This is a genomic window from Novosphingobium pokkalii (assembly GCF_014652855.1).
GTDB lineage: Bacteria > Pseudomonadota > Alphaproteobacteria > Sphingomonadales > Sphingomonadaceae > Novosphingobium > Novosphingobium pokkalii.
The window spans coordinates 56,753-113,113 of sequence record NZ_BMZP01000003.1; the positions used below are offsets into that span (position 1 = coordinate 56,753).

Here is a 56,361-nt window from a genome sequence, read left to right on the forward strand (position 1 = left end):
CGGCCTGCATCGCGCGGCCGGCATAGGCGGGCAGCACCTTGGCAAGGCCCTCGGTGGAGGCATGGGCGCGGTGCGCGGCCGAGAACGCATCGTTGACATAGGCCTGGCCCAGCTTGGCCATGGCAGCAACGAGGTCAGGATCGTTCTTTTCCTCGCCCTTGTGGAAGCGGGTGTTTTCCAGAACGGCGATGGTGCCATCGGCCAGCGCCGCCACGGCGGCTTCCGCTTCGGCGCCGGCGCAATCGTCGATGAACGTCACCGGGCGGCCCAGCACATGGCTGAGCGCGGGGACGACCTGGCGGAGCGAATTGGCCTCGCTACGCTCGCCCTTGGGACGGCCGAAGTGGGCCAGCACCAGAACCTTGGCGCCCTTGTCGGCCAGTTCGGTCAGCGTCGGCACCGCCGCGCGCAGGCGGGTGTCGTCGGTGACCTGGCCGTCGGCCATCGGCACGTTGAGATCTTCGCGAACCAGCACGGCCTTGCCGGCAACATCGCCCAGATCATCGAGAGTCTTGAAAGTCATTGCTCTATCTCCTTGGCATACAAGGAAAAGGCCCGGCGCCCGCCTCTGCCGCAAGGGCAGACGCGCGGGCACCGGGCCTTCGCATTCAGGCGATCAGATCAGCTTGCCCATCGCGCCGGCGGTATCGACCATGCGGTTGGAGAAGCCCCATTCGTTGTCGTACCACGACAGCACGCGCACCAGCTTGCCATCGATCACGGCCGTTTCCAGGCTGTCGACCGTCGACGAGTGGGCATCGTGGTTGTAGTCGATCGAGACCAGCGGCTCTTCGCTGTAGGCCAGCACGCCCTTGAGCGGGCCTTCGGCCGCAGCCTTGAGCAGCGCGTTGACCTCTTCCTTGGTCGTGTCGCGCTTGGGCTGGAAGGTCAGGTCCACCACCGAGACGTTCGGGGTCGGCACGCGGATGGCCGAACCGTCGAGCTTGCCCTTCAGTTCGGGCAGCACTTCACCCACGGCGCGGGCGGCACCGGTGGTGGTGGGGATCATGCTCATCGCCGCGGCGCGCGAACGGCGCGGGTCGGAGTGGATCTGGTCGAGGATCTTCTGGTCGTTGGTGTAGCTGTGCACCGTGGTCATCAGGCCACGTTCGATACCGATGGCATCGTTCAGCACCTTGGCGAAAGGCGCCAGGCAGTTGGTGGTGCACGAAGCGTTCGACACGATCACGTGATCGGCGGTCAGCTTGTCGTGGTTCACGCCGAACACGACGGTGAGATCGACGTTCTTGGCCGGGGCCGAGATCAGCACCTTCTTGGCGCCGGCTTCGATGTGCTTCATGCCGCCTTCGCGGTCGGTGAAGAAGCCGGTGCATTCCAGCGCGATGTCGATGCCGAGTTCGCCGTGCGGCAGCTTGGCCGGATCGCGCTCGGCGGTCACCTTGATGCGCTTGCCGTCGATGATCAGGTCGTTGCCGTCCACTTCCACGGTGCCGGGATAGGCGCCGTGCACGCTGTCACGCTTGAACAGCAGGGCATTGGCCTTGGCGCTGGCGAGGTCGTTGATGGCGACCAGTTCCAGGCCGCAGTCGGGCCGTTCGAGAATGGCCCGCGCCACATTGCGGCCGATACGCCCGAAACCGTTGATTGCAACCTTGGTCGCCATGGTCTTTCTCCTTGGAAATGAAGAGACTGGATGGATGAAACGAACGGTCCGGGTTCAACCCAGGCGTTCGAGAACTTGCGGCACGATCTTTTCGGCGGTGAGACCGAAGTGATCGTAGAGCACCGACGCCGGGGCGGACGCGCCGAAAGTGTCGATGCCGATGGTCAGGCCATCGCCGACATGCTTCTGCCAGCCGAACGTGGTGCCGGCCTCGATCGAGACCTTGAGCGCGTCGGCCGGAATGACATCCGCCTTGTAGGCAGCGTCCTGCGCTTCGAACAGTTCCCAGCTCGGCATGGACACGACGTCTGCGCCAATGCCCTGCTCTTCCAGCGCCTTGGCCACGTCAACCGCGATCGCCACTTCCGAACCCGTGGCCAGCAGCACGACCTTGCGCGCGGCGGTGGCCGAGACCAGGCGATAGGCGCCCCGCGCGCTGAGCATCGCGCCATCGTGGCGCAGTTGCGGCAGGTTCTGGCGGGTGAGCGCCAGGACCGACGGGGTGTGCGGCGAAGACAGCGCCAAGTTCCAGCATTCGGCGGTTTCCACCGCGTCGGCCGGACGGAACACCTGCAAGTTCGGGATCATGCGCAGGCTCATCACCGTTTCGATCGGCTGGTGGGTGGGGCCATCCTCGCCCAGGCCGATGGAATCGTGCGTGAGCACATAGATCACGCGGGTGTGTTGCAGCGCCGAGAGGCGGATCGCGTTGCGGCAATAGTCGGCAAAGACCAGGAACGTGCCGCCGTAGGGGATGATACCGCCATGCAGCGCCATGCCGTTCATCGCTGCCGACATGCCGAATTCGCGGATGCCGTAATAGACATAGCGGCCGGCATAGTCGGCCGGGCCAAACGGCGTGGTGGCCTTGGTCTTGGTGTTGTTGGAGCCGGTGAGATCGGCCGAGCCGCCAACCATTTCCGGCACCAGCGGGGTGAGCACTTCCAGCGCCAATTCCGACGCCTTGCGCGAGGCGATGTTCTGGGTCTTGCCCAGCCATTCGCCAAAGGCCTGGCCCGCTTCCTCGCCCGAAGGCAGCTCGCCCGCCATGCGGCGCATCAGTTCGCCGCCCTGCGGATTGGCGGCCAGGCGCGCTTCCCATTCGGCGCGCAGATCGCGGCCAGCGTCGCCCGTGGCGCGCCAATTGGCGAGGATGTCCTCAGGAATCTCGAACGGCGCGGCCGTCCAGCCAAGGTATTCGCGCGCGGCGGCGATCTCGTCCTTGCCCAGCGGCGAACCGTGGACGTTGTGGCCGCCCTGCTTGTTGGGCGCGCCCTTGCCGATCACGGTGCGGCACGAGATCAGCGAGGGGCGTTCATCGGCCATCGCGGCGGCAATCGCCCGCTCGATATCGGCGAAATCGTGGCCGTCGCAATCTTCGGTGTGCCAGCCGCTGGCGCGATAGCGGGCCAGCACGTCTTCGCTGGTCGACAGCGAGGTATCGCCATCGATGGTGATCTTGTTGTTGTCCCACAGCACGATCATGCGGCCCAGGCCCAGCGTGCCGGCCAGGCCCACGGCTTCGTGGTTGATGCCTTCCATCAGGCAGCCATCGCCCGCGATCACCCAAGTGCGGTGATCGACCAGGTCATCGCCGAACTGCGCGTTGAGGTGGCGTTCGGCCATGGCCATGCCGACGGCCATGGCAAAGCCCTGGCCCAGCGGGCCGGTGGTGCATTCCACGCCCGGCAGCAGGAAGTTTTCCGGGTGGCCGGCGCAAGGGCTGCCAAGCTGACGGAAATTGCGGATGTCGTCCATCGTCGGCTGCTGATAGCCCGACAGGTGGAGCAGCGCATAGAGCAGCATCGAACCGTGGCCCGCCGAAAGCACGAAGCGATCGCGATCGGGCCACTTGGGCGCGGCCGGATCGAACTTCAGAAAGCGCGACCACAGCACCGTGGCAACATCGGCCATGCCCATCGGCATGCCAGGGTGGCCGGATTCCGCTGCCTGGACCGCGTCCATCGCCAGCGCACGGATCGCGTTGGCCATGGGCGCCAGCGCGGTCGGATCGCTTGTCATCTTCGGGTTGGTGTCCTTACTCGCGCGCCCGGCTTGCGGTCGCGTCTGATTCGGGGAAATCGCGGCCTCTTTGGTTCCCCGGCATGCCAGCGTCAAGCGCGGCGTCGGCCGCTTTCCGTGAACACGAATGCGCCGGGCGGCAGGTCGTGGATTTTGACAGCGCAATCGGCGCGCGTCGCGGCAATCTATACACAGGGGAACTTGCAGGCCACGGCCAGTGTGATACCGCAGGAATCATGGCAATCATCGAAGGCAATTCGGCAGACCAGACGGCAACCGGCGGAACAGCAACCGGCGGCATCTTGCCAGAGGGCACCGGCGATCTCTTTTCGGCCATCGAACGGGTCGAACTGGCGCTGGCCCGGCTGGAAGACGTGGTCGCCCGCCGCCAGGCCGAGGAACAGGCCGCCGCCGCCGGGCAGGAGCGCGCCACGCTGGCCGAACTCAGCGAGTTGAAATCGCGCCATCGCAAGCTGCGCGAGCGGGTGAGCGAGGAATTGCAGCAGCTCGACCTGCTGCTGTCGAGCCTGCCGCAGTAACGCCGCTGCGATCGATCAGGCGCCAGGGGGACAACGAGCATGCAGATGACGAACGTGACTCTGGCCATCGGCGGACGGTCCCTGACCATTTCCGTGGCCGCCGGAGAGGAAGCCCACGCCGAAATGCTGGGCCGCATGATCGACGATCGCGTGCGTCGCCTGGGCAACATCGCCACCCAGGGCGAAGCGCGCATGCTGCTGTTTGCCGCGCTGATGCTGGCCGACGAATTGCACGAGGTGCACAGCCGCCCGGCCCCGGCGCCCACACCGCCGCCGCCTGCCCCCGAGCCGGCCAGCCTGCCGCCGGAACTCGTTGCGCGGGTGGGCAAGCTGGCCGAGCGGGTGGAAAACCTCGCGCAAAAACTTGCCCTGCCCCTTGAGCCGGATGCCACGAGCGCCTAAATTGCATGGCGACGGGTTCTGCCCGGCACGCGCCGCATGAAACATCCCTGAGGCTATAAGCAAATCCAAGGGGGCTGTCCCTACCTGGGCCCTGGCACAGGCACATGGTCCCCACCTGACGTTGAGGCGTCAGAGGATTTTCCCGGAGAACGACCCATGGTGGGCCCGTCACCCCCATCTTCGGACGAGATCGATACCGCCGCCGTCGCGGCCAAGCAGGCGCTGCGCAAGGACTTGCGCGCTCGCCGTCGCGCCCATGTCGAGGCGCTCGATCCGCGCACCCGCGCCCTGCTGTTTCGCCGCCCACCCGCTCCGCTGCTGAATCTGATCCCGGCCGGCGCCACCGTGGCGCTCTACAATGCCAGTCCTTGGGAAGCGCCGACCGCCAGCTATGCCGGCTTCTTCCACGAAGCGGGCCATCCGGTCGCCCTGCCCTGGTTTGCCGGTCGCGACGCGCCGATGCAGTTCCGCCTGTGGCAAGTGCCGCCGCTGGAAGAGGTGCTGGAGCCCGATCCCTGGGGCGTGCTGCAACCGGCGGCCGACGCGCCGGAGGCAACGCCGGCCGTGCTGTTCGTGCCGCTGGTGGGCTTTACCGCGCAGGGCCAGCGCCTGGGCCAAGGCGGCGGACATTATGACCGCTGGCTGGAAGCCCACCCCGATGCCGTACCGATCGGCATGGCCTGGGACGCCCAATGCGTGGATGCCCTGCCGGGCGAAGCACATGACCAACCCTTGCGCGCCGTGGTCACGCCCACGCGCCTTTACGGGCCATTCTGATGAGCGAGCGTCAGCCGCACTTCAACCCGCCACCACCGCCCACCTGGCGCAAGCCGGTGGGCGTCCTGGCGCTGATCACGGCGCTGGCGATCTATGGCGGCGTGGTGATGAGCCTGGGCGACTGGCTGGGCCGCCTGCCGGTGCTGGTGCAGGTGCCGGTCTATCTCGTGCTCGGCACAGTGTGGCTATTGCCGCTGCGCCGCTTCCTGATCTGGATGGAAACCGGCCGCTGGGGGTGACGCGGCGTTTTTGGTTCTGCAAGGCCAGACGCAAAAAAGGCCTCCCGAAGGAGGCCTTTTTGAAAACCACCAAGTGGCGCGAGTGACGGGGCTCGAACCCGCGACCTCCGGCGTGACAGGCCGGCACTCTAACCAACTGAGCTACACCCGCGTACCCTTGGGGTTTGCGCCTCTAAGGCGCGGCCGATATGCTGTCAACTGCCAAAGTTTCGTTTCCGAGCCTGACGCGAAAATCCTGTTCGAGCAGGATTTTCAATCAACAACAATATCTTACCCAAGGGATGGCGCGAGTGACGGGGCTCGAACCCGCGACCTCCGGCGTGACAGGCCGGCACTCTAACCGACTGAGCTACACCCGCGTTCCCCTTGGGGTGAGGCGCCTCTATGCCGGGCCGCGGCGGGTGTCAACAAAGGGTCATGCAGAATTTTCGCAGCAAGCTGTGGAAACTTGCACCATGTCCCCGGAACACGGGCGGCTCAAACCGCGACGGGCGCCGCCAGATGGCCCTGGGGATGATAGCCTTCCACCGCGAAATCCTCGATCGCATAATCAAAGATCGATTCGGGCCGGCGCGCGATCACCAGGCGTGGATCACCCGATGGCTCGCGCTGCAACTGCGCCTCGATCAGATCGGCGTGATTGAGATAGAGATGGGTGTCTCCGCCCATCCACACCAGTTCGCCCGGCTCCAGATCGCATTGCTGGGCCAGCATGTGGACAAACAGCGCCGCGCCCCACAGGTTGAACGGCAGGCCCAGCACCACGTCGCAACTGCGCTGATAGAGCACGCAGGACAGGCGATTGCCGGCAACATGGAACTGGTAGGTCTTGTGGCACGGCGGCAGCGCCATGGCGTCCAGCTCCGCCACGTTCCAGCCTTCCACAATGTGGCGGCGGCTGCCGGGATTGCGGCGCAGGCCGTCGACCAGCTCGGCCACCTGATTCACCCCTTGCGCGCGGCGCCGATAGAGGTTGCCCCCTGCCCCGTCCTGGCCCGCCGGCTCATAGACCGGCCAATCGACCCATTGCTTGCCATAGACCGGGCCGAGATCGCCCCATTGCGCGGCAAAGGCCGCGTCCGCCACGATCCGCGCGGAAAAATCGGCGCGGCTGATCGCCTCGCCGGTTTCGCGGCGATAGCGATCGAGCGGCCAGTCGGTCCAGATTTCCACGCCCTGCGCGCAGAGGCTGCGGATATTGGTATCGCCGGTCAGGAACCACAGGAACTCGCGCGTGGCGGTTTTCCAGTAGACCCGCTTGGTCGAAAGCAGCGGCACCCGGCCCTGCGACAAGTCAAAGCGCAATTGCGCGCCGAACACCGCACGGGTGCCGACGCCGGTGCGATCCATGCGCTCGTCCCCCTGCGTCCAGATCTGGCGCATGAGATCGAGGTATTGCCATTCGGGGTGGTCGATGCGGGATTCGGTGGAGCGTGTCATGCCCACAGCCTTAGGAGCGCAGGCGAGAATCTGGAAGAGTGGCACCGGGGCCGCACCGGAAACGAAAAAAGCCGACCCGAAGGCCGGCTTTTTCATGCTCCTGCAATGCAGGAAGAATAAGTGGTCGGGGAGAGAGGATTCGAACCTCCGGCCCCTGCCTCCCGAAGACAGTGCTCTACCAGGCTGAGCTACTCCCCGACCGGAGCGGTTCGGGCTAGGCCGTCCCCGCTGGGCAGGGCCGCCCTATATGCGGGCGATTCCGGACGCGCAAGCCCTGTTTCAAAAACTTATCAACAGTTTGTGGTTTATTCATGCAAAACAGCCATTTACCTCATTCAATCAGGCCAACGGAACGCCTTCGATGGTGATGCGATGCATCTCGCGGCGGTGGCCGTGATAATCGTTGTAGGCATAATGCCAGGTGGCGCGGTTGTCCCAGAACGCGATCGAGCCCGGCTGCCATTGAAAGTCTTCCTGGAATTCGACCTGCCGCGCGTGATCATAGAGCGTGGCCAGGAGATCGGCAGACGCCGCATCTGACAGGCCGACCACGCGCAAGGTGAAGCCCGGGTTCACATAGAGCGCGCGCTTTCCGCTGAGCGGATGGGTGATCACCACCGGATGGACCGGATCGTCGAGCACGTCGGCGGCCGCGGCATTGCCGATGCGACCATCGCGGCGGGTGTCCTGCAAGGCTTCGTAGGCCGCAGCCTTGCTGCCGAAGACATGGCGCGCCGAATGCACCGCATGCAGCCCGTCGACCTGCTCCTTGAGTGCTGGCGGCAACGCTTCATAGGCGGCGTACATCGACGCAAAGGCCGTGGCCCCGCCCTGCGGCGGCAATTCCCGTGCCACCAGGATCGAACCCAGCGCCGGCTCGAAATCATAGGAGTGGTCGGTATGCCAGCCACCACCGATATTGTGCTGCTGGTCAGGCTCCTTCACCACCAGCGCGATTTCGGGATAGCGCGGGTGCGCCGCAAAGAAGCGGTTGATGTTGATCGGCCCCCACGCGCGGGCGAAGGCGATATGCTGCTCCTCGGTGAGCTGCTGATCGCGGAAGAACACCACCCCGTGCTCGGCAAAGGCAGCGCGGATCGCCGCAAAGTCTGCCTCTGCCAGCGGGCGCGACAGATCGACGCCCAGGATCTCGGCCCCGACACGGCCGTGCTTGCGGATTTCCAGAGTCACGCGGCCACCTCTTCAGCAGCAATGGGGCGGGCGCCCGCGCCGGGCCGGAATGGCAGTGGCCCTTCGGCCTCGCGCACGGCCTTGACCGCCGGCCGCGCCTCGAATCGGGCAGAGAATGCCGCAAGCGCCGGAAGATCGGCCAGCGCCGGACCGAAATGCGGGACATAGCTGGCAAAGACGCCGAGATAGGCATCGGCAATGGTAAAGCGATCCGACACCAGCCACTCCGCCTCGCTCAGGCGATCCTCGATCGGCTGATAGGCTTCCCGCAACCGGCGGCGAGCGGCCTGCCGGATGCCTTCATGGGCGGCGGGATCATCGGAATAGAGATGCGGGCGGTTGCCGACCCGCTGCGTGGCGCCATGGATCTCGCTGTTGATATAGCCGATCCACGCCTGGATCTGCGCCCGCTCCACTGATCCGGCCGGCGCGAACAGCGTGGTGCCGGGGCGCTGATCGGCAAGGAACGGCAGGATCGCGGCATTTTCCCCGATCACCGAACCATCATCCAGGACCAGGGCGGGAATACGGCCGAACGGGGTAAGCGGGGCAAGATCATCCCCGCCCGGCCCCAGCCGCAGCAACCGCACGGGCACAGGCAGATCGAGTTCGCGAATGATCACATGGGCCGGCAGGCTGGTCGCGCCGGGGGAAGCAAGCAGTTGCATAGGGCCAGGGTGTCCTTGGCATGATCGAACGAAAAGTGCCGAACGGGGAGCGGGCAGCCCTGCCCCCTCCCCGCGCTGGTTGAAGTGACCCTGAGGCCCTCAGGCCGGCTGGCTGCTGGCGGCGCGTTCCTGGCGCGTCGTGCGGCTCTGGCGGCCATCGATGCCCACCGGCACGTCACCGGCCACCGTGGCGCGGCGCAGCGTGCGGCGTTGCAGGCCGAAATCGGCAATGGCGCGGTGCTGCGTGCTGCGGTTGTCCCAGAAGGCCACGTCGCCCGGCTGCCAGCGCCAGCGGACGGTGTTTTCCGGCTTGGTGATGTGATCTTGCAGGATGTTGAAGATCCGGGCCGAATCCGCCTCGCTCAGGCCGACAAAGCGCTTGACGAAGTGGCCCAGCAGCAGGCTGCGCTGGCCGCTGACCGGATGGACGCGCACCACCGGATGCTCGGTTTCATAGATCGTCGAGGCGAACACCGACTTGTGATAGAGCGTACGCTCCTTGGCGGTTTCGCTCGCCTCGGCCGTGGCGCCGGCTGCGGCCAGCGTAGCGGCATAATCGTAATCATTGCTGTGCACCGCCCAGAGCGTGTTGACGAGCTGGCGCAGCGGCTCGGGCAGGCCATCATAGGCGGTTTCGCCATTGGCCCAGAGCGTGTCACCGCCCGCTTCGGGAATGGTGATGCCGCGCAGGATCGAAGCCTTGGGATAGGCCGCCAGGAACGTGACATCGGTGTGCCACGAGGACGCAGCGTAACCTTCCTTGCTGTCGAGTTCGAGCAGATACCGCGATCCTTCCGCGACCGGCACCGTGGGATGGGCGACGGGATCGCCAAACAGCGCGGTCAGCGCTTCATGCTGGGCATTGTCGAGATGCTGCTGCCCGCGAAAGAACAGCACCTTGTGCCGGACCAGCGCGGCTTCGATCGCCTGGACGGTGGCGGCATCGAGATCGCCCGAAAGCGCGAGGCCATGCACTTCCGCACCAATGCGGCCAGTGACGGGGCGAATGTCCAGCGGCGAAGCGGGATCCTTGGCATTGGGATAGCTGGCAACGATGGTGGCCATGAGAAAGCTCCTTTGAAAATCAGGACAGGCGGCATCGGCCCAGATCGGGCCGGGGCGCACGAACGATGGGAAGATCGAAAAAGTCAGGATGGATGGCAGCGCGCGCAGCGCGGCCGATCAACACATTCGGATGGTCTTGTGCATCGCATCACCTCTGCTGAAGGGAGGGATCACGAAGCCTGGCGAGGTCGCCCCAGCGTTCGCGCGCTTTAGCCGTTGATCACGCGGAGCAAGCTGCTTCCCATCAAAAGCCGCGGGCCGATCGGTTCGGGCGGAAAGCCCGCTTTTCCGGGCCAGGGAAAAGCCGTTGCGAACAATCTCTACTCTATCGATTGACTATCAGATGGCAAGCCTGGATCGCGCCGATAGGGCCAAGTTTTGCGTGGCCGTCCCCAAGCGGAATTATCAATCGCCCTCGCGGCTTGCCTCGGCCAGCCAGCGATCGCGGCTGGCGTCCGACACCAGCCCGGCGGCATCGCGCGCGGCCAGTTGGCGGCGAATGTCGCCATGGCGGCGCTCGTCGAGCGGGAAGCCGTGGATGACGGCGGCAGAGATGATGTGGCCAAACGCCGGCCCCAGCGCGAACAGCCACTTGAGATGCTCCAGCACCGGCGCGGGATTGCTGCCGCGCGGATCGAAGCCGATCCAGGCCGCCAGCGGCAAGGCAATGCCGATGGCCAGGGCCACGCCCGCCTTGTCGGACAGCGAAAAGACCGAGAAGAACAAGCCGATGCGGTCTTCGCCCGTGCGCAGGCGATGATAGTCGGCCACGTCCGCCACGATCGAGCGGAGCATGAGATTGCCCGAACCCTGGGCAAGCCCCTGTGCCACGGTGAGCGCGAGCAGCAGCGCCACGCTGCCGGGCGCCAGGGCCAGCAGCCCGAGGTTGATCGCCACCTGGGTCAGCTCCCCGGCCACAGCCGCGCGTTCCTTGCCCACGCGGCGGCCGATCGCCAGCCACAGCGGACAGGCAAAGATGCCGAACACATATTGCAGCAGGAACAGGCCCGGCGCCCAGGCGGGATGGCCCATGTAATGGCTGATGAAGAACACGAACAGCGCGGTGCGCACGCCCTGCGCCAGGCGCACGGCGGCGTTGGACGCCAGGACGCGCAGCAGCATGCCTTCGCCGAACACCAGGCGCAGGGTGTGCCACACCCGCACCGGATCCTGCGCGCCCGAAGGGGGCGGCGGCTCGGGCAAGGCGCGAATGCCCAGCGGCAGGGTCAGCGCAAGGAGCGCAAAGACCATCGCCCCCATCGCCGCCAACTCCAGCCGGGGCTGGTCGGCCAGGCGCGTGACAAGCAGGCTGGGCAGCACCAGCGCGAGCAGCAGCGCCACGCACGTGAGCGCCTGGGCATAGGTCGTGATCCGCGTGCGCTCGTGATAGGCGCCGGAAAGCTCGCCCATCCAGGCCGCCAGCGGCGTCGCCATCATCGAATAGCCCAGATAGAGCACGAACAGCGCTGCCGAGAGCGCCAACGGGCCAAACCAGGCCGGCGGCAGGAACACCGGCACCGCACCGAGCGCAAAGATCGCGGCGCCCCCGGCGATCCACGGCCGGCGCCGCCCCCAGCGGCTGCGCGTGCGGTCTGACAACAGGCCGATCGCCGGATCGATCACTGCATCCCACAGCCGCGCGAGCAGAAAGATCAGCCCCACCGTGCCCAGCGAAAAGCCGAAGGCACTGGCATAGAGAGGCGGCACATAGGTGCTGAGCGGCACTTCGACCGCCGCAAGTGGCATCCCCAGGCTGGAAAAGGCGATCAGCCGCGCCGGGCCAAGCCGCGCGGGCGTGGTGGCCGGGCTCGCGCGGCGCGCGGCATCGAGGGCAAGCGTGCTCATGCAACAAGCTCCTTCGGTTCGGCAGGTGTGGCGGCAGGAAAGCCGGCGTCAGGGCGCGCCAGGCCCAGGTCTTCGCGCCAGAAATTAAAGAGAAACGCACCCAGCTTCATCTGGCGGCGCGGCGATGCATCGTTGGCCATGGTCAGAACGTCCGCGTGATGGTGCCGCCGAACGTGCGGGGGTTGCCATAGACTTCGATTACCGGGGCCGAGGCACTGGCCGCGCCATAGGACACGGCATAGCGTTCGTTGGTCACGTTCTTGGCCCAGGCCTGCACCTGCCAGCGGTTGTCCTGCGTGCGCAGGCCCAGCCCGACATTGGTGATCGCCACCGGCGCCTGCCAGCCATAGATCGAGCGCGGATTGATGTAGGCGATACGGCTTTTCCAACTGGTGTTGGCAAAGCCGGTGAGGTTCCATTCCCCGCCGATCGGCTGGTCAATGTCCACCCCGCCCTGCACCGTCCACTTGTTGGACCCGATCACCTGATAGCCGGTGAGCGACAGCGGCTTGGCGGCGCCACCAAGCGCCGCCTGATATTCCAGCGGTGCCGGGGCATCGGCATAATCGAGATATTTCGCGTCGTTGTAGGCCAGGTTGGCGTTGATGCCGAAGGCCGGCACCGGGCGATAGGTCGCTTCAAGTTCGAAGCCGCGCAGGCGCACCTTGCCGACATTGGCCAGATAAGTGCCGAACGAAGCGTTGGTGCTGTCGACGCGGCTGCTCTGATAATCGGTGATCGTGTTGTTGTAGAGATTGAGGTTGAGCGTGGCCTTGCCGCCCGCCCAGTTGGTCTTGATCCCGCCTTCAAAGTCGGTGGACTTTTCCGGCCGGGTGATCACCAGCGCAGCCTGGCTGGCCGTGGCCGAGGTGTTGGCCGCGCCAGACTTCTCGCCATGGCTGGCCGAGGCATAGAGGAGCACGTTGGGCGTGACCTGCCAGGCCGGGTTGATCAGCCAGGCGACCGACCCGCGACTGACCTGGTTGGCGAGCGTATAGGCGCCCGCCGCGCTGCCGGTGGTGCCGCCCAGGTTGTTGAGCAGCGCCGTTTGCGATGCTGCGCCGGCCGGGTTGAGGCTTGCGACATTGAGCGCGTAACCGGCGACATTGACCTGCTTTTTTTCCCAGGTGTAGCGCACCCCGCCGGTGACGGAGAATGTCGAGGTAAGATGCGCGGTGATTTGGCCAAAGCCGGCCACGCCGTCGATCGTCAGGCGCCCGTCGCGATCGTATTCCAGCCCGTCGATGTAGGACGATGGCACGCCCGAGCCGAGGAAGAAGGTGGACGCATCCGAACCGAAGATGGTGCGCAGGTTGCTGCGCAATTTCTCGTGCAGGTAGTAGGCGCCCACTTGCCAGTCGATCGTGCTACCCTTGGCCGAGGCCAGCCGGAGCTCCTGCGAATACTGATTGACGTCAACATCATAGCCCGCGCGATAGATATCCAGCGGAGTATAATCGCTATCGTTGTAGGGACGGAAATAGAGCCGCCGCCACGCCGTGACGCCGGTCAGATTGACGCCGCCCAGATCCCAGTTGATCTCGTTGGACAGGCCATCGGTATTGGCTACCAGGCGATCCTGGTTGTTGAGATTGGCGTTGTAGGGCGCGTTGAGATTGGGCGTGTAACCGAACCGGGCGAGCTTGGCCGTCCAACTGCCGGTGCGCGGCGAATTGACCGTGCCATCCAGGTTGAGGTTCTGCGTCACATCCGCAACTGGCGGGTAGAAGTTGTTGTATTCGTTGGTTTCGTAATGCTCGGCGATCAGGCGCGAGGAGAAGTTGGCACTGGGTGTGAACAGCAACTGCCCGCGCACCGACCAGCGGTTGTTGTCGAGCAGCTTGGCCCCGTTGTAGGCATTGGTGTTCCAGCCGCCGCCCTTGCTTTCGGCAAAGGTCAGGCGATAGGCCAGCTTGTCGGCAATGATCGGCCCGGTGGCGTTGGCGCGCACCTGCACCGCGTCGTAATTGCCGTAGGTCGCCTGGAGCGTGTAGGACGGTTCGAACTTGGGCTTCGCGGTCTGCACGATCACTGCGCCGATCGTGGTGTTCTTGCCCAGCAGCGTGCCCTGCGGCCCGCGCACCACCTGGATGCTTTCCAGATCGACGAAATCGAGCCAGGAAAAGCCCACATGGGTGAAGAACACGTTGTCGACGATCAGGCCGACGCCGCCTTCGGCGCCATCGTTGCTGGCATTGCCACCTAGGCCGCGAATATAGAGCCCAGATACGCGCGTGTTCTGTTGCAGCGCGCTGAAATTGGGCACGCGCAGGGCAAATTCGCTGACCCGCTCGATCCGCTTGCTGGTCAGTTCCGCGCCGGAAACAGCGGAAATCGCCAAGGGCACGGCCTGGAGCTTTTCCTCGCGATGGCGTGCGGTGACGGTGATCGCGCCGGCATCGGGCACCTCGGGGCTGCCCGGATCGGCGGCGGGCGCGGGCGCCTGCTCGCCGGTTGCAGCAGCGGGGACTTCGGCCGCATGGGCCAGACTCGGCGCAGCCAGGGCGGTGGAGGCAAGCAGCAGGGCGCCCAGGCCCGTGGCCGAGCGGGTGGCGTGAACAATCGACATGGAAACGTGGTCCCTCATGGACGAGCGGCACAGGCCGACCTGCCCCGACAAGGGCATCGCCGCACCGCCTGATTATGGCGCAAGGATAAGAATCGCCGGATGGCAGCGCGCCCCGCTCTCAGGGCCCCCGGTGTCAGGGATCAGCGCGCGCAGGCGTTATTGTCCTAGGATTGGCATTGCATCGTATCACCCCTGAAACAGCGGGGAACACGAAGCCTGGCGAGGTCGCCCCAGCGTTCGCGCGCTTTAGCCGTTGGTAACGCGGAGCAAGCTGCTTCCCGATCAAAAGCCGCGGGCCCGCTGCGGCCACAAGTGGCCGGCGCAGCATGGGGCCAGCCCGCTGCGTCTTGATCTCTATTTATTTGATAGACTTTTGACGGTCAAGCTGCGGCGATAGATCGACCCTGCAAGCAATTCTTGGGCAGGGCCAAGCGGACATGCGCCAGCGACGGTTCCCTGCCCTTTCGGGAACCGGGTGGCCGCCGACCGGGTTGAGACACGAAACAGCAATCTTTGCAGAAAGACCCACGCCATGGACCGGCTTTTCACCGCGTTTGCCAATCGCGTTTCGGCCCTGGCCGGCCAGCCGGCAAGCTTTGCCCTGGCCACGCTGGTCATCGTGGTCTGGGCCGTATCGGGTCCGATCTTCGCCTGGTCCGATACCTGGCAACTGGTGATCAACACCGGCACCACGATCGTCACGTTCCTGATGGTCTTCGTGATCCAGAACGCGCAAAACCGCGATGCCGCCGCCATGCAGGCCAAGCTGGACGAGTTGATCCGGGCGCTGGAAGGCGCGCGCGGCGATTTCATCGGGATCGAGCACCTCTCGGACAGCAAGATTTCCGACATCCGCACCGCGCTGGAGCAGGAAAGCGGATGCGATACCGACAGTGCCAGCGTGGAGGAAAGCGTAGAGGTCTTGCTCAAGCGCCGCTGATTGCTTGGACATGCCCTTTTTATCAAGGGCATCGACTGTATCAAACCCTTTCAGATGAAACTGCCTTGGGCTAGGCTCCCCGCGATTGAGGGGATTAGATCAAGGAAGAATGGCACTGTGACATTGCGCATGATCGTTTTGGCGAGCACGGCCCTGACCGTGGCGAGCCAGCCAGCTTTGGCGAGCCCTGCCCCCGCAGCGCAGACCTCCGTCCCCGCCCCGACCTCCAGCACCGATGCCAGCAGCGGCCCGATTGGCGGCTGGGGCGTTGACCTTTCAGGCCGCGACCTTTCGGTCAAGCCCGGCAACGATTTCGACACCTATGCCAACGGCACCTGGAAGGCGCGCACGCCGATCCCGGCGGAGCGCCCCAACATCGGCACGCTCGCGCTGATCGACGAGCGCGTGCAGGACCAGATGAAAGGCCTGGTCGCCGCCATGCCTGCCACCAGCCAGGTGGGCGCACTCTATGCCAGCTTCATGGACGAAGCAGCGATCGAGAAGCGCGGCATTGCCCCGCTCCAGGCCGATATCGCCCGCGTCATGGCCCTGCCCGACAAGGTTGCCTTTGCCCGTGCGATGGGTGGCAGCGAAGGCCGCTTCGGTATCAGCCTGATCGGCTATGGCGTGGGGCCGGATACCGCCAACGCCGGGCTCAACGTGCTGACGCTGGGCCAGAGCGGCCTGGGCCTGCCCGACCGCGACTATTACCTAAAGCCCGCCTTCGCGCCGCAGCGTGAGGCCTATGTCGCCTATATCACGCGCACCCTGCAAACGCTGGGCATCGCCAACCCGGCCGAGGCAGCCAAGGCCATCATGGCCTTTGAAACCGACATCGCCACGGTAAGCTGGGACGTGGCCCGCCGTCGTGACCGCAGTGCCACCAACAACCCGATGTCTTCAACCGAACTCGCCGCCTACGCGCCTGGCGTTGATTGGGTCGCATTCTTCGATGGCGCCAAAGTGCCGCCCCAGCAGCGCATCATCGTGCGGGAAAACAGCGCGATCCGCGATCTCGCCGCGCTCTATGCCAAGACGCCGCTGGAAACGCTGAAGCTGTGGCAGGCCTTCCACGTAGCCGACCAGGCCTCGCCCTATCTGACCCAGGCGATGGTCGACAGCCGCTTTGCCTTTACCCGCACGCTGACCGGCGTGGGGCAGCTCAAGCCGCGCTGGAAGCGCGGGCTGGAACTGGTCAATGGCCAGTTGGGGGAAGCGGCCGGCCAGGCCTATGTCGCGAAGTATTTCCCGCCCGCGTCGAAGGCGCGCATGCAGGAACTGGTCGCCAACCTGCGCGCCGCGTTCGTCACCCGTATCCAGGCAAATCCGTGGATGAGCGAACCGACCAAGCAGGCCGCGTTGGCCAAGCTGGCGCGGATCGACGTGATGGTCGGCTATCCGGATATGTGGCGCGATTACAGCGCGCTGACGATCAAGCCCGACGATCTCTATGGCAATGTCACGCGCGCCGCGCGGTTCAACGCCGATTACGAGATGGAAGACCTGGGCAAGCCGGTGAACCGCAAGAAGTGGGGCATGAACCCGCAGACTGTGAACGCCTACAACGGCGGCGCCAAGCTCCAGATCGTGTTCCCCGCCGGCATCCTCCAACCGCCGCTGTTCGATCCGCGCGCCGACGATGCCGTGAACTATGGCGCCACCGGGGCGATCATCGGCCACGAAATCAGCCACAGCTTCGATGACCAGGGCCGCAAGATCGATGCCAATGGCGCGATCACCGATTGGTGGACGCCGCAGGACGCGCAGCGGTTCGAGGCGGAAGCCAAGGTCTTTGGTGATGAATACGCCCGGTTCGAGGCGGCGCCCGGTGCCTTCATCAACCCCAAGCTGACCATGGGCGAGAACATTGCCGACCTTGCCGGGCTGCAAGTGGCGCTCGATGCCTATCACAAGTCGCTGGGCGGCAAGCCGGCGCCGGTGATCGACGGCCTAACCGGCGACCAGCGTTTCTTCCTGTCATTCGCCCAAGCCTGGCGCGCCAACCAGCGCGTGGATGCGCTGCGCAACCAGGTCACCACCGATCCGCACAGCCCGGCCCGCTTCCGCATCCTGGGACCGCTGCCCAATATCGAGGCGTGGTATCAGGCGTTTGGCGTCAAGCCGGGCGACACGATGTACATCCCGCCGGAAAAGCGCGCCAAGCTGTGGTGAGCTGAGGCTGAAACAAAAAAGCCCCCTCCTCTTCAGAGGAGGGGGTTTGGGGGTGGTGGAAACCACACCCGAGATTTGCTGGCTTATACAGCAGCTTATAATATAAAACGGAACGATGCAGGCAGCCATTGCGCCAGGCCTCGCACCACCCCCAACCCCCTCCTCTGAAGAGGAGGGGGCTTTTTTTTTGCCTGGGTCAGTCCAGCTTGGTGCGGATCTTGGCGATCAGCTTGGCGATGCGTTCGCCCGCTTCGGTAAAGGTTTCCACATCAGCGCGATTGTTGTTGCCGCGCGCTTCCTTGGCGGATTCGAGGTAGCCTTCCAGGTCAACCTCCAGCGCATCGACAATCATTTCGGCTTCGTCTTCGCTCAGCGTGAGCTTGATGGTCTTGTCCAACGTCAGTTCCTTGTTCATGCGGGCTCAGGCCGCGAGGCCGTGGCAGTGCTTGTACTTCTGGCCAGAGCCGCAGGGGCAAGGTGCGTTGCGGCTGATGCCCTGGCCGGCATAGGGATCCTCGCCTGCGGCCGGCGCCGTCGCCTGCGCCCCGCCCAGCGCGCCGAGCATGGCGGCCGCGCCCGGCACTTGCGGCACGGCATCGTTTTCGCCGGTGAACGGATCGATGTGGCTGGTGAGGAAATCGGGCAGTTCGGGAAGCTGGAAATCCTGCATCGGCTGCATGCGGATTTCGCTGATCATCAGGATGCGGGTCACGTCCTCGCGGATCGCGTCGAGCATCTTCTCGAACAGGCCGAAGGCTTCCTGCTTGTATTCGTTGATCGGCGTCTTCTGCGCATAGGCGCGCAGGAACACCACCTGGCGCAGCGCGTCGAGCGTGGCCAGATGCTCCTTCCAGTGGTGGTCGAGCCGCTCGAGCAGGATCGACTTCTCGAGGCTGGCCCACGAGGCGCGGTCCACGGTATCGAGCTTGGCGGCCATGTGCGCATCGGCCAGCGCGATCAGGCGCTCGCTGATCAGTTCGGCTTCCACCGCATCTTCTTCCAGCCAGTCGTCGATCGGCGGAGTCATGCCCAGCACGTCGGCAATGCGCTCCTTGAGACCGGCAACATTCCACTGCTCGGGATAGGAGCCCGGCGGGCAGGCATCGCCGACCATGGCGTTGATCGTGTCGTGGCGCATGTCCACCACCACGTCGTCCACCGCTTCGGCATCCATGATGTCCGACCGCTGCTCGTAGATCACCTTGCGCTGGTCGTTCATCACGTCGTCGTATTCGACGACCTGCTTGCGGATGTCGTAGTTGCGCGCTTCGACCTTCTTCTGCGCGGTCTCGATCGCCTTGGACAGCCACTTCGATCCGATCGCCTCGCCATCGGCCAGGTTGGAATTCATCATCCGGGCAAACAGCGTGTCCGGCCCGAAGATGCGCAGCAGATCGTCTTCGAGGCAGAGATAGAACTTCGACAGGCCGGGGTCACCCTGGCGGCCCGAACGGCCGCGCAACTGGTTGTCGATGCGGCGGCTTTCATGCCGTTCTGTGCCAATCACGCAGAGGCCGCCGGCGGCGAGCACCTGGGCCTTTTCGGCGTCGATCTCGGCCGCCATGCGGGCGATGGCAGCATCCCGCTCCGGCCCTTCGGGCACGTCGCGCAGTTCATCCTCGATGCGGAATTCCAGGTTGCCGCCCAGCTTGATGTCCGTGCCGCGCCCGGCCATGTTGGTGGCGATGGTCACCGCGCCAAGGCGCCCGGCCTGGGCCACGATATGCGCTTCCATCTCGTGGAAGCGGGCGTTGAGCACCGCATGCTTGACGCCTTCGCGGTTGAGGAATTCGCTGAGCAGTTCCGACTTCTCGATCGAGACGGTGCCGACCAGCACCGGCTGGCCGATCTCGTTCTTCTCGCGGATCAGCTTGGCAATGGCGGCAAACTTGTCGGTGGTGTTCTTGTAGAACTCGTCTTCCTCGTCCACGCGCTGCACCGGCACGTTGGTGGGAATGGTAACGACGTTCATCTTGTAGATTTCAAAGAACTCGGTCGCTTCGGTCGCGGCCGTCCCGGTCATCCCCGAAAGCTTGGGATACATGCGGAAGTAGTTCTGGAAGGTGATCGAGGCCATGGTCTGGTTTTCCGGCTCGATCTTGACGCCTTCCTTGGCTTCCACCGCCTGGTGCAGGCCATTGGACCAGCGCCGGCCATCCATCATGCGGCCGGTGAACTCGTCGATGATCACCACCTTCTCGTCCTTGACGATATAGTCGATGTCACGCTTGAACATGACATTGGCCTTCAGCGCCTGGTCGAGGTGGTGGACCACCATGGTGTTTTCCACGTCATAGAGGTTGGAGCCGACCAGCAGCCCGGCATCCTCCAGCGCGCGCTCCACCCATTCCACGCCGTCTTCGGTCAGGGTGATGCTCTTGGTCTTCTCGTCGGCCTCATAGAGCGACGGATCGATCTGCTTCACCACCGCGTCGACCGAGATATAGAGGTCGCTCTTGTCGTCGGTCGGGCCGGAAATGATCAACGGCGTGCGCGCCTCGTCGATCAGGATCGAGTCCACTTCGTCGACGATGGCATAGTTGAACGGGCGCTGCACCATCTGCGAGCGCTCGTGCTTCATGTTGTCGCGCAGGTAGTCGAAGCCCAGCTCGTTGTTGGTGGCATAGGTGATGTCGGCCTCATAGGCCTGGCGCCGCTCGTACTCGTTGAGATTGGGCACGATCACGCCCACCGTCAGGCCCAGGAACGTGTAGAGCACGCCCATCGTCTCGGCGTCGCGCTTGGCGAGGTAGTCGTTGACGGTGACGACGTGAACGCCCTTGCCTTCCAGCGCATTGAGATAGACCGCCAGCGTTGCCACCAGCGTCTTGCCTTCACCGGTGCGCATTTCGGCGATCTCGCCCCGGTGCAGCACCATGCCGCCGATCATCTGCACGTCGAAGTGGCGCATGCCCATGGTGCGCACCGCCGCTTCGCGCACGGTGGCAAAGGCTTCGGGCAGCAGGTCATCAAGGCTGGCGCCGTTTTCCAGTGCGGCGCGGAACTTCACGGTCTGGGCGGCAAGCTGCTCGTCGCTCATCGCCTGGATTTCCGGCTCGAACGCGGCGATCTTCTTCACCTGCTTGTCGAGCGATTTGACGTAACGATCGTTGGACGAACCGAAGAGGGACTTGGCAAGGGCGCCGAGCATGGCGGTGTTTCCTGTAATGCGAATGGTGGCCAAGGGGGCCTGGCTTGTGCCGCGCGCAGCATGCGTGCATGGGGGCGGCAACGCGAATATCGGGGATTGGTGCCCGCAAAGAACGGGCGGCGCGGCGCGTTATTCGCGCGCGCGGTCGCAGCGATGCGTGCTGGTGCGGGCCAGGGCCAGCGGCGCAAAGGCCGCCGGCAGCGCCTGCTGCGCCACATGGAAGACCGGGCGCGCGGCGCGCACACGGGCCGCCTGCACCACGCAATGCGCGGCCGCCGGAGCAGCGACCATGCCGGCATGCTCGCTACCCGCCACTTCGGTGCGCGTGGTGGCATTGGCCACCTCGGGCAGCGACAGGCCGCTGAGCAGGGCAAACAGGACAAGCAGAAAGCGCATTACGGGCGGAGATAGGGAACGCCTCGCCGCGCGTAAAGCGCAAACGGTGGAATTTGATGCAAGGCTCAGGGCACGTCCTCAACCTTGGTGGTGAATATCATCGTCACCCGCTTGCTGACCGGCTTGCCCGCAGCATCCTTGGCCGGCTTCAACACGGCCGCGTTGGCGCAGGCGGGTGGTCCGTTGCCCGCCGGGATGGGATGCTGCACGCCCTTCTCGTCCGTCCCCACGCAATCCGATACATGGCCATCGGCATTGATCGTGTAAGCGATCGAAACGGTCTGTGGCTCGGGCACGTCATCGACATTCTGCGGGATCTGCCAGCGTACCGAACTGCGGTAGACGCCGGCCTCGGGCTTGCCGCCTTTCGTCCCCGGCTTGAATCCGGCACGTGCCATGAGCGATGTGCAAGTCGCCTCGTCCAGATCGGCCGACCCACTGCTGGCCGTGATCTCGCACCCCGTGACCTTGCCCTGGACGTCATAGCTCAGCACGAAGCCAACGTTTCCGGCTTCATTGTTGCGCAAGGCACGGGGCGGGTAATCGTCTGGGGTAACCCACTCACCCGGATTGCCCAGCGGATGCGGCGGGACAACGACAGGTGGCCGCGCCATCGCGGTTCCGGCGAGCGCGCAGCCCGCCAGTGTGGTCAACCCGGCAGTCCGGCGCATCGCACGATACATGGCTTGATTCCCCTGATGTTGTCCACGGTGATGCAGACTGTTGCGAGCACGGTCAATGACATGCTCCACCATTTCGGCATGCGCTCGGCCATGGACGCGGCGCGGCCAAATCGCTAGGGAACGCGGCCATGTCAGACGCCGTTTCCCCGCTCGCCTCGCCCTTCCCCGCCCTGCCGGCGATTGCCGGCGTCACCCCGCACGTCGCCCGCGCCGGGTACAAGGACTGGGGCCGCTGCGACCTTACCTATGTGGAACTGGACGAAGGCACTGCCGTGGCGGGGGTGTTCACCCGCAACCTGTGCTGTTCTTCCGAAGTGGAACTGGGGCGGCAGAACGTAGCGCAAGGGCAGGCCCGCGCGCTGGTGGTCAATGCCGGCAATTCCAATGCCTTTACCGGCTATCGCGGACGCGAGGCGGTCGAAGCGATCATGGACCAGGTTTGCGCGCATCTCGGCTGCGCGCGCGAGCAGGTATTCGTTTCCTCCACCGGCGTGATCGGCGTGCCGCTGCCCAAGGACAAGGCCCGCGCCGGGATCGAGGCCGCCTTGCTGGCCGCGCCCTGCACCTGGGAAGAAGCGGCGCAGACCATCGGCACCACCGACACCTTTGCCAAGGGCGCCACGGCCACCGCCATCGTCGGTGATACCACGGTCACGCTGTCGGCGATCATCAAGGGATCGGGCATGATCGCGCCCGACATGGCGACCATGCTGGGCTATGTCTTCACCGACGCCGCTGTGACCCCGGCGTTTCTCCAAGAATGCCTTTCGGCCGCCAACAAGCGCACGTTCTCGTGCATCACCGTGGACAGTGACACGTCCACCAGCGACACCGTGCTGGCCTTTGCCACCGGCAAGGCGGGCAACGCCCCCATCGCCAGCCTGGACGATACCGGCGGGCAAGCCTTTGCCGCCGCGCTGGAGCAGGTCTGCCGCGAGCTGGCGCATCTGGTGGTCAAGGATGGTGAAGGCGCGCAGAAGTTCATCGCCGTGGCCGTTTCCGGCGCGGTTTCCGATGAAAGCGCGCGCCGCGTGGGCCTGGCCATTGCCAATTCGCCACTGGTCAAGACGGCCATTGCCGGGGAAGACGCCAACTGGGGCCGCGTGGTCATGGCCGTGGGCAAGGCCGGAGAGCCGGCCGACCGCGACCGCTTGTCGATCGGCTTTGGCGGCACCTGGGCGGCCAAGGACGGCCAGCCGCTCGCCGACTATGACGAAGCCCCGGTCGCCGCGCACCTCAAGGGCCGAGACATCTCGATCGAGGTGGACCTGGGCCTGGGCGAAGGCCGCGCCACGGTGTGGACCTGCGACCTGACGCACGGCTACATCTCGATCAACGCCGACTACCGGAGCTGAGCGCCATGCTGATCATCTGGGGCCGGATCAATTCGCACAACGTCAAGAAAGTGGTCTGGGGCGCGCACGAGTGCGGCCTGGTGTTCGAGCGGCGGGACATGGGCGGCGCCTTTGGCTATACGCCGGAATACTTGGCGAAGAATCCCAATCGCCTGGTGCCGATGATCGAGGATGGCGGCACAGTGGTGTGGGAATCCAACGCGATCCTGCGCTATCTGTTTGCCGCCCATGCGCCGCAGATGTGGCCCGCCGATCCGGCGGCGCGCGCGATGGGTGACCAGTGGATGGACTGGCAGTTTCTCTATGCCGATGCGCAGCGCGATGCTTTCCTTGGCTGCGTGCGCGGCGGCAAGGACGGCAGCGATCCGGCGGTGGCCAAGTCGGCCGCTGCCTGCGCCACGCTGATGGCCATGCTCGACGCGCAACTGGCCGAGCAGCCTTATCTGTCGGGCGCGGAATTCGGCGTGGCCGACATTCCTATGGGCACGTATGCCCACACCTGGTTCAGCCTGCCGATCGAGCGGCCCACGCTGCCCCATGTCGAGGCCTGGATGGAGCGGCTGCGCACCCGGCCCGGCTTTCAGGCGATTGCCGCGGTGCCGTTCACATGAGCTGGACACCCGACCTCGACGCCGCAGTCGGCGCCCTGATCGCGCGCGTGGCGCAGGAAGCCATCGCGCCGCGCTATCGCCAACTGGCCGCCAGTGACGTGACAGCCAAGGCCGCCGATGACGTGGTGACCGTGGCCGATACCCACGCCGAGCGCCTGCTCAGCGAAGGGCTGGCCGCCTTGCTGCCCGAAGCGGCCATCGTGGGCGAGGAAGCAGCCCACGCCGATCCGGCCGTGCTCGACCGGCTGGGCGAAGGGCTGTGCTGGATCATCGATCCGCTGGACGGCACCAACAACTTCGCCGCCGGCAAGCCGCCATTCGGCGTGTTGATCGCCCTGGCGCAGCATGGCGAATGCGTGGCCGGATGGATTCACGACGTGCCCAGCGGCCGCCTCTGCACCGCGCAGCAAGGGCGCGGCGCGTTCGTCGATGGCGCGCCGGTGCGTTCCCGGTCAACCGGGCAGGTGCCGCCAGTGGCAGCGATTTCCAAGGTGTTCATGGATCAGGCCCAGCGCGAGGCGATGCGTCAGCACATACTGCCGCACTATGCGGTGGTGGACATTCCGCGCTGCGCGGCAGAGCAATACCCACGGCTGGTACTGGGCGTGAACGATGTCTCGATCTTCGAGCGCACCCTGGCCTGGGACCATGCGGCGGGCGTCCTGTTCGTCAACGAGGCCGGCGGCAAGGCCGCACGCCCCGATGGCCGCCCCTATCGCGTGGACCAGGTGGGGCAGAAAGGCCTGATCGCGGCCAGCAGCGCGGCCTTGTTCGATGCCATGGCGGAGCGACTGGCGGGATTATAGGTGCTGTCGCTCCTGGGCTTCGACAAGCTCAGGGCGAACGGCTCTTGCTTATGAATTCTCTACCCAACCCCATTCGCCCTGAGCCCGTCGAAGGGCGTCAGCGCGGCGCTTGACCGCAACCGGGCTTCGACAAGCTCAGCCCGAACGGGAATTGGGAGTAGTGGTATAGCCCCCGTTCGCCCTGAGCCTGTCGAAGGGCGCCGGCGCGGCGCTTGACCGCTACCGGGCTTCGACACGCTCAGTCCGAACGAATTCAGAAACTTACAGAACGCTTTCCAGCCAGCCCTTGAGCTGGCTCTTGGGCGCGGCGCCCAGCTTCTGCGCCACCGGCTTGCCGTCCTTGAACAGGATCAGCAGCGGGATCGACTGCACGCCGAAATCGCTGGCGGTGGTGGTGTTTTCCATGATGTCCACCTTGGCGATGGTCACCTTGTCGGCCAGTTCCTCGGCGATTTCTTCCAGCGCCGGGGCGATCATCTTGCACGGGCCGCACCAGTCGGCCCAGAAATCCACCAGCACGGGCTTGTCGGACTGGAGAACATCGGCGGAAAAGCTGGCGTCGGTGACGGCTTTGGTGGACATGAAGGAAACTCCGTTGGTCAGTTGAGCCTGTATCTAGGGTGTGCGTGGCGCTTGGCAACGGGGCGCGGCAAAAGCTTTGCTGATGCCGTCCCTTGCAAAGCTATGCCGGCACCGGCCGGTGCCGCGCGAGCACCTCGGCCGGGACGGCGATCAGGTGCGGCGCGTGGGTATAGAGCAAGGCGGCTTCGGCCGTGCGATCGGGGTGGATGGCGGCCAGCGCGGCGGCATAGGCGGCCATCTGGCGCAGATAGGCCAGCGGCACCTCGTCCAGGCTGGCGGGCGGACGCCGCGCCGTCTTGAAATCCACGATCAGCACGCGCTCGGGCGTGATCAGCAGGCGGTCGATCGTGCCGGACACCACGCGCCCTTCCACCACGGCGGCCAGCGGCACTTCGGCGAGCGAGCCGGGGCCGAACACCGCCTGCCAATCGGGATGATCGAGCACGGCAAGTGCCGCGCGCAGCATCTCGGCCCGGGCGGCGGCATCGAATTCTGCCGCCTGCCGCGCCAGCCAGGCGAGCGCGGCGGCTTCGCGCTCGTCAGGGGCAACAGCGGGCAGCCGCTCGATAAGCTTGTGGATCAGCGTGCCGCGTCGCGCCGCTTCCAGCGCACCGGGGCCGGGCCGCGTCGGCGGATCGGGCGCTTCGTCTTCGCCCAGTGCAGATGGCGCCAGCGGGCGCGGTGGACGCGGCTCCGGGCCGATCGGCGTGGTCAGCCACGGCGGCAGCAGCGGCAGGGCCACGGTCTCGCCCCCGCGCGTGGCGGTCTTCACCACCGGGCCGGGCATGCCGATGCTGCGCGCGCCGTCCCAGATCGGGTCCGGCTCCCATGCCGTGTCCTCGCCAAACAGCGGGGCGAGCCGGGCATACCAGCTATCGACGGGCAGTTCCTTGCGCGAAGGCGGCCAGGCGCCGGCGATGAACAGCGCCTCTTCCGCGCGGGTGAGCGCCACATAGAGCAGGCGCCAGTGCTCCGCGCGTTCCTCGCGAGCGGCCTGTTCCTCGGCAGCGCGGACCGGCCCGCCCTTTTCCTCCTTGCGCAGCGCGGGCAGCGGCACCGTGCGCGGGCGTTGGCCCGGCCCCTGCTCCACCAGTTCCACCCCGCGCGCCAGCGAAGCGTCGGGATCGTCGGCGGCATCGGCCAGGATCACGATCGGCGCCTGCAAGCCTTTCGATCCGTGCACGGTCATCACCCGCACCAGATCGGCCGCCTGCCCCGCCTCGCGCTTCAATTCGCCATCGCCGCTGTCGAACCACTGGAGGAAACCGACCAGGCTGGGCACCTGCCCCGTGGCATAGGCCATGGCGGCATTGAGCAGTTCGTCGATGGGATCGTTGGCCTCGCGCCCCAGCCGCGCCACCAGCTTGAACCGCGCGGCCCACGGCCCCACCAGCAGCCAGTGCAGCAGTTGCGCCGGCGGCTCGAAATCGGCGCGGCGCAACAAGTCGAGCAACTGCTCCACGGTCTGTGCCGTAGCCGGCTCGCGGCTGTGCGTCAGGTGCGTCCACAGCCGCACGCCGCTCTTGCGATAGCCGCGCGCCAAAAGGTCTTCCTGGCTCCAGCCGATCAGCGGCGAAACCAGCAGGTTGGCGAGATTGAGATCGTCGAGCGGCTGCGCGCAAAAGCGCAGCGCGGCCATCAGGTCTTTCACCGCCAGCGGCGCACCCAGGCGCAGGCGATCGACGCCTGCGACCGGCACCCCGCGCGCATGCAGCCGCGCCACGATCAATCCGGCCAGATCCTTGCGCTTGCGCACCAGGATCATCACGTCCCCGGCGCTGGCATTGCGCGGCGTGCCCTTGTGCAGCGGGAAGCCGGTGTCGAGCCATTCGCGCACCTGCCGCGCCAGCCGGTCGGCCAGATCGCGATCCGGGCGCGACAGCCAGTTCTCGCCGCCTTCCTCACCAGCTTCGGGCAAGTCTTCGTCTTCACCCGAAAGATCGCCGACCGGGCGCCACAGCCGCACCAGGCCGGGCCGCACATCGCCGACATGCGGTTCGGGCGCTTCGGGCAGGCCAAAGCGGTCCGGCCCGATCGCGGCAATCGCGCGATCGACAAAGGCCAGGATCGGCATGGCGGTGCGATAGGATTGCCCCAGGCCCAGCGAAAGCAGTTCGCGCTCCGGCTCGTCCATCGCCTCGGCCAGGCCCGCCAGTTCGCGCCGCACCCGCTCGCGCGCCTTGGCAAAGTTTTCCGGGCTGGTGCCCTGGAACCGGAAGATCGCCTGCTTGTAATCGCCCACCACGAACAGGGTGCGCGGATCGCGCTGGCTCTGCCCCTGGCCCGCAAAGAAATCCTGCACCAACCCGTCGAGCACGATGCGCCACTGCGCCTCGTTGGTATCCTGCGCCTCGTCCACCAAGACATGGTCGAACCGGCGGTCGAGCTTGTAGCGGATCCAGTCGGCCGTCGTGCGCTCGGTCAGCAGCGCGGCGGCGGTGCGGATCTGGTCGTCGAAATCGATGAAGCCCTCGCGCGCCTTCGCCGCTTCCCAGGCCAGGGCAAAGCGCCGTCCCACCGTGAGCGCCGGATCGAGCAGTGCGGCGAGGTTGACCAGCGCGATGCGATCGCGCAGCGCCGTGATCCCGGCGATCACCCGCGCCTGATAATCGGCATAGGCAGGCTCATGCTTGTCGAGATTGCGGGCCGACTTGGGCTCGCCCTTGGCGGTCAGGAACAGCTTGGCGAAATCGTCCATGCCTGCCAGGCGTGCCTGCGGATTGGCAGCGAGCCAATCGCCCATCATGTTGGCGGCATCGATCCCGGTCCGGGTGCCCCAGGCGGCATTGGCCGCCATGCAGCGGCGCACCGAGGCCACGTCAAAGGCATCGTCGGCACAGAGCGCAGCGAGGCCGCTGCCGTCCTCATCGGCATCCAGCCCCAGCAACTGGTTGATGCGCGGGCGCAGCGGCGGGCGCCACGCGCCCGGCTCCTGCCACAGGTCGATCGCCTTGGCGCAGCGCAGCAGGAAGCCGATCACCGCGCCCTGCTCCATGCGCAGCGCCAGGTGCGCCAAGGCATCGAGCACGCGCTCGTCGCCGCTTTCCTCTGCCTCCACCAGCATCTGCGCCAGAACTTCGCGCACCAGCAGTTCGCGGTCGCGATCCTCCATCGCGCGGGTTCCGGGCAGCAGGCCGGATTCCACCGGAAAGGCCGAGAGCAGCCATTGCGAAAAGGCGTGGATCGTCTCGATCCGCAGCCCACCACCGGGGCAATCGAGCACGGCGGCAAAGCGGCTGCGCGCCCGCGCCAGTGTCTCCGGCCGGGCATCGGCGCCGATCGCGGAAAGCTCCTGAAACAGCTCCACTTCGGGCAGACGCACCCAGCGCGCCAGCACATCGTTGACGCGGGTGGCCATTTCCGCCGCGCCTGCCTTGGTAAAGGTCAGGCACAGGATGTTTTCCGGCTCCACCCCGTCTTGCAGCAAAAGCCGCAGCACGCGGGCAGACAACACCTGGGTCTTGCCGGTGCCGGCCGAGGCGGAAAGCCAGACCGTGCGATGCGGCGCCACGGCGCGGGCCTGGTTGCCTTGCAGGGGATAGACCTTGCTCACTCGGCGTTCCCTCCCCGCCCCTGCCATTCCTCCAGCCGCATCAACTGGTCGTAATCGGCATAGCCCGGCAGATCAGGATTGAGCCGCGCCACGAAAGGTTCGCTGCCCAGGATCCAGCGGGCAATCGCCTCTTCCAGATAGCGCCGCGTTTCAGGCAGGACATCCTCGCGCGGGATGCCCGATTTCTTGCGGCCTTCCAGGATCGGTTCCTCGCAATAGCCAAAGCCGCGCTCGAGATTGCGTGCCAACGACCAGTATTCAAAGCGCGTCGGCTCGCCCGCCACGGTCACCTGGCCATCCTTGTCCCTGAAGCCGCCGGCTTGCGCGATCAGGCCGATCAGCCCCAATTGCAGGGCAAAACCTTCCTGCACCATGCGGCCCGAGGGCGGCGTGCCGGTCTTGTAGTCGACGATGGCCAGCGTGCCATCGGCCAGCCTGTCGATGCGGTCGGCCCGGCCAAACACGCGCACGCCCTGGACGGCGAGATCGCCCCAGCACTCGAACGCAGCCACTTCGCGGCCCTCGTCCCGCAGGCGCTCCTGCTCCGCCTCGATCCACGCCAGCGCGGCGGTCAGGCGCGGGCGCCACAGGCTGCGCATGAAGGGGTGCGCGCTCATCTCCGCCAGCTTGCGCTCGGCCAGGGGCACGAGTTCGCCCGGCGGCGCGCCTGCCTGGTGCCAGTCTTCCAGAATGGCGTGCACCGCTGTGCCGCGCCACGCCGGGGTGGGATCGGCATCGCGCGGGTCCAGGCTTTTCAGGCCAAGAATGGCCGAAGCATAGAATTGATAGGGATCGGAACGCAGCCGATCGAGCGCCGTGGCGGCGATATCCACGCGGCGCTGTTCGGCCGAAGGCATCGGGCGCGGCCGGGGATAGGCGGGCGCCTGGGGCGCGGCGTCGAGCGCCTTGGCCAGGTCCACCGCTTCGCGCTCCCACGCCACGCCCTCTTCGCCCAGCATGGCACGGATGCGCAGCAGAAAGCGCGAGGGGATCGCCGGGCCGCCGGCATCGCGCTCGGCAAAACTCAGGACGACTTCGGGCGCGCCAAGCATCGCGGCGAGATCGTGGGCGGCAAGGCCAATGCGGAAATCGGCGCCGGGAATGCCCAGCGCGCGCAAGACCGGTGGCGCCAGCAAGGGATCGGGCGCGGGCGCGGCAGGCCAGCTTCCTTCCGTCATCCCCGCGCAGATCACCAGGTCGGCGCGGCTCATCCGCGCTTCGAGCAGGCCATAGATCGCCAGGCGCGGGTGGCCGCCATAGGGCGGGCGCACCGAAATCTCGTCCATCGCGTCGCGCAGCAGGGCAGGCACTTCGGCCGGATCGACCGGCAGGCCGCCCGCCTGCGCCGCCGCATCGCGCCACTGTTCCACGAACTGCGCCAGGCAGCGCCCATCGGCATTGGCCCAGAGCGCAGGGCCGCACAGCGCCTCGGCCATCTCGGCCAGCAGAGCCAGCATTGCCGCGAGCGGCAGGGCATCGTGCCCGGCGAGCAGCGGCGCGAGCAGCAGTTCGACTTCATCCCACCAGGCGCCCAGCCCCGGAAAGCGCTTGTCCCAGCGCCGTTCGGGATCGCGGATGGCATCGCGAATGCCCTCCAGCCCCGGCGCAGGGCGCGGCCCGCGCAGCACGAGATCGAGGTGCCGCACGCGCTCCAGCCATGCCGGGCGCCCTTCGCCCTGCCCGGAATTGGCCATGACCAGCGGATGGTTGAGCAAGGCCAGCAGCCCCACCGGCGCGGCGCGTTCGGCCCAGGCCTGCGCCAGTTGCAGCAGCAGGCGCCCGGCCACGGTCTGTGGCAGGGGGCGCCCGGCGGTATCGTCGGCGGCGATGTTCCAGCGCCCGAGATGCGCGATCACCCGCTGCGCCAGCCCGCGATCGGGCGTGACCACGGCCACACGGCGTTCCGGCACGGCCAGCGCCTGGCGCACCAGGATGGCAATGGCCTGCGCTTCTTCCTCGGGGTGGGCGCTGTGCATCAGACGCACGCCCGCCAGCCGCCGCTCCGCCGCCGGCAGGTGCACCCAGGCCGCGCTGGCCTCTGGCGGCAGGAACAGGTTGGAAATGGCGCGGCTGCGTGCGGGCGGGGCGGCGGCAATCCCGGCGCGGTGCCAGTTGCGCACGTCATCGCGCGCAAGGCCCATGCGATGCAGCAACAGCTTCAGGTGATATTGTGGGTGGGTGACATGGTCACCCCGGCCAAACGGCGGACCGCCCGGTTCCTCGCTGGCACCGGCCTGGCCGAGCGCCGTCCACACCTCGTCCTCCAGCGCCAGATCGAGATCGGGCAGCACCACCGCGCCTTCGGGCAGATCGGCCACGGTGCGCAGCAGGCGGGCGATGGCCGGCGCGGCAGAGGTGACCCCGGCAGCGATGATCGGGAAAGCCGGTGGAGCGGCGCGCCACGCCCGCGCCGCATGAGCCAGCAGCAGGTTGCGCCGCACCGGCGCATCGACCTGCCCGCGCTCGTCCAGCTCGAACTGCCAGCGCACCTGCACGCGGGCGAACAGGCGCAGGCTGTCCTGCCAGTGCTCGGCCAGCTCGGGCAGCATGTCGATGCTCAGCAGGTGTTCGGGCGTCACTTCCTCGGCCGCCAGCCGGTCCAGCGATTGCGCCAGGCTGCGCGCCTGGCGCAGCAGCCCCGCCTCGCCCCGCACGATCCCCTGCGCGGCCAGTTCCTCGCGCAGGATTTCAGCGAGGCGCAACAGGCGCAGCACAGGGTCGCAGGCCGGCGGCGCCACGGCCCCGCCGCCCAGCGGATCGAGCAGCGCGCCCAGCGTTTCGTCCAGATCGAGATCGCCCACCACCGCCATGCGCGGCAGCAGCAAGCCACCGCCCGACGCGCGGATGAACGCCTCGGTCAGGTTGCGCACCGCGCGCTGGCTGGGCAGCAGCAGCGTCAGCCGTGCCAGGCCGAACGTGTCCTCGCGATAGCGCGGGATCAGCCCGGCCACGAGCGCGTCGGCAAATCCCCGGTGCGCGGCAATCGTGTAGACACTGGGGCGGGCCTTCCCGGCCATCAGTATTGCGTCAGCGCCGCTTGGGTCGGCGCGATCATTTCCGGCGCGCCCACTTCATACCACAACCCGGTGTGCGGCAGGCCATAGAGCCGCCCCTCGGCAATCGCCCGGTCCCACAGCCGCCCGGTGGAAAAGCTGCCTTCGGGCGCATCGCGCAGCAACCGCTTCGACACGATCTGGATGCCGGTGAAGATATAAGGCGCGACCCGGCCGGGCTTGCGGCGCGAGATCAGGCCCATCTGGTCGATATGGAAATCGCCGAGGCCGGTATAGTTGAACGCCTGGGCATGGCTGACCAGCAGCAGCAGCGCGTCCATCCGGCTTTCGTCCCAGAAGTCCCCCAGCGCGGCAAAGGCGTTGCGCGGCCCGTCGAGCCAGATATTGTCGCTGTTGAGGCAGAAGAACGTGTCGCGGTCGATCAGCGGCATCGCCCTGACCAGCCCGCCGCCGGTTTCCAGCAAGGCATCACGCTCGTCAGAGACCTGCACGTTGGGCATCGTGCGCAGACGCACATGTGCTTCCAACTGGTCGGCCAGGTAATGCACGTTGACCACCGCGCGGGTGACGCCCGCCTCGGCCAGCTTGTCGAGCGCATGGTCGATCAGCGGCTTGCCGGCCACGCGCACCAGCGGCTTGGGCCGGGTGACGGTCAGGGGCCGCATCCGCTTGCCGATGCCGGCGGCCAGCACCATCGCGGTGTCAGAGACCAGCGGCTTGCGCGTCTCGCGGCTCATGCGGCAAAGCTCCCGCCCAGGCGTCCGGCCGGATCGCGCAGGTCCGCCGGGATATTGGCATCGAACCATGCCGCCACCGGGGCCAGCGCGGGATGGGCCAGATCGCGTTCCAGCATGGCCCAGACGCGGGGGATGTAATCGAGGTAGCGCGCCTTGCCGTCTCGCTTCCACAGGCGCACGAAGATGCCGACGATCTTGGTGTTGCGCTGTGCGCCCAGCCGCGCATAGTCGGCCAGGAAATCGCCCTGCGGCCGGGCCTTCTGCACGTAATAGTCAAACATGCGCGCTTCGAGTTCGGGCGAAACCTCGCGCCGCGCGTCCTGCAACAACGAGACGAGGTCATAGGCCGGGTGCCCGGCCAGCGCATCCTGGAAGTCGAGCAGCCCTTGCGCATCGAGCCCGCCGAGCAGCATGATGTTCTCGGCATGGTAATCGCGCAGCACGGTCACGCCGGGGCGCTGCGCCGGCAACAGCGGCGCCAGGACCTGTTCCCACGCCGCCTGGAAGCCCGCGGCATCGACATAAAGCGCGCGCGCCGGGCAGAACCATTCGATGAACAGGCACACTTCGCGCATGTATTCGGCCATGCCATAGGCGGTGAATGGCCCGGCCGGCAGTTGCGCCAGTTGCACCAGGGTATCAATCGCGGCGCGATAGACGGCGTCTTCGTCCTGCGGCCAGGCATCGACATATTCGCGCATGCGCGTGTCGCCGAAGTCTTCCAGCAAGACCCACCCCTCGCCCGCTTCCTCGGCCAGGATATGCGGCGCGCGCAAGCCGTTGGCATCGAGCCAGCGCGCGGCGCGCAGGAACGGCTGCGGGTCTTCCTGCGGCGGCGGCGCATGCATCAGCATGGCCTTGTCTTCGCCCCGCCGCACGCGGAAATAGCGGCGGAAAGAGGCATCGCCCGGCAAGGGCTCGATAAGCGCGCCGGCCCAGCCCGCGCGGGCCAGGAAAGCATCGATTCCAACTGGAAGATCGCTGGTCATGGCAGCCGCTCTAACCACCCCTGGCCGGGCAAGACAATGGCCTGCCGCCCGTTTTCCGCGATTTCCAGACGCAGCGTGAGGCAATCGCGCTCATGCCCAAAACCACCCGCATGATCGGGCCATTCGGCCAGCAGCACGGCACCCTGGCGATAGTCGTCCAGCCCGATCTCCTCGGCCTCGGCCGGATCGTCCAGGCGATAGAAATCGGCGTGGACCACCGGCAGGCGCACCCCGGGCGGATCATAGGTTTCGATGATGGTGAAGCTGGGCGACGGCACTTCCCCCTCGTGCCCCAGCGCGCGCAGCAGTTCGCGCGCGAGCGTGGTCTTGCCGACGCCGAGCGTGCCTTCCAGGGCAAGCACATCGCCAGGGCGCAGGCGTGCGGCGATGCGGGCGGCCAGGGCTTGCGTAGCGGCAAGGTCGGGAAGCGGGATGGTGGTCATGGCTCTGGATGGCTAGCGAAGTGGGGGGCCCCGGATCAAGTCCGGGGCGACGATAATGGCTTTCTGAAATCCGTCGCCCCGGACTTGATCCGGGGCCCTCCACAACGCCCGCGCTCAAGGCAGCGTCACAATTGCACTGGTGCCCGATCCGGGCTCCGAGAGCAGCTCGAACTGCCCGCCATGTGCGTCAATCAACTGGCGCACGAGCGGCAGGCCCAGGCCCTGGCGGCGCTCTGCGGTGCGGCCGTCGGCAGCAAGCTTGAGGCCCTCCATCGCGCGGGCCAGCGCGGCGGCGTCCATGCCCCGGCCATTGTCGGAAATCACCACGCGCAGATCATGCGCGCGGCGCGTGCATTCCACCAGGATACGCCCGCCATCGGGCGTGGCCGCAATGGCATTGTCGATCAACTGACCGAACACGCGGCGCAGGCGCCGTGCATCGCCCGTCACTTTGCCCACCGCCTGGCTGCCGCGCAGGTCCAGCGTCAGGCCGGCCGTGCCGATCTTGTCGGCCCGTTCGCGCACCACATCGGCGAGCAGCGGGAACACGTCCACCGGGTCGCGCGCCAGCGGCAACATGCCTGCCTCGCTTTGCGACAGGTCCAGCACGTTCTCGATCTGCTCGCCCAGCCGCTCCACCGACGAGAGGATCGCGGCGACGTAGTCGCGGGCCTGCGGCGTGAGTTCGCCAGCCAGCCCGCTTTGCAGCATTTCGGCAAAGCCGCCGATGGAATTGAGCGGGTTGCGGAATTCATAGCTCATGTTGGCGATGAAGCGCGTCTTCACCGCGTCGGCTTCGATCAGCGCGGCGTTGCGCTCGCGCAGCGCGGCCTCGGCCTTTTGCGAATCCGTGATGTCGAGCACGGTCAGCAGGCCATTGCCATCGGGCAGCGGCACCCCGGCGAATTCCAGGTGGCGCCCGTCGGCCAGCGCCAGGCGGCCGCTGGTCTGCTTGCGCTCCAGCGTGGCGGACTGGATGACCTGCCCGATCATGCCCACTTGCGCGGGCCGCTTGAGCAGGCCGGCCAGACGCTTGAGCAGCATGTCGGCGCGCGGATGGGTACCGAGGAACTCCTCGTCCAACCCCCAATCTTGGGCAAAGCGCCGGTTCCACAATTGCAGGCGGCTATCCGGCCCGAACACGGCGAGAGATTCGAACAGGTTGTCGAACGTGGCGGTGCGCGTGCGCAACAAGGTGTCGCGCGTGGCGGAAAGCTGCAACTGCTCGGTCTGGTCCTCGAAGATCAGCAGCAATCCGCCATCGGGCATGGGCTGGCCCACCACGCGCAGATGCATGCCATCGTGCAGGTGCCAGGGCTCCTCGCGCGGTTCGCGGGCCAGGAACCAGGCCTGGCGTTCCCGCCGCCATTCGGGAAAATCGCGCACTTCGGGCAGCTTGCCACCATCGCGCAGCCGGTCGAGCACGCGGTCGAACGGCGGCGTATCGTTGACCCAGGCCGGGCTGATGCCGAAGATGCGCAGGAACGGCTGGTTGGCGAACACCAGATTGCGGCCCGCATCGAACTGCGCGATCGCAGCCGAGAGGGTGTCGAGCATCTGGCGCTGCGCATCGCGGAAGCGGCGGAACTGGCGGGTAAGCTCCTCCATCTGCTCGATATCCACGGCATAGCCGGCCACGCCTTCGCCCGCGATGGGCAGGTCACTCACGCGCATGGTGCGGCGCTGGCCGTTGACCGTGGCCGATACCACGCGCTCGGCCGGGCGGCGCTGGGCAAAGACATCGGCGGCCACCTGCGCCGCACTCAGGCCTTCCATCGGCTCGACAAGTTCGATGCCGCGATCGACCACCTCCGCTGCGCTCGCCGCCCCCACCGCGCGGACATAGGCGGTGTTGACCAGGCGCAGGCGCATGGCGGAATCGCGAAACCACATCGGCAGCGGCGCTGCCTCGATCAATCCGGCCAGGCCCGAAAAATCGGCGTGGGCCTGCGCAGCCTCGGCTCGCAGCGCGCGGATTTCGGCCACGCTGTCGCTCGCATCGAAGAACCACAGCAGCGCCGCGCCGCCCGGGGCGATCTGCGGATCGGCCAGGCTGCCGCGCACGGCGAGCGCGGTGACCCCGCCGCGCGGCACCAGCGAGAGCGACAGCGGCGCCCCGGTCTTTTGCGTGTGCCGCACCGCTTCGGCCAGGCCGGCCAGGGTTTCGGCGTCGAGCCCACGACCGCCACCGTCCAACTCGGTGAGGTAACCGGGCATGGCATCCAGGCCCAGCCAGCCGGCGAGACGCGAGGCGCCTTCGATCCGCCCATCGGCGCGCACCAGCAGGGGCAGCGCGGGTGCTTCATCGACCATCCGTGTCAGCTTGCGCGCCAGTCGCTCGGCCGCCTCGGCCCGGCGCACCCGTGCCCGCGCGGAAAGCACGGCCCAGCCCGCCGCCAGCGTCCAGCCGGCCAGCAGCAGCGCCACGGCAACGGTCACGGCAACAGCAGCGGGCGAATGCAACAACATCATCCCATGGCTAGGCTGCAAGCGACCGAAACACAACCGGTGCACGCGCGAAATTCGGCCGATCCCGTGCAATCACCGGGCAGCAAAACGCCCCGCATCCTGACCGGATACGGGGCGTTTTTCAGGCAGACCCGATACGGGCCTGAATCAGTAGCGGTAGTGATCCGGCTTGAACGGGCCTTCCGGCGTCACACCGATATAGCTCGCCTGCTTTTCGCTCAGCTTGGTCAGCTTCACGCCCAGCTTTTCCAAGTGCAGCGCCGCCACCTTTTCATCCAAGTGCTTGGGCAACACATAGACGTCGTTGTTGTACTGCTCGCTCTTGGTGAACAGCTCGATCTGGGCCAGCGTCTGGTTGGTGAAGCTGGCGCTCATCACGAAGCTGGGGTGGCCGGTGGCGCAACCCAGGTTCACCAGGCGCCCCTTGGCGAGGATGATGATCTGCTTGCCCGGTTCACCATTTTCGGCGGGGAATTCGACCAGGTCGGTGCCCGGCTTCACTTCCATCCACTTGTAGTTCGACAGCGCGGAAATCTGGATCTCGCTGTCGAAGTGGCCGATGTTGCACACGATGCTCATGGGCTTCATCGCCTTCATGTGCTCGGCGGTGATCACGTCTTCGTTGCCGGTGGCCGTTACGAAGATGTCGGCGCGGGTGACGGCTTCTTCCATCGTCACCACTTCATAGCCTTCCATCGCCGCCTGGAGGGCGCAGATCGGATCGACTTCGGTCACCATCACGCGGGCGCCGCCGTTGCGCAGCGAGGCGGCCGAACCCTTGCCCACGTCACCAAAGCCGGCAACGCAAGCGACCTTGCCGGCCAGCATCACGTCGGTGGCGCGGCGGATCGCGTCGACCAGCGATTCCTTGCAGCCATAGAGGTTGTCGAACTTCGACTTGGTCACCGAATCGTTCACGTTGATCGCGGGGAACGGCAGCTTGCCTTCCTTGGCGATCTGGTAGAGGCGATGGACGCCCGTGGTGGTTTCTTCCGAAACGCCCTTGATGGCCTTGACGCTCTGCGTCAGGTAGCCGGGCTTGGCCTTGAGGAAGGCCTTGAGCGCGCGGCAGAATTCGATTTCTTCGGCGTTGCTGGGCTCGAACAGGTCTTCACCCGCTTCCACGCGCGCGCCCCACAGCGCGAACATGGTGGCATCGCCGCCATCGTCGAGGATCATGTTGGCGGTGTCATCGCCCCAGTCGAAGATGCGGCCGACATAGTCCCAGTAATCGGCCAGGCTTTCACCCTTCACCGCGAACACCGGAATGCCGCGCGCGGCAATGGCGGCGGCGGCGTGATCCTGCGTCGAAAAGATGTTGCAGGTGGCCCAGCGCACCTCGGCGCCCAGGGCAACCAGCGTCTCGATCAGTACCGCGGTCTGGATCGTCATGTGCAGCGAACCGGTGATGCGCGCGCCCTTCAGGGGCTGCGACGCGCCGAATTCCTGGCGCAGCGCCATCAGGCCGGGCATTTCGGTTTCGGCAATGGCGATTTCCGCGCGGCCGAAATCGGCCAGGCCGAGATCGGCGATCACATAGTCCTTGTTCGCTTCGAGCGCGCTGGCCACGAGGCATCTCCGTATCAAAGGGCGTCAGGGACGCAAAAAACAGACCCGCCGGGGCAGGCCGCTGATGGGCCGCTCTTAGCGGGTCCGTCTGCACAGGGCAACGTTAATATAAAGAAGTCTTTATATCGGCATTGCTACGTGCAGCCTCCACCATGCCCGTTCCATCACGAAGGCAGCGCCTTTGGCCGCGAATTGCACGAGCCAGCATGCGCAACGGTTGCACGCCCCTGCCCGGCGCCTATATCCCGCGTGCCCGCCACTCCCTCGTGGTGCGCACGTCAAGGAAAGGAATTTGGGGATGACGATCACCGTTGGCGAAACCGTGCCCGATGTGAAGCTGGTCAAGGCCACGCAGGAAGGCCCCGAAGCCGTCCAGTCGGCCGATTATTTCAAGGGCAAGCGCGTGGCGCTGTTCTCGGTGCCGGGTGCCTTCACCCCCACCTGCTCGGCCCGCCACCTGCCGGGCTATGTCGACAAGGCCGCCGATCTCAAGGCCAAGGGCATCGACGAAATCGCCTGCACTGCGGTCAACGATCCCTTCGTGATGAAAGCCTGGGGTGAAGCCAGCGGCTCGCCCGAAGTGACCATGCTGGCCGACGGCAACGGCGATTTCGCCAAGGCGCTGGGCCTGACCATGGACGGCACCGGCTTTGGCCTGGGCCTGCGCGGCCAGCGCTTTGCCGCCGTGATCAACGATGGCGTGGTTGAGCAGCTCCACGTCGAAGCGCCGGGCGACTTCAAGGTGAGCGCGGCGGAATATCTGCTCGAAAAGCTCTGATCCGGGCAGCGCCGGCTTTCCCCATGGAAGGCCGGCGCTCCACCGCTAAGAGCCCGACCCAAAAGTCTGGCGGCGGAGGTTTGGCGAGGGATTTTGGGTCAACGCAAGAAGGCTGGGAGCCCAGCGATGCTGGAAGCATCGTGGCGAGCAGCCGACGCAGCGGTGGCGCAAAAGACCCGCCAGGCCGACCCGCAAGATTTTTGGGTCGGGCTCTAATCAATAGCCCATCAGGCTCATCACTTCCTTGCGGCTGCGCGGATCGGCCAGGAAGCAACCCAGCAGGCGGCTGGTGACCATGCCCACGCCCGGGGTCCGCACGCCCCGCCCAGTCATGCAGCCATGCTGCGCCTCAATCACCACGGCCACGCCCTGCGGGTGCAGGTGATCCCAGATGCACTGCGCCACTTCCGCGGTCAGCCGCTCCTGGATCTGAAGACGGCGGGCATAGCCGTGGAGCACGCGGGCCAGCTTGGAAATGCCCACCACGCGGTTCTGCGGCAGATAGGCGATCGAGGCCTTGCCGGTGATCGGCGCCATGTGATGCTCGCAGTGCGACTGGAACGGAATGTCGCGCAGCACCACGATCTCGTCATAGCCGCCGACTTCGGAAAAGGTCCGCGTCAGGTGGATCGAGGGATCCTCGGCATAGCCTTGGCAATATTCCAGCCAGGCGCGCGCCACGCGCTTGGGCGTGTCGATCAGGCCTTCGCGGGCCGGGTCATCGCCAGCCCACTCGATCAACGTGCGGATCGCGTCCTGCACATGGGGCGGCACCGGCACCTTGCCGCGCGCGGTGTCTTCGTCGTCGCCATGGTCGTGGCCGTAGCCCGGCAGGTCGGTCATTCGTTTCCAGTCCCCAATTTGCCGAGCGCGCGGCCCGGCGTTCACGGTGCTTCGGCGCTCTGGCGCCGGGTGCGCAGCTTCGCCAGCTTTCGCCCCAGCCCGCCGCGCCACAGGCGCCCGCGCTGATAAAACGCGAGCATTTCCTCGGGCCGCTCGGGATCGAGCGCTTCGGAGTCGGCCAGGGCCTGCTCGGTCTGCGTCAGCGATCGCGGCACGAACCGCCGCAAGTGCCGCCCGCCGCCACGTGCCGACTCAGCCGCAAGCGCAGCCATCCCGCCCGCAGCGGCCAAGGCCGCCGCTACCCGCTCCGCCGCCAATCCGCAATGCTCCGCCAGCAGCGAATGGCGCAAGGCGCGGATCGCGGGCACGGCGTGGGCGTTGCCGGGGCGCCCCGCATCGATGAACACGTCGCATTCGCTGTCCAGTCCCATCGAGCGATTGTTCATGTTGGCAGAGCCGATGCGCAGTACCGTATCATCCACGATCATCAGCTTGGCATGGACATAGATCGGCGTGCCGCCGCGCGTGAACGGATGCCAGACCGAAAAGCGGTCGGCATGGTCATGGCTCTTCACCGCCTCGAACAACTGCACGCGCGCCAGGTCCATCGCGGTCTGCTCCAGCCAGCCATCGGATTCCCGCGGCATGACCAGGAAGACTTCGGGCGGATCGGGCTGCTCCAGCCGCTCGGCCAGCGCCTCGGCCACCCGGCGCGAGGCGAAGTACTGGTTCTCGGCATAGATGAAGTGCCGGGCCGCCGCGATCTGGCGGCAGAACAGCGCCTCGATCTCGCGCACTTCGGCGATATCGGCGTAGGGCGAGCGGGTGCGGGCAATGCCCACTTCCACGTCGGTGAACTGCGCCACGATGCCGTTGGGCCAGGGGCTGTCGGCCTGTGGGCGGCAGGGTTCCAGATGGCGCCCGCCGGCCTGGTGCCAGCGGGTGCGGCCAAATTCGCCCAGCGCGGCGGCCACGGGCCCTTCCAGCAGCATGGTGCAATCGTGCCACGGGCCATAGGGCTTGCCGTCCGGCCGCCGCCGGCGCGGATCGTGATCGAGATGGGCGCGGGTGTCCCAGCGGTCCCCGGCCATGTCGATGCCGCCGCACACCGCAAAACGATCATCGATCACCGCGATCTTCTGGTGATGGCTGCATCCCAGCGGGTGCGCCGAATCGAGCTTGTAGCCAATGCGCGGATGGCGCCACCAGCGGATCAGGTCGAACACCATCGATCCGCGCAACAGCGCCTTGAACGCACCGAAATTCCATTTCAGTACCAGCACTTCCAGGCCGCGCCGGCGATTGGCCAGCCACACCACGAAAGCGCCCAGCCGCGCCGGGGCCACGCGCTTGCGCGGCAGGTTCCACCAGCGGCGCCCGTCCCCGATCAGGATGCGCGTGTCGAAATCCCAGCCGATCAGGTGAATGCGCTGGCGCGCCGCCAGCATCGCATCGCGCATCAGGGCAAAGTAATCCGCCGCATCGACCACCGCATGCGCGCGCGTGGCGCGGGCATAGCGCCAGACGCCTTCCTCCACGCTGTCTTCCGATGCTGGGCTGGCAGCGGCGACTGGCGGAGCGGTGGGCGCGGCGTCAGGTGGCCCGTCTGGTGCATTCATACCCGCGCAAACGCCGCGCAGGGCGGATGGTTCCAGCCACTACGACGCGGCCGGGCCACGCCGGCAACGCGACCAGAAAACTATTGGTTTGTCGCGGGTTCCTGGCGCGGAATGACCAGCTCATCGGGATGCGCGACATTGAGATCGGACCGCAGCAGTTCGCCCACCAGATCGGGATCGGCATGCTTGGGATCGAGCAGGTTCACGCGGTTCTGAAGGTGATCCCGCTCTGCGGTGAGCTGCGCCACTTCCTTTTGCCGCTGCTCCAGCATGTGGGCGTTCTCGCTCCACGCGAGCAGCCCGCTCGGCCCGGCCACGGCCCATGCGCCCATCAGCAGCAAGGCCACGAGGGCCAGCGTTTCGGTCACGCTGTTGCGAGGCAGTTTGAGATTGGGACGACGCCGCTTCATGACGTCAAGGAGAATCACATTTGATCGGCCATTGCAAGCGCATCGATACGGAAAAACGGCAGAAACCCGCCGCATTCCGTCAATACGCAAAAGTCCTGCAGCAGGCCGTTGCAAGCAGGCGCATTAACCATGGCTGAGCCTGCCGTTCCGCCGCCACTGGCTCCTGCTGCGTAGCAATGCGTGGGAAATTTTCGCCAGACATTAACCGGTCGGCAGCACTTGCCGGTGCATGATCGCAGGCGGGGTGTGGTGCGTCTGGGCGCCACGGCAACGGGAAGGTTCGGGTTTCGATCATGCGTTTCGAGTGTTTGCGTCAGCGCTTGAAGCTCCTTCGCGGCAACGGCCCGCCCGCCGGCGCGGCCCGAAAAGATCAAGGATTCCTGGCACGATTGGCCGCAGATCGCGCTGGCAATGCCCTGGCGATCGTCACGCTGACGACCTTCACGATGATCACTCTGGCCGGTCTCGGCCTCGACATGTCGCGCGCCTATCTCACCAAGACCAGCCTTCAGGATGCCTGCGACGCCGGCGTGCTGGCCGGGCGCAAGGCCATGGCCGCTTCGGGCACTTATGGTGCCACCGAACAGGCCAAGGCCAACAAGATGTTCAATTTCAACATCAACGAAAACCGTACGGAAACCTCGACGGCGGTCTTCACCAGTTCGGCCGACACGACCGGCCACGTGACCGGCACGGCCACAACGACGATGCCGACCACGCTGATGAAGCTGTTCACCTATAACAGCCTGCCGCTGACAGTGCAGTGCAGCGCCGAATTGCAGATGTCCAACGCCGACGTCATGTTCGTGCTCGACACCACCGGCTCGATGGCCTGCAACCCTTCGGGCGGCAACTGCGTCAGCGGTTCGGATTCCAAGATCGTTGGCCTGCGCAACGCGATCAAGTCGTTCTACACCACCGTGGCCGGCGCGGTGACCGACAAGAACAACACCCGCATCCGCTTCGGCTTCGTGCCCTATGCGATGACGGTGAACGCGCAGAACCTGCTGACGTCTGGTGCGATGCCGAGCAATTACTTTGTCGACAGCTCGCCCTATATCACCAAGCTCGTGCAGTTCAGCACGACCGGCACCACGGTCAACGGGCAGACGCGCTATCTCGCCACCGGCTATCGCTACACCTCGTCGACCGTCAATGTTTCGGCCTTCAAGGGCTTTGGCTCGGTGCCCCTGGCCACCGGCATCACGCTCTCCACCGGCAAGAACGCATCGAGCGCCACCTACGTCACGGTCAAGCCATCAACCAGCAGTCCCTATTACGACCCGCGTCAACTAGCTGTCGCCTATGCCGCCGGCACGGCAGGCAACCTGTCGACCACCAGCTACACCTGGAGCGGCTGCCTGGAAGAGCGCGGTACGGTCAACCAGCTCTCGATGTCGCCCATCCCCAGCGGCGCCTATGACATGGACGTGACCAGCGCGCCGGTGACCGATGGCACCAACGATGCCACGCGGTGGAAGCCCTATCTCGAAAGCCTGGAGTTCTATCTCAACGGCTATTCCATGCCGCTGACCACCTCCACCGTGATGTCGAACCAGACCGGCTATTGCCCGACGCCGATGATGCTCTACACCACGGTCGATACCACCGCGCCCAACACGGTGCCGACCTGGCTGAACACGTATGTGAACAGCCTGGTGGCCAATGGCGGCACCTATCACGACATCGGCATGATCTGGGGCGCGCGGCTGGGCAATCCCAACGGCATTTTCGCCAGCAACGTCAACGCGGGCAACCTGCCTTCGGTCAGCCGGCACATCATCTTCATGACTGACGGGACCATGGAAAACTACCCCGCCAACTACACGGCCTGGGGTGTGACGCAGTATGACGGGCGCGACGCGCCCACCTCCACGACCGCCTCGAACCTAGTCAACTATCACAACAACCGCTTCCTGGCCGCCTGCACCCTGGCCAAGAACATGGGCTATACCATCTGGGTGATCGGCTTTGGCCAGACGCTGACCACCCAGATGCAAAGCTGCGCGACGGCCAACCGCGCCTATTATGCGTCCAACACCACCGCGCTGACCACCACGTTCCAGTACATCGCCGGCCAGGTGGCCGATCTGCGGCTGAACAAGTGATGCGGCGGGTGTTGCGCCCTCTTGCTGGCCGGCTGCGCCGCGATGCCAGCCGGCTGCGTCGCGATGCCAGCCGGCTGCGCCGCGATGATCGCGGCGTCACCGCGCTGGAATTTGCGCTGACCGCACCGTTGATGCTGCTGATCATGGCCGTGCTGCTGGAACTGGGCCTGGCCTATTATCTCCAGGCCGTGCTCACCGGCACGATCAACGCGGCCGGGCGCGCTTCCTCGATGCAGTCTGCACAGACCACCAGCGCGACGATCGACAGCCAGGTGACGACGCGCGTCCATCACGTGGTGCCATGGGCCAACGTGGCGTTCAGCCGCCGCAACTACACCGATTTCACCAACGTGGGCCAGCCCGAAGACTTCACCGATTCCAACAAGAACGGCCAATACGACCAGGGCGAATGCTTCAACGATGCCAACGGCAATGGCGTGTGGGATGCCGATATGGGCAAGACGGGCCTGGGCGGCGCCAATGACGTCGTGCTCTATACCGTGACCGTCACGTACACCCCGCTGTTCGGCTTCACCACGATGATGGGCCTGCCTTCGACGATGACCGCCAGCGCCAGCACGGTGATGCGCAACCAGCCCTTTGCCACCCAGACCACGCGCACGGTAACCCAGATATGCTGAAGCGCCCTGCCCTTGCCCGCCGGCTGCTGCGCCGCTTGGCGCGCGAAACCAGCGCGGTCACGGTGATCGAGCTGGGCGTCAGCCTGCCGTTCCTGATGGTCATCGCGCTCGGTTCGATGGAGATGGTGAATCTGGGCATCCTGCATGTGCGGCTCAACCAGCTTGCCATCTCGGTGGCGGACAATGCCTCGCGCGCCAAGCAATCGGTTGTCGGCGGGGCGCCGATGTTCCGCGAGTATGACGTCAACCAGGTGTTCACGGGCGCGGCGCTGTCGGTGGACGATCTCGACTTTCCCACAAATGGCCGCGTGATCCTGTCCAGCCTGGAGACCAACAGTTCGGGCGGCCAATGGATTCACTGGCAGCGCTGCTGGGGCAACAACACCTATGTCTCGCGCTATGGCGTGCAGGGCACCGGCGCCACCGGCACCAGCTTTGCCGGCATGGGTCAGCCAGGGGGCGTGGTCACGGTGGAAAGCCCCTATGCGATCATGTTCGTGGAAGTGGCCTATCAGTACAAGCCGATCTTCTTCGGCACGCTGTTCAAGCCGATGCTGATCCGCAAGGACGCGGCCATGTATGTGCGCGACGATCGCGATCTCACCCAGATCTACAATCCCGCCCCCACGGTGACCGCCGCCACCTGCTGACCAAGAGGGCGGCACCGATCCGCGCGGCTCAGCTCCCGTCGGTGATCAGCGTGCCGCCATCCACCACCAGCGTCTGCCCGGTGATGAAGCCCGCCGCCGGAGAGGCCAGGAACACCGCGGCGCCGGCAACCTCCTCTGGCAGGCCGGGCCGGCGCAGCGGGGTCATGGCCATGCGCCGGGCCATGAACGCGGCATCTTCCAACAATGGGCGCGACAGGTCGGTGGCGATGAAACCGGGGGCAATGGCGTTGCAGCGCAAGCCCTGCGGCCCCCATTCCACCGCCAGGTTGCGTGCGAGTTGGGAAACGCCGGCCTTGGCCAGGGCATAGGCGCTGATCGCGCGATTGCCGCGCAGCGCCGAAAGGCTGGACACCAGCACCAGTGCCCCGCCCGGGCGCAAGTGCGGCCGCGCGGCGCGCGCCAAAACAACCTGGCTGCGCAAGTTGACCGCCATCACCCGGTCATAATCGTCCATGTCCAGATCGGCGAAGCCGCCCGGCCGCCCGGTGATGCCGGCATTGCACACCACGATGTCGAGACCGCCGGCAGCGGCCACCGTGGCCGCGACCAGATGGGCCAGCGCCGCGCTGTCGGTCACGTCGCAAGCCACGCCGGGCATGCCGAGTTGCGCCGCCACGGCGGCCGTATCGGCAGCATCCTCGCTGGAGATGGTCACCTGGGCACCAGCCGCGATCATCGCCTCGGCAATGGCCCGGCCGATGCCTCGGGTAGAGCCGGTGACCAGGGCCACCTTGCCATCCAGGCGGAACGGATCGCTCACTTGTGCTCGGGCCGGTCTTCGTCGAGCGGCTTGCCGTTGTGCAGGTAGGCCGGCGCCTCGATCAGCACGAAGGCGATGCGGCAGACCTTGTCGGTGGTGTTGCGCCACAGGTGGTTAGTGCCGCGCTGGATGATGATGCCGTGCTGGCCAATGGTGGTCTTGGCGCCATCATCCAGTTCCAGCTCCACTTCGCCTTCCAGCACGATGCCATAGTCGATCGAGTTGGTGCGGTGAAACGGGCTGGCCTGCCCCGGCAGCATGTCGACGATGCGGATCACCGAGCCGCCTTCCAGCGTGACCCCGGCTTCGCGCTCGCGCCCGTCGGTCTCGTCGTTGTTGTCGGCGGGCACTGTGGCGGTGGTCCAGATCAGCAGCATCGCCGCATCGCCCGAGGGGATCATGCGCGTCGGCGCCAGGTCCTCGCTCTTGAACACGGCGCGTCCCTGGGCGTCGTGCCCGGTGACCACGCGCTGCACCAGCGGCAGGCCGCTGTCGGAAACCGGGGCGGAAATCGTTTCGCTCATGCCTTCACCACTTTCTGTTCGATAACACCAAACGGGCTGCGCCCATCGGGCAGCCGCCCTTCCATGCGCACCGTGTCGCCAAAGGCCATGAAATCGGTGCGTGGTGCGCCGTGGTCCACGATCTCGATCCCGCGCCGCTCGGCAATGCAGGAAGAGCCGATTTCGCGATAGTTCGGGTTGGACACGGTGCCCGAACCGATCACCGTGCCGGCAACCAGATCGCGCGTCGCCGCGGCATGGGCCACCAGTTCGTGAAAACCATGGCCCATCGGCGCGCCATTGGCCGCGCCAAAGCGCCGGCCGTTCCAATCCACCAGCAGATCGGCGCAGACGCGCCCATCGGCCCAGACGCTGCCCAGTTCGTCGGGAGTCACGGCGAACGGTGCCATGCTGCACGGCGGCTTGGCCTGGACCCAGCCGAACCCGGTCTTCATTTCCGGCCCGGCCAGCTTGCGCAACGACCAGTCGTTGATCTGCACGATCAAGCGGATGTGCGCCATGGCCTCCGCCGCGCTGGTGCCCATGGGCACGGCATCGACGATGACGCCGAACTCGCCCTCGAAATCGATGCCGAATTCCTCGCCGGGAAAGCGCACGTCGTCATGCGGGCCGTAGAAGTGGCTGGACACCCCCTGGTACATCAGCGGACGGTCGCTTTTCTCCGGGACCACGCCCAGCACCTTGTCCATCAGCTCGCCATGGCAGGCAAAGGCCGATCCATCGAGCCATTGCCAGGCGCGCGGCAAAGGCGCGGCCAGGCGCGCCGGATCGAGCGGCTGGGGAAAATCGCCGATTGCGGCCAGGCGTGGCGCCACGGCGGCCCAGTTGTCCAGGGCTTCCTGCAAGGTCTTGACCGGCGCTGGCGCAAAGTGCCCGCCATCGGGCGAGACCACCACCAGCATTCCGTCGCGCTTGCCGGGTTGCGCGCTCGCATCGAGCGTTGCCAGACGCATGCCAAGTATTCTCCCATTCTATTTCAACCTTGCTGATGCCCGCCCGATGCCGCGCGAACAACGGCATCCTGTCGATAGTCAGCTATCGACAGGATGCGATGGTCCCGCCCCTGTCGCCATGCGACACCGCCGGGCGATGCGCGGGTCCGGGCAGGCCTCTCCCTGTCCAGCCTGCGGACCGCCCGCCAAAATGATTCCTGCAAGGATTGCAAAGATGTTCGAGCCTTTTCCCGGCAACTATGTGTGGAACCTCGCAACCAACCTTGCCCTGGTGTGCGGCGGCAACCATGGCGAGATCGACGAGGCGTGCCGCCCGGTGCGCGAAGCGGCCAAGTCTGGCGCCGATGCCGGATCGGCCGCCCTGTTCGACAGCTGGATTGCCGTCGCCGACCAGGTGACGCGCAATGCCGACGCCGATCTGGCCGCAGGCTTCACGCTCTCGGCCGGCAGCAAATACCTGCGCGCCAGCGGTTACTATCTGGCGGCCGAGCGGATGCAGAGCCGCGACTACGCGCCGCGCTGGGTGGCCTATGACAAGGGCCTGGAGCTTTATCACAAGGGCAGCGCCCTGCGTGGACTGCATGTCGACAAAGTCGAGATCCCCTACGAAGGCTCGGCCTATCCGGCGATCTTCGTCCACGATGGCAGCGGCACCCCGCGGCCCACGCTGGTCTCGGTCAACGGCCTCGATTCGATGAAGGAACAGGTCAACATGGCCGGCCACGGCCTGTCCAACCTGGAGCGGGGCATGAACACCCTGTTCGTGGACCAGCCCGGCACCGGCGAGGCGATCCGCAAACGCAACCTGCCCGCCGTCTATGATGCCGAACGCTGGGGCAGCCCGGCGTTCGATTACCTGCTCACCCGCAGCGACGTGGTGCACGACAAGATCGGCATCTTCGGCCTTTCGTTTGGCGGCTATCACGCCCCGCGCATCGCCGCCAACGATCCGCGCTATGCGCTGTGCGCGGTGATGGGCGCCAACCACGTTTGGGGGCAGCGCCAGCGCGAGCGGGTGAAGAACGAAGGCGAAAACCCCGTGCCGCACTATTGGGACCATGTGCTCTGGGTCTTCGGCTTCACCGATCGTGATGCTTTCCTCGATTATGCCGACCAGATCACGCTCGATGGCCAGGTGGACAAGATCAAGGTGCCGTTCCTGATCACCCACGGCGAAAATGACCGCCAGATCCCCGCCTTCAACGCGCAGCTTTCCTACGATCAAGCGGTCAACAGCCCGAAGCGGGCGCTGCGCATGTTCAACAAGGCCGATTTTGAAGTGGAACATTGCGGCGCTGACAACGGCACCGGCATGCGCGACTATATCGCCGACTGGTGTGCCCAGACCTTTGCCGAGATGGCCTGACAGGAAAGAGCAGCACGATGGCCGAGTTCACCTTCCACCACGGCGGCGTCTCCGTGCCCGATCTCGACGCGGCGATCGACTGGTATGACCGCGTACTGGGCTTCGCGCTGGAGCGCCGCTTCTATATCGAGGCGGCGCGCTCGCACACCGCCATGGTGCGCAAGGGCCCGCTGCGCTTCGAGATTTTCGAGGTGGAAGGCGCAGCCCCCCTGCCCGACGATCGCCGCCATCCCCCGTGCGACGTGAAGACGCACGGCAACAAGCACGTCGCCTTTCGCGTGGCTGACCTGGACGAGTTCCTGGCCGAAATGGAACAGAAAGGCGCCGATATCGCCTTCGTGGTGCGCGAGGCGTTCGGCAAGGGTTGCTTCATCCGTGATTGCGCCGGCAACCTGATCGAATTCGTCGAGGAAACCGACGACGAGGCCTGAGAGGACGGGCGCAGTCCGAATGCTCCCCCTCCTCTTCAGACGAGGGGGTCGGGGGGTGGTGGAAACCTCGCGCAAGGCACCCCACCACCCCCGGCCCCTCCTCTGAAGAGGAGGGGAGAAAACGAAGCAAATTCTGGAACCTATACAGCCCCCGCCAGTCCGGCGGGGGCTTTGCCTGGGCGATCAGATCGCGTGTTCGTCTTCCTCGGTCAGTTCGGCAAGCTTGCCGCCGATCGGGCGCTTGCCCGGCGTCGACTTGCGGAAAGCGTCGAAGCTCTTGCGATCAGCGTCGAACTGCATGTCCCAGGGAATATTGTCGCCACGGAAGATCGGCGGCGCGTTGTTCGACCAGAGCAGCGAGCCAAAGCGGAAATCCCACACGCGCGGTACCCAGTTGTCGTCAAGGTAATCGGTGTCGGCGTGGTATTCGGCTTCACCGGCGTGGCCGGGCATGTCGCAATAGTAATAGATCGCGCTGGAAATGCGATGGCGCGAAATGCCGCCGCTGGAATTCATCGACTGGTTCTTCCAGCCCTTGAAGTCCATGATGTTGGCGCCCAGCATCACTTCGTCGATATCGTCCATGCCAAAGGCGATGTGCATGAACTTGAAGTGATCGGGCGCGATCGGCAGGTCGCAGTTCACCCAGAAGATCGAGTGGTGCTCGAACGTGCCCGCCGCCCGGGCGAAGATGCCGCTGCCGCGCGAATGATCGACATAGCGGAAGCCCAGGTGCCGTTCGTAGAATTCGAAGCTGGCGACATAGTCGGGCGAGAAGAACACCACGTGGTTGATCGTCTTGGGAATGGCCTTGTGCCGCCAGATGCGGTGCTGGTTGAAACGCGGATAGCTGCCGGGCGTGTTGACCGGGCTGGTTTCCGATACCACCGGCCGCTTGGCCCAGACGCGCAGCGCGATCGGCTGTCCATCCGGGCACACGCAGCGCACGGTGCCATCCGCATCGCGCGTCACCGCCACCTCGCTGGCCAGGTTGGCGGCGATCCGCTCCAGGTTTTCGGCCGTGTCCACGCCCCACACGGTTTCCTTGAGGCCATCGCCGGCAAAAGGATCGGGCGACGGCAGGCGCGCGTCGCCATGGGCCAGCACGATCACCCGGCTGCCCGAAGGCAGGCGGAACACCGTTTCGGTCGCGCTCACGCTTTCGGCACTGAGGCCGAAATCGGTCCAGAACCGCGTGTGTTCGGCCACATCGGCCACGCCGAACACCACGCTTTCGACACCCAGAATCGTCATGAAACCTTCCTCGCACAATCTGCCATGATTATGCCGGGGCATGGCAGGCGGCAGAAACGCATTGCACGGATCGGTGGCTATCGGTTTGGCGAATGCCGGCGCTCCGCGTCAGCGCCGGAACAGCAAGGTCAGCAGAAACCAGATCGTGCGCGCATCGAGCAGCTTGAGCGCGGCGCGGGCCTCGGCCGGGGTCAGCTTGGCGACCATCGGCATGGCGCCGAAGATCTTGCCGCGAATGACCAGGGCATCGCCGTCGCGCTCGATCTTGCGCACGGTCATCAGTTCCTTGTCGTTGCCGTCCAGCACCCGCATCTGCGGCGTCTTCTTGGCAGCAGCATTCATGATACGGCCCTCCCGCATACCTTGTCGTAATCCAACCCCATGTCGTCCATCATCTGGATGGCCGTGGCGCGCCCGGCGCCAAACACCCCGCCGCCCGGATGCATGAACGGCCCCACCAGATAGAGCCCCTCGATCCCCGGCACGCGGAACGAGCCGAGATCGGGCGTGGGCCGATGCGCCACCGATTGATACATGAACGGCGCGCAGCCATGGATGTCGCCCTTGACGAAGCTGTTGGGGCTGTCGCGCTCGTGATCGATGGGGGAGCGGATCAGGCGCCCGGTGATGTTGTCATCGGTGAGGTTGGAATAGAACTTGCGGTATTGTGCCAGCGCGGCATCGGCGACCTCTTCCTTGCGCGCGTCCCACGCGGCGGCGCCACCGCCCCTGCCATTGTCGTCGAACAGGTCATACGGCGCGAAATTCACGCCATAGAACACACCGGCACCCTCCGGCGCGCGGCTGGGATCGAAGATGGTGTTGTCGCCGCCGGCGATCAGGCGTGGCGTGGTCAGGCCACGGCGCAGCTTGTCATATTCCAGCAGCATGTCGCGGATGGTGTAGAAATCCATCAGCTCGGTCATCATCGCGTTGGTTTCGTTGCCGACCTTCAGCTTCAGCCGCTCCTTGAGCGTCAGGTGCATGAGGTTGATGGAAAAGGTCGACTGCGTCACCCGTTCGGCGCGTTGCAGCACGGGTTCGGGCGTCTCGCCCACGAACTTGCGCAGCACGTGGGGGTGGATAGCCCCGATCACCCCATCGCGGGCCATGAAGGTTTCGCCCTCGGTGGTTTCCAGGCCCACCGCCTTGCCCGAGGAGACCATCACGCGGCGCACTTCCACGTTGCATCGCACTTCGCCGCCGAAGTGTTCGATCGCCCGCACCAGCGCCTTGGAAAGCTGGCCCGAGCCACCCTTGGGCATGGAGCAGCCATAAGCATGGATGATGCCCGGCATCAGGAACGCCCCCATGCCGGTACCCAGCTCATCGGGCATCTGGAGGTTTTCGGTGACCATGCGCACGATGTGCAGGCGCAGCAGGTCGCTTTCGAAATACTGGTTCACCACATCGAGCGCACTGCGGCTCATCACGTCGAGCAGGAAGCGCCCTTCGTCGGACTGGTCCATCATCGCCACGAACGCGCCCATCGGGAACGGCGGCGCATAGAGCCCGCTCATGAACATGGGCAGCGCTTCCATGCTGGCGCGGGCAAACTTGCGATAGGCTTCGGCATCGCGCGGGCTGAAGCTGGCGATCTCCTCGCACGTACGATCGAGATCCTTCCACGACCGCACCACAGTACCGTCTTCCCACACCGAGGCATGGGGCAGTTCGGGATAGATATATTCCAGCCCGAACCGGCCGAGCAGGCCCAGCTCGTCCTCGCGCAGCATCGGATTGCCCTGGATCATGATGTGCACGTTGGAATGTTCATCGTGCCAGAAGCCGGGCTGGATCAGTTCGCGCGTGGAAACGCCGCCACCAAAATGCGGCTTGCGTTCCAGCACCAGCACTTTCTTGCCGGCCTTGGCCATATAGGCGGCGGCGGTCAGGCCGTTGTGCCCCCCACCCATCACCACGATATCGTACTGGCTCATGCCGGTTCTCCCGAAAGAAACGCGCGGAATCCGGCGATGCCGGGAACATGGCTGGCGCAGCCGCCATCGGCGACCAGCACCTGGCCGGTGATGTTGCGGGCAGCGGGGCTGGCCAGAAACGCCACAACCTCGGCAATGTCTTCCGGCTCGCCCAGCCGGTCGCGCAGGGTTTCATCCTCTACCAACTGGCGCAGTGCCGGTGGAAAGGCCTCGCGCAGCGCCGGCGTCATGGTCATGCCGGGCGCCACCGCGTTGCAGCGCACGCCGCGCGGACCGTGGCTGGCGGCGATGGCGCGGGTCATCTGGATCACGGCGGCCTTGCTGCTGGAATAGGCGGCCTGGATCAGATGGCCCTGCAAGGCCAGATTGCTGACCGTGTTGACGATGTTGCCGCCGGTCGCGCAAAGGTGCGGCAGCGCCGCGCGGCAGGCGATCATCGTGCCGCGCACGTTCACGGCATACGTGCGGTCCCACAGTGCGGTGGCCATGGTCTCCACGTCGCCGTCGTTTTGCGCAACATCGGGGCCGAGCAGCGCAGCATTGTTGTGCAGCACGTCGAGCCGGCCGAACGCCGCCACGACTTGCGCCACCATCGCGGTGATGCTGGCTTCGTCTTCCAGGTCGAGCGGCACGGCGATCGCCCCGTCGATTTGCGCGGCAAGCGCCGTGGCACGGTCAACGGCAATATCGGCAATCGCCACGCGCGCACCGCGCGCGGTCAACAGGCGGGCGGTGGCTTCGCCGATGCCGCCGGCCCCGCCGGTGACGATGGCAACCTTGCCGTCCAGACGGATGGCATCTCCAGACATGCTTCTTCTCCCAGCGCCGATCCTGTTGCAAGATGGCGTCGGGCATGGTCTTACTCACCGTGTTGCCCAGCGGAAGAAGGCACTTTTTTGTGCCCCGCCAGCCACCGGAAACACCCGCACCGTGCCGATGCCGCCATGCCGCTAGATCCCAACCGATTCCCGGCCATGCTGCGCCCCGGCCTGGTTGCCCTGGCCGAAGACATGGCTGCGCACGGCACGCAACGGTCCGATCCCACGCGCGCCGTGATGGCGTTGATGGGCGACCGCTGGACCGCCTTGATCCTGCAAGTGCTGATGATCGGAACGTGGCGCCATGCCGACTTGCGCCGCGCGCTGTCGCAGCTTTCGGCAGAGCAGGCGATCTCCCAGCGCGTGCTCACGCTCAAGCTGCGCACCCTGGAACGCGATGGCTTCGTGGTTCGTCACGCGACAGCCGACGTGCCGCCGCGCGTGTCCTACGGGCTCACGCCGCTGGGACTCGATCTGGCTGGGCAAGTGCGGGCGTTGATCGATTGGGTCAACGCCCGCGGACCGGCGATCGCCGCCGCGCGCGCCGCCTTCGATACCCGCCACGACGAGCCTTGAAGCGGCTGCGCCGCGCTCGCCATGCGGCGATCAGGACGCGGTCTTGTTCACCAGGTGATTGTGGTTGTGCTGGAACTGCATGGCCATCTCGTCGCGCCGGGCGTCGGCCAGCGGCACCACGTTGGCCGGCTCGGCCGTGTCATTGGCAAAGGCGGCGAGTTGCTCCACGATCCAGCGCAGCGGGCGATCGTTGTTGTTGGAAATGTGCCACTGGATCGCCTCTCGGATCGGCGGCATGTCGAACGGCACTTCGCGCATGGCCAACGGCAATGTGCTGGCCACCTGCTGCGCCAGGCGGCGGTGCATCGTTGCGACGCGCCGCGTACCCAGCACCAGGCCGGGCAGCGACAGGAAGCTTGGCGCGACCACCTCGATCCGGCGCTGGGTCTTTTGCCGCCGCACGAACCAGTCGTCGAACGCCGGGGTGCGGGTCTTGCCGAAGCGGGCCGTGACATGGCCCAGTTCGAAATACTTCTCCCGCGTCATCTCCCCCTGCATCGCCGGGTTCGCGGCATCGCCCACCACCACGTAATCGTCTTCGAACAGGACTTGGCTGGGGTGATCGGCGCTGATCGCGATGTCGATGGTCAGGAGCAGGTCGATCTGGCCGCGCTCCAGCACGTCGATCGGGCTGTCCCCCATCGGCTGGATCTCGAACCGCATGCCCGGCGCACGCTGCTCCAGCGCCGCCAGCGCCCCGGCCAGCAGTACCTGGGTGGAATAGTCCGAGGCCATGATCCGCACCTGCCGGTCGGACGTGGCCGGATCGAACGGCGGTGCAATGGCGATCGTGGTGCGGATCTGGTCGAGCACGGCGCGCACTGGCTCGATCAGTTCCTCCGCCCGTGCCGTCAGTACCATCGAGCGGCCCTTCATCACCAGCAGTTCGTCGCCGAAATAGTCGCGCAGCCGCCCCAGCGCGCTCGACGTGGCGGATTGCGACAGGCAGAGCCGGTCGGCCGCCAGGCTGACGCTCTTTTCCTGCATCAGCACGTCGAGCGCCACCAGCAGGTTGAGATCGAGTCGTTGGAAACGCATGGGCAGTTCCTCTCCGGGCGCGTCTTCAGGTTAGGGCCTATGGGGATTTAGCCCATGGCGGGCTGCGAACGGCCGCTTTCCGCGCTTCCGGTGCTCACGTACATAAAAGTACGCTGCGCTCCGGGTCGCGGAAATCAGCCATTCTCGCTCCACCCTGACCTAAATCCCCACAGGCCCTAGGGTAGCCAGCGCGCTTTCCACCAGTCTAGCAAGGTTGCCATCATGGGCAAAGCCGGCACGCTCTGCCGCCGGGGTTTGCAGCGGCGGCTGCGCGCCAAAGGCCGCTTCCAACGCCGCATCGGGCACATAGCGCACAAGATCGGCGCTTGCCCCGCACTGCCGCGCCACTTCGGTGGCAAGATCGCCCATCGTCACGCGCAACGCGGGCAGCGTGACGGCATAGGTCGGCGGCAGCAACGCGGTATCGAGCGTGAGGGCATGCAGGAAATTGTCGGCGCAGGCCGCCACCGATTGCGCCCAGATCGTCGCGTCGGCCGAGACCGGGCAGACGAACGCCTCCCCCGCCTTGAGCGCATGGAACAGGTTGGACATGAACGCGCTCTTCATGCCCGAGGGCCCCTTGGGCCGGGCGAGGATGCCCGGCAGCCGCACCGTCACGCCCTCGATCGCACCGCGATTGGTGAACAGGGCGACGGCGTGTTCCATCATCGCCTTGTGCGCGCCATAGATCATCTTCGGGCTGAGCGGGGTGGCATCATCCACCTGAGCGGGCAGCGGATCGCCATAGACCGCGATCGAGCTGGCATAGACGAAGCGCGGCCGACCGAGTGCCGTGGCTTCCAGCAACAAGTCATACATCGCGTCCACGTTGCACCGACGCGAGGCGGCCGGATCGGCCTCTGCCGCGCCGCCCGGCACCGTGGCCAGGTGGATCACCGCATCCACCCCGGCGCCCAGCGCCGCCGCGCGCACCGCCGCATCGCCCAGATCGCCCGCCACCACGCGCGCCCCGGCGGGAATGCCGTCGGGCACGGTGTCCATCGCCACCACCTCCTGCCCTTGCGCCACGAGCCGCCGCACGATCTCGCGGCCGACAAAGCCACCGGCACCGGTGATGAGAATGGTCATGGCTGGCAGTTCCCTTTGCAGCAAATGGGGCGCCGCAAGCCGGCGCCCCTCGGTTTGTTCGGTCCTGGCGGTGCGGACTGTCGGTCAGAACGTGGCCGAGAACCGCACGCCATAGGTGCGCGGCGCACCGTAATGAGTCACCGCCATGCCGATCGGCGAAAGCTGCGGCATCGCGACGCGGCGCTTGTTTTCCAGGTTGTTGACGAACCCACCCAACGACCAGCCACCATCGGCCTTGCGCAGCGTCAGCCCCAGGTCGGTGGTCCAATAGGCCCGGATATGCTCGAAATCGAGATATTCGAACGCGCCCCACTGGTCTGAACGCCAGGCAGTGTTGACATTGCCCACCAGTTCCAGGCCCTCGCCCACGGGGACGACCTGTTCCGCGCCCAGGTTCACCGTCCACTTCGGCGCAAACAGCAATGGCTTGCCCGAGCAGTTGAAGTCCTTGACCGGCGCGCCACCCGCCGAAGCCCCGGTATAGGTGAACGAGCAACCGATATTGTCGCGCGGCGCCGCCGTGTAGAGATGCAGGTCGTTGTACTTGGCGTCGAGATATTGCACCTTGCCGGTCAGCGTAGTCCCGCCGAAGGGACGAACCATGGCGTCGACATCGAGGCCCTTGATCGTCGAACGCCCGGCATTCTCGTTGGAATTGATCACCGTGCCCGAGGTATCATACGTGAAATAG

General features: G+C 66.1%; 52 protein-coding genes and 3 tRNA genes (2 of these 55 only partly in view). 16 read left to right on the plus strand and 39 right to left on the minus strand.

Annotated features, from left to right (window positions below; translation table 11 throughout):
* The 3 genes from IE191_RS03890 to tkt form a co-directional block, all read right to left on the minus strand.
* A protein-coding gene (locus IE191_RS03890; RefSeq protein WP_191323058.1) for a phosphoglycerate kinase crosses the window boundary here: on the minus strand, positions 1-523 show its 5' end (the start). Its footprint begins 674 nt before the window's first position; 523 of the gene's 1,197 nt are visible here — the first part of the coding sequence; it begins with the start codon at positions 521-523; its stop codon lies beyond the left edge, outside the window.
* A 93-nt stretch (positions 524-616) separates the two neighbouring features.
* Entirely contained in the window at positions 617-1,624 is a 1,008-nt protein-coding gene (gene gap / locus IE191_RS03895) for a type I glyceraldehyde-3-phosphate dehydrogenase (protein ID WP_191323059.1), read from the minus strand.
* Positions 1,625-1,678: 54 nt separating this feature from the next.
* Positions 1,679-3,646, minus strand: coding sequence for a transketolase (gene tkt, locus IE191_RS03900; RefSeq protein ID WP_191323060.1), 1,968 nt, complete (start codon positions 3,644-3,646; stop codon positions 1,679-1,681).
* 236 nt (positions 3,647-3,882) lie between these two features.
* Here tkt and IE191_RS03905 point away from each other — a divergent pair, with 236 nt between their 5' ends.
* From IE191_RS03905 to IE191_RS03920, 4 genes are all read left to right on the plus strand, one after another.
* On the plus strand, positions 3,883-4,185 hold the full coding sequence (locus IE191_RS03905) for a hypothetical protein (protein ID WP_191323061.1): 303 nt from the start codon (positions 3,883-3,885) through the stop codon (positions 4,183-4,185).
* A 45-nt stretch (positions 4,186-4,230) separates the two neighbouring features.
* Positions 4,231-4,587 (plus strand): cell division protein ZapA, encoded by a 357-nt coding sequence (locus IE191_RS03910; protein ID WP_191323062.1) that lies wholly within the window; start codon positions 4,231-4,233, stop codon positions 4,585-4,587.
* 156 nt (positions 4,588-4,743) lie between these two features.
* Positions 4,744-5,364: a 5-formyltetrahydrofolate cyclo-ligase gene (locus IE191_RS03915; RefSeq protein WP_191323063.1), complete on the plus strand. Its 621-nt coding sequence runs from the start codon at positions 4,744-4,746 to the stop codon at positions 5,362-5,364.
* A complete protein-coding gene (locus IE191_RS03920; protein ID WP_191323064.1) occupies positions 5,364-5,603 on the plus strand; it encodes a DUF2842 domain-containing protein in 240 nt (79 codons plus the stop codon). Before IE191_RS03915 ends, IE191_RS03920 begins: the two co-directional genes overlap by 1 nt.
* Positions 5,604-5,677: 74 nt before the next feature.
* On the opposite strand, the gene IE191_RS03925 is transcribed toward IE191_RS03920, so the two are convergent.
* The 10 genes from IE191_RS03925 to IE191_RS03970 all read right to left on the minus strand — a co-directional run bounded on the left by IE191_RS03925 (position 5,678) and on the right by IE191_RS03970 (position 14,381).
* Positions 5,678-5,754 (minus strand) — tRNA-Asp (locus IE191_RS03925).
* Between the two features lie 131 nt (positions 5,755-5,885).
* Positions 5,886-5,962, minus strand: a tRNA-Asp gene (locus IE191_RS03930).
* A 118-nt stretch (positions 5,963-6,080) separates the two neighbouring features.
* The gene (gene thyA, locus IE191_RS03935) at positions 6,081-7,043 is read right to left on the minus strand and encodes a thymidylate synthase (RefSeq protein WP_191323065.1); all 963 of its coding nucleotides are present in this window, start codon (positions 7,041-7,043) and stop codon (positions 6,081-6,083) included.
* Between the two features lie 121 nt (positions 7,044-7,164).
* Positions 7,165-7,241: transfer RNA gene (locus IE191_RS03940), tRNA-Pro, on the minus strand.
* A gap of 141 nt (positions 7,242-7,382) precedes the next feature.
* Positions 7,383-8,234: a TauD/TfdA dioxygenase family protein gene (locus IE191_RS03945; protein WP_191323066.1), complete on the minus strand. Its 852-nt coding sequence runs from the start codon at positions 8,232-8,234 to the stop codon at positions 7,383-7,385.
* The gene (locus IE191_RS03950; RefSeq protein WP_191323067.1) at positions 8,231-8,902 is read right to left on the minus strand and encodes a glutathione binding-like protein; all 672 of its coding nucleotides are present in this window, start codon (positions 8,900-8,902) and stop codon (positions 8,231-8,233) included. The genes IE191_RS03945 and IE191_RS03950 overlap by 4 nt, the downstream gene beginning before the upstream one ends.
* A gap of 99 nt (positions 8,903-9,001) precedes the next feature.
* On the minus strand, positions 9,002-9,967 hold the full coding sequence (locus tag IE191_RS03955) for a TauD/TfdA dioxygenase family protein (protein ID WP_191323068.1): 966 nt from the start codon (positions 9,965-9,967) through the stop codon (positions 9,002-9,004).
* A 405-nt stretch (positions 9,968-10,372) separates the two neighbouring features.
* Positions 10,373-11,812 (minus strand): MFS transporter, encoded by a 1,440-nt coding sequence (locus IE191_RS03960; protein WP_191323069.1) that lies wholly within the window; start codon positions 11,810-11,812, stop codon positions 10,373-10,375.
* Positions 11,809-11,952, minus strand: coding sequence for a hypothetical protein (locus IE191_RS03965; RefSeq protein WP_191323070.1), 144 nt, complete (start codon positions 11,950-11,952; stop codon positions 11,809-11,811). Before IE191_RS03965 ends, IE191_RS03960 begins: the two co-directional genes overlap by 4 nt.
* 2 nt (positions 11,953-11,954) lie before the next feature.
* A complete protein-coding gene (locus IE191_RS03970; protein WP_191323071.1) occupies positions 11,955-14,381 on the minus strand; it encodes a TonB-dependent receptor in 2,427 nt (808 codons plus the stop codon).
* Between the two features lie 532 nt (positions 14,382-14,913).
* Here IE191_RS03970 and IE191_RS03975 point away from each other — a divergent pair.
* Positions 14,914-15,321, plus strand: a complete 408-nt coding sequence (locus tag IE191_RS03975; protein WP_191323072.1) for a low affinity iron permease family protein — start codon at positions 14,914-14,916, stop codon at positions 15,319-15,321.
* A 129-nt stretch (positions 15,322-15,450) separates the two neighbouring features.
* Positions 15,451-17,493 carry a M13 family metallopeptidase gene (locus IE191_RS03980; protein WP_191323073.1) on the plus strand — a complete coding sequence of 681 codons (2,043 nt, stop codon included), beginning with the start codon at positions 15,451-15,453 and terminating at the stop codon, positions 17,491-17,493.
* Between the two features lie 196 nt (positions 17,494-17,689).
* Here the strand turns inward: IE191_RS03980 and IE191_RS03985 are convergent, their stop codons facing one another.
* From IE191_RS03985 to IE191_RS04000, 4 genes are all read right to left on the minus strand, one after another.
* Positions 17,690-17,908 carry a hypothetical protein gene (locus IE191_RS03985; RefSeq protein ID WP_308432871.1) on the minus strand — a complete coding sequence of 73 codons (219 nt, stop codon included), beginning with the start codon at positions 17,906-17,908 and terminating at the stop codon, positions 17,690-17,692.
* Between the two features lie 6 nt (positions 17,909-17,914).
* Entirely contained in the window at positions 17,915-20,644 is a 2,730-nt protein-coding gene (secA, locus tag IE191_RS03990; RefSeq protein ID WP_191323074.1) for a preprotein translocase subunit SecA, read from the minus strand.
* Between the two features lie 129 nt (positions 20,645-20,773).
* Entirely contained in the window at positions 20,774-21,040 is a 267-nt protein-coding gene (locus IE191_RS03995; protein WP_191323075.1) for a hypothetical protein, read from the minus strand.
* A gap of 65 nt (positions 21,041-21,105) precedes the next feature.
* On the minus strand, positions 21,106-21,795 hold the full coding sequence (locus IE191_RS04000) for an energy transducer TonB (RefSeq protein ID WP_191323076.1): 690 nt from the start codon (positions 21,793-21,795) through the stop codon (positions 21,106-21,108).
* A gap of 56 nt (positions 21,796-21,851) precedes the next feature.
* Between IE191_RS04000 and argJ the strand changes: the two genes are divergently transcribed.
* From argJ to IE191_RS04015, 3 genes are read left to right on the plus strand one after another with little or no spacing between them, the layout of a single operon-like run.
* Positions 21,852-23,078 (plus strand): bifunctional glutamate N-acetyltransferase/amino-acid acetyltransferase ArgJ, encoded by a 1,227-nt coding sequence (argJ, locus tag IE191_RS04005; protein ID WP_191323077.1) that lies wholly within the window; start codon positions 21,852-21,854, stop codon positions 23,076-23,078.
* Between the two features lie 5 nt (positions 23,079-23,083).
* A complete protein-coding gene (locus tag IE191_RS04010) occupies positions 23,084-23,689 on the plus strand; it encodes a glutathione S-transferase family protein (protein ID WP_191323078.1) in 606 nt (201 codons plus the stop codon).
* Positions 23,686-24,495 (plus strand): inositol monophosphatase family protein, encoded by an 810-nt coding sequence (locus tag IE191_RS04015; protein ID WP_191323079.1) that lies wholly within the window; start codon positions 23,686-23,688, stop codon positions 24,493-24,495. Before IE191_RS04010 ends, IE191_RS04015 begins: the two co-directional genes overlap by 4 nt.
* A gap of 261 nt (positions 24,496-24,756) precedes the next feature.
* Here the strand turns inward: IE191_RS04015 and trxA are convergent, their stop codons facing one another.
* The 8 genes from trxA to ahcY all read right to left on the minus strand — a co-directional run bounded on the left by trxA (position 24,757) and on the right by ahcY (position 37,851).
* On the minus strand, positions 24,757-25,077 hold the full coding sequence (trxA, locus tag IE191_RS04020; RefSeq protein ID WP_191323080.1) for a thioredoxin: 321 nt from the start codon (positions 25,075-25,077) through the stop codon (positions 24,757-24,759).
* 100 nt (positions 25,078-25,177) lie between these two features.
* A complete protein-coding gene (gene addA, locus IE191_RS04025; protein WP_191323081.1) occupies positions 25,178-28,657 on the minus strand; it encodes a double-strand break repair helicase AddA in 3,480 nt (1,159 codons plus the stop codon).
* A complete protein-coding gene (gene addB / locus IE191_RS04030) occupies positions 28,627-31,647 on the minus strand; it encodes a double-strand break repair protein AddB (protein WP_191323082.1) in 3,021 nt (1,006 codons plus the stop codon). Before addB ends, addA begins: the two co-directional genes overlap by 31 nt.
* On the minus strand, positions 31,647-32,381 hold the full coding sequence (locus IE191_RS04035; protein WP_191323083.1) for a nucleotidyltransferase family protein: 735 nt from the start codon (positions 32,379-32,381) through the stop codon (positions 31,647-31,649). The genes addB and IE191_RS04035 overlap by 1 nt, the downstream gene beginning before the upstream one ends.
* The gene (locus IE191_RS04040; RefSeq protein WP_191323084.1) at positions 32,378-33,370 is read right to left on the minus strand and encodes an aminoglycoside phosphotransferase family protein; all 993 of its coding nucleotides are present in this window, start codon (positions 33,368-33,370) and stop codon (positions 32,378-32,380) included. The genes IE191_RS04035 and IE191_RS04040 overlap by 4 nt, the downstream gene beginning before the upstream one ends.
* Entirely contained in the window at positions 33,367-33,813 is a 447-nt protein-coding gene (gene tsaE, locus IE191_RS04045; RefSeq protein ID WP_191323085.1) for a tRNA (adenosine(37)-N6)-threonylcarbamoyltransferase complex ATPase subunit type 1 TsaE, read from the minus strand. Before tsaE ends, IE191_RS04040 begins: the two co-directional genes overlap by 4 nt.
* A 114-nt stretch (positions 33,814-33,927) precedes the next feature.
* Entirely contained in the window at positions 33,928-36,282 is a 2,355-nt protein-coding gene (locus IE191_RS04050) for a sensor histidine kinase (RefSeq protein WP_191323086.1), read from the minus strand.
* A gap of 147 nt (positions 36,283-36,429) precedes the next feature.
* A complete protein-coding gene (gene ahcY, locus IE191_RS04055) occupies positions 36,430-37,851 on the minus strand; it encodes an adenosylhomocysteinase (protein WP_191323087.1) in 1,422 nt (473 codons plus the stop codon).
* A 298-nt stretch (positions 37,852-38,149) separates the two neighbouring features.
* Between ahcY and IE191_RS04060 the strand changes: the two genes are divergently transcribed.
* Positions 38,150-38,629 (plus strand): peroxiredoxin, encoded by a 480-nt coding sequence (locus IE191_RS04060; RefSeq protein ID WP_191323088.1) that lies wholly within the window; start codon positions 38,150-38,152, stop codon positions 38,627-38,629.
* A 216-nt stretch (positions 38,630-38,845) separates the two neighbouring features.
* On the opposite strand, the gene folE is transcribed toward IE191_RS04060, so the two are convergent.
* The 4 genes from folE to IE191_RS04080 all read right to left on the minus strand — a co-directional run bounded on the left by folE (position 38,846) and on the right by IE191_RS04080 (position 41,875).
* Positions 38,846-39,472, minus strand: coding sequence for a GTP cyclohydrolase I FolE (gene folE / locus IE191_RS04065; protein WP_191323089.1), 627 nt, complete (start codon positions 39,470-39,472; stop codon positions 38,846-38,848).
* A gap of 41 nt (positions 39,473-39,513) precedes the next feature.
* The gene (locus IE191_RS04070; RefSeq protein WP_191323090.1) at positions 39,514-41,091 is read right to left on the minus strand and encodes a phospholipase D-like domain-containing protein; all 1,578 of its coding nucleotides are present in this window, start codon (positions 41,089-41,091) and stop codon (positions 39,514-39,516) included.
* 80 nt (positions 41,092-41,171) lie between these two features.
* A complete protein-coding gene (locus IE191_RS04075) occupies positions 41,172-41,501 on the minus strand; it encodes an FtsB family cell division protein (protein ID WP_191323091.1) in 330 nt (109 codons plus the stop codon).
* A gap of 14 nt (positions 41,502-41,515) precedes the next feature.
* Positions 41,516-41,875, minus strand: coding sequence for a hypothetical protein (locus IE191_RS04080; protein WP_191323092.1), 360 nt, complete (start codon positions 41,873-41,875; stop codon positions 41,516-41,518).
* Positions 41,876-41,890: 15 nt separating this feature from the next.
* Here IE191_RS04080 and IE191_RS04085 point away from each other — a divergent pair, with 15 nt between their 5' ends.
* The 3 genes from IE191_RS04085 to IE191_RS04095 are packed head-to-tail and all read left to right on the plus strand — an operon-like array spanning position 41,891 to position 44,900.
* Positions 41,891-43,609: a TadE/TadG family type IV pilus assembly protein gene (locus tag IE191_RS04085; protein ID WP_191323093.1), complete on the plus strand. Its 1,719-nt coding sequence runs from the start codon at positions 41,891-41,893 to the stop codon at positions 43,607-43,609.
* 8 nt (positions 43,610-43,617) lie between these two features.
* On the plus strand, positions 43,618-44,250 hold the full coding sequence (locus IE191_RS04090; RefSeq protein WP_191323094.1) for a TadE/TadG family type IV pilus assembly protein: 633 nt from the start codon (positions 43,618-43,620) through the stop codon (positions 44,248-44,250).
* Entirely contained in the window at positions 44,244-44,900 is a 657-nt protein-coding gene (locus tag IE191_RS04095; protein ID WP_191323095.1) for a hypothetical protein, read from the plus strand. The genes IE191_RS04090 and IE191_RS04095 overlap by 7 nt, the downstream gene beginning before the upstream one ends.
* A 28-nt stretch (positions 44,901-44,928) precedes the next feature.
* Here the strand turns inward: IE191_RS04095 and IE191_RS04100 are convergent, their stop codons facing one another.
* From IE191_RS04100 to IE191_RS04110, 3 genes are read right to left on the minus strand one after another with little or no spacing between them, the layout of a single operon-like run.
* Positions 44,929-45,681 (minus strand): SDR family NAD(P)-dependent oxidoreductase, encoded by a 753-nt coding sequence (locus tag IE191_RS04100; protein WP_191323096.1) that lies wholly within the window; start codon positions 45,679-45,681, stop codon positions 44,929-44,931.
* Positions 45,678-46,205 (minus strand): cupin domain-containing protein, encoded by a 528-nt coding sequence (locus IE191_RS04105; protein ID WP_229815091.1) that lies wholly within the window; start codon positions 46,203-46,205, stop codon positions 45,678-45,680. The genes IE191_RS04100 and IE191_RS04105 overlap by 4 nt, the downstream gene beginning before the upstream one ends.
* Positions 46,202-47,158: a fumarylacetoacetate hydrolase family protein gene (locus IE191_RS04110; RefSeq protein WP_191323097.1), complete on the minus strand. Its 957-nt coding sequence runs from the start codon at positions 47,156-47,158 to the stop codon at positions 46,202-46,204. The genes IE191_RS04105 and IE191_RS04110 overlap by 4 nt, the downstream gene beginning before the upstream one ends.
* A gap of 214 nt (positions 47,159-47,372) precedes the next feature.
* Between IE191_RS04110 and IE191_RS04115 the strand changes: the two genes are divergently transcribed.
* A complete protein-coding gene (locus tag IE191_RS04115; protein WP_191323098.1) occupies positions 47,373-48,524 on the plus strand; it encodes an alpha/beta hydrolase in 1,152 nt (383 codons plus the stop codon).
* Positions 48,525-48,541: 17 nt separating this feature from the next.
* Positions 48,542-48,955, plus strand: a complete 414-nt coding sequence (locus IE191_RS04120; RefSeq protein ID WP_191323099.1) for a VOC family protein — start codon at positions 48,542-48,544, stop codon at positions 48,953-48,955.
* A gap of 183 nt (positions 48,956-49,138) precedes the next feature.
* Here IE191_RS04120 and IE191_RS04125 read toward each other — a convergent pair whose 3' ends face one another.
* The 4 genes from IE191_RS04125 to IE191_RS04140 all read right to left on the minus strand — a co-directional run bounded on the left by IE191_RS04125 (position 49,139) and on the right by IE191_RS04140 (position 52,958).
* Positions 49,139-50,209: a VOC family protein gene (locus tag IE191_RS04125; protein WP_191323100.1), complete on the minus strand. Its 1,071-nt coding sequence runs from the start codon at positions 50,207-50,209 to the stop codon at positions 49,139-49,141.
* 108 nt (positions 50,210-50,317) lie between these two features.
* Positions 50,318-50,551 carry a hypothetical protein gene (locus IE191_RS04130; RefSeq protein WP_229815092.1) on the minus strand — a complete coding sequence of 78 codons (234 nt, stop codon included), beginning with the start codon at positions 50,549-50,551 and terminating at the stop codon, positions 50,318-50,320.
* Positions 50,548-52,149, minus strand: coding sequence for a phytoene desaturase family protein (locus IE191_RS04135; protein ID WP_191323101.1), 1,602 nt, complete (start codon positions 52,147-52,149; stop codon positions 50,548-50,550). Before IE191_RS04135 ends, IE191_RS04130 begins: the two co-directional genes overlap by 4 nt.
* The gene (locus tag IE191_RS04140) at positions 52,146-52,958 is read right to left on the minus strand and encodes an SDR family NAD(P)-dependent oxidoreductase (RefSeq protein WP_191323102.1); all 813 of its coding nucleotides are present in this window, start codon (positions 52,956-52,958) and stop codon (positions 52,146-52,148) included. Before IE191_RS04140 ends, IE191_RS04135 begins: the two co-directional genes overlap by 4 nt.
* A 135-nt stretch (positions 52,959-53,093) precedes the next feature.
* Here IE191_RS04140 and IE191_RS04145 point away from each other — a divergent pair, with 135 nt between their 5' ends.
* Positions 53,094-53,543: a winged helix-turn-helix transcriptional regulator gene (locus tag IE191_RS04145; protein WP_191323103.1), complete on the plus strand. Its 450-nt coding sequence runs from the start codon at positions 53,094-53,096 to the stop codon at positions 53,541-53,543.
* Positions 53,544-53,573: 30 nt separating this feature from the next.
* Here IE191_RS04145 and IE191_RS04150 read toward each other — a convergent pair whose 3' ends face one another.
* From IE191_RS04150 to IE191_RS04160, 3 genes are all read right to left on the minus strand, one after another.
* A complete protein-coding gene (locus tag IE191_RS04150; protein WP_191323104.1) occupies positions 53,574-54,581 on the minus strand; it encodes a LysR family transcriptional regulator in 1,008 nt (335 codons plus the stop codon).
* A gap of 159 nt (positions 54,582-54,740) precedes the next feature.
* Complete coding sequence (locus IE191_RS04155) at positions 54,741-55,670, minus strand: NAD-dependent epimerase/dehydratase family protein (protein WP_191323105.1); 930 nt, start codon at positions 55,668-55,670, stop codon at positions 54,741-54,743.
* Between the two features lie 84 nt (positions 55,671-55,754).
* A protein-coding gene (locus tag IE191_RS04160; protein ID WP_229815093.1) for a TonB-dependent receptor crosses the window boundary here: on the minus strand, positions 55,755-56,361 show its 3' end. Its footprint extends 1,826 nt past the window's final position; only the last 607 of its 2,433 coding nucleotides appear in the window; its start codon lies beyond the right edge, outside the window — the gene reads right to left on this strand; its stop codon occupies positions 55,755-55,757.

Excerpts from the sequence above, each read along its gene's own strand:
- gap (WP_191323059.1), bottom strand. The coding sequence starts at position 1,624 with ATGGCGACCAAGGTTGCAATCAACGGTTTCGGGCGTATCGGCCGCAAT.
- tkt (WP_191323060.1), bottom strand. The coding sequence starts at position 3,646 with ATGACAAGCGATCCGACCGCGCTGGCGCCCATGGCCAACGCGATCCGT.
- IE191_RS03905 (WP_191323061.1), top strand. The coding sequence starts at position 3,883 with ATGGCAATCATCGAAGGCAATTCGGCAGACCAGACGGCAACCGGCGGA.
- IE191_RS03910 (WP_191323062.1), top strand. The coding sequence starts at position 4,231 with ATGACGAACGTGACTCTGGCCATCGGCGGACGGTCCCTGACCATTTCC.
- IE191_RS03915 (WP_191323063.1), top strand. The coding sequence starts at position 4,744 with ATGGTGGGCCCGTCACCCCCATCTTCGGACGAGATCGATACCGCCGCC.
- IE191_RS03920 (WP_191323064.1), top strand. The coding sequence starts at position 5,364 with ATGAGCGAGCGTCAGCCGCACTTCAACCCGCCACCACCGCCCACCTGG.
- thyA (WP_191323065.1), bottom strand. The coding sequence starts at position 7,043 with ATGACACGCTCCACCGAATCCCGCATCGACCACCCCGAATGGCAATAC.
- IE191_RS03950 (WP_191323067.1), bottom strand. The coding sequence starts at position 8,902 with ATGCAACTGCTTGCTTCCCCCGGCGCGACCAGCCTGCCGGCCCATGTG.
- IE191_RS03955 (WP_191323068.1), bottom strand. The coding sequence starts at position 9,967 with ATGGCCACCATCGTTGCCAGCTATCCCAATGCCAAGGATCCCGCTTCG.
- IE191_RS03960 (WP_191323069.1), bottom strand. The coding sequence starts at position 11,812 with ATGAGCACGCTTGCCCTCGATGCCGCGCGCCGCGCGAGCCCGGCCACC.
- IE191_RS03965 (WP_191323070.1), bottom strand. The coding sequence starts at position 11,952 with ATGGCCAACGATGCATCGCCGCGCCGCCAGATGAAGCTGGGTGCGTTT.
- IE191_RS03970 (WP_191323071.1), bottom strand. The coding sequence starts at position 14,381 with ATGTCGATTGTTCACGCCACCCGCTCGGCCACGGGCCTGGGCGCCCTG.
- IE191_RS03975 (WP_191323072.1), top strand. The coding sequence starts at position 14,914 with ATGGACCGGCTTTTCACCGCGTTTGCCAATCGCGTTTCGGCCCTGGCC.
- IE191_RS03980 (WP_191323073.1), top strand. The coding sequence starts at position 15,451 with ATGATCGTTTTGGCGAGCACGGCCCTGACCGTGGCGAGCCAGCCAGCT.
- IE191_RS03985 (WP_308432871.1), bottom strand. The coding sequence starts at position 17,908 with ATGAACAAGGAACTGACGTTGGACAAGACCATCAAGCTCACGCTGAGC.
- secA (WP_191323074.1), bottom strand. The coding sequence starts at position 20,644 with ATGCTCGGCGCCCTTGCCAAGTCCCTCTTCGGTTCGTCCAACGATCGT.
- IE191_RS03995 (WP_191323075.1), bottom strand. The coding sequence starts at position 21,040 with ATGCGCTTTCTGCTTGTCCTGTTTGCCCTGCTCAGCGGCCTGTCGCTG.
- IE191_RS04000 (WP_191323076.1), bottom strand. The coding sequence starts at position 21,795 with ATGGTGGAGCATGTCATTGACCGTGCTCGCAACAGTCTGCATCACCGT.
- argJ (WP_191323077.1), top strand. The coding sequence starts at position 21,852 with ATGTCAGACGCCGTTTCCCCGCTCGCCTCGCCCTTCCCCGCCCTGCCG.
- IE191_RS04010 (WP_191323078.1), top strand. The coding sequence starts at position 23,084 with ATGCTGATCATCTGGGGCCGGATCAATTCGCACAACGTCAAGAAAGTG.
- IE191_RS04015 (WP_191323079.1), top strand. The coding sequence starts at position 23,686 with ATGAGCTGGACACCCGACCTCGACGCCGCAGTCGGCGCCCTGATCGCG.
- trxA (WP_191323080.1), bottom strand. The coding sequence starts at position 25,077 with ATGTCCACCAAAGCCGTCACCGACGCCAGCTTTTCCGCCGATGTTCTC.
- addA (WP_191323081.1), bottom strand. The coding sequence starts at position 28,657 with ATGGCAGGGGCGGGGAGGGAACGCCGAGTGAGCAAGGTCTATCCCCTG.
- addB (WP_191323082.1), bottom strand. The coding sequence starts at position 31,647 with ATGGCCGGGAAGGCCCGCCCCAGTGTCTACACGATTGCCGCGCACCGG.
- IE191_RS04035 (WP_191323083.1), bottom strand. The coding sequence starts at position 32,381 with ATGAGCCGCGAGACGCGCAAGCCGCTGGTCTCTGACACCGCGATGGTG.
- IE191_RS04040 (WP_191323084.1), bottom strand. The coding sequence starts at position 33,370 with ATGACCAGCGATCTTCCAGTTGGAATCGATGCTTTCCTGGCCCGCGCG.
- tsaE (WP_191323085.1), bottom strand. The coding sequence starts at position 33,813 with ATGACCACCATCCCGCTTCCCGACCTTGCCGCTACGCAAGCCCTGGCC.
- IE191_RS04050 (WP_191323086.1), bottom strand. The coding sequence starts at position 36,282 with ATGTTGTTGCATTCGCCCGCTGCTGTTGCCGTGACCGTTGCCGTGGCG.
- IE191_RS04060 (WP_191323088.1), top strand. The coding sequence starts at position 38,150 with ATGACGATCACCGTTGGCGAAACCGTGCCCGATGTGAAGCTGGTCAAG.
- folE (WP_191323089.1), bottom strand. The coding sequence starts at position 39,472 with ATGACCGACCTGCCGGGCTACGGCCACGACCATGGCGACGACGAAGAC.
- IE191_RS04070 (WP_191323090.1), bottom strand. The coding sequence starts at position 41,091 with ATGAATGCACCAGACGGGCCACCTGACGCCGCGCCCACCGCTCCGCCA.
- IE191_RS04075 (WP_191323091.1), bottom strand. The coding sequence starts at position 41,501 with ATGAAGCGGCGTCGTCCCAATCTCAAACTGCCTCGCAACAGCGTGACC.
- IE191_RS04095 (WP_191323095.1), top strand. The coding sequence starts at position 44,244 with ATGCTGAAGCGCCCTGCCCTTGCCCGCCGGCTGCTGCGCCGCTTGGCG.
- IE191_RS04105 (WP_229815091.1), bottom strand. The coding sequence starts at position 46,205 with ATGAGCGAAACGATTTCCGCCCCGGTTTCCGACAGCGGCCTGCCGCTG.
- IE191_RS04110 (WP_191323097.1), bottom strand. The coding sequence starts at position 47,158 with ATGCGTCTGGCAACGCTCGATGCGAGCGCGCAACCCGGCAAGCGCGAC.
- IE191_RS04115 (WP_191323098.1), top strand. The coding sequence starts at position 47,373 with ATGTTCGAGCCTTTTCCCGGCAACTATGTGTGGAACCTCGCAACCAAC.
- IE191_RS04120 (WP_191323099.1), top strand. The coding sequence starts at position 48,542 with ATGGCCGAGTTCACCTTCCACCACGGCGGCGTCTCCGTGCCCGATCTC.
- IE191_RS04125 (WP_191323100.1), bottom strand. The coding sequence starts at position 50,209 with ATGACGATTCTGGGTGTCGAAAGCGTGGTGTTCGGCGTGGCCGATGTG.
- IE191_RS04130 (WP_229815092.1), bottom strand. The coding sequence starts at position 50,551 with ATGAATGCTGCTGCCAAGAAGACGCCGCAGATGCGGGTGCTGGACGGC.
- IE191_RS04135 (WP_191323101.1), bottom strand. The coding sequence starts at position 52,149 with ATGAGCCAGTACGATATCGTGGTGATGGGTGGGGGGCACAACGGCCTG.
- IE191_RS04140 (WP_191323102.1), bottom strand. The coding sequence starts at position 52,958 with ATGTCTGGAGATGCCATCCGTCTGGACGGCAAGGTTGCCATCGTCACC.
- IE191_RS04145 (WP_191323103.1), top strand. The coding sequence starts at position 53,094 with ATGCCGCTAGATCCCAACCGATTCCCGGCCATGCTGCGCCCCGGCCTG.
- IE191_RS04150 (WP_191323104.1), bottom strand. The coding sequence starts at position 54,581 with ATGCGTTTCCAACGACTCGATCTCAACCTGCTGGTGGCGCTCGACGTG.
- IE191_RS04155 (WP_191323105.1), bottom strand. The coding sequence starts at position 55,670 with ATGACCATTCTCATCACCGGTGCCGGTGGCTTTGTCGGCCGCGAGATC.